The 57671-nt window shown below is 41.4% G+C and carries 42 protein-coding genes and 2 pseudogenes (1 of these 44 running past the window's edge); 22 read left to right on the forward strand and 22 right to left on the reverse strand.

The window, feature by feature from the left end; genetic code table 11:
* Positions 1 to 116: 116 nt before the first annotated feature.
* On the reverse strand, positions 117 to 1145 hold the full coding sequence (locus tag ACEYW6_RS17600) for a DMT family transporter (RefSeq protein WP_412980731.1): 1029 nt from the start codon (positions 1143 to 1145) through the stop codon (positions 117 to 119).
* A 255-nt stretch (positions 1146 to 1400) separates the two neighbouring features.
* Here ACEYW6_RS17600 and ACEYW6_RS17605 point away from each other — a divergent pair, with 255 nt between their 5' ends.
* Positions 1401 to 1763 (forward strand): hypothetical protein, encoded by a 363-nt coding sequence (locus tag ACEYW6_RS17605; RefSeq protein ID WP_412980732.1) that lies wholly within the window; start codon positions 1401 to 1403, stop codon positions 1761 to 1763.
* 277 nt (positions 1764 to 2040) lie between these two features.
* Here the strand turns inward: ACEYW6_RS17605 and ACEYW6_RS17610 are convergent, their stop codons facing one another.
* Together ACEYW6_RS17610 and ACEYW6_RS17615 are read right to left on the reverse strand one after the other, a co-directional pair.
* Positions 2041 to 3555 carry an NYN domain-containing protein gene (locus ACEYW6_RS17610; protein WP_412980733.1) on the reverse strand — a complete coding sequence of 505 codons (1515 nt, stop codon included), beginning with the start codon at positions 3553 to 3555 and terminating at the stop codon, positions 2041 to 2043.
* A 63-nt stretch (positions 3556 to 3618) separates the two neighbouring features.
* Positions 3619 to 4488, reverse strand: a complete 870-nt coding sequence (locus ACEYW6_RS17615) for a D-alanyl-D-alanine carboxypeptidase family protein (protein ID WP_412980734.1) — start codon at positions 4486 to 4488, stop codon at positions 3619 to 3621.
* A 400-nt stretch (positions 4489 to 4888) separates the two neighbouring features.
* Here ACEYW6_RS17615 and mnmG point away from each other — a divergent pair, with 400 nt between their 5' ends.
* From mnmG to ACEYW6_RS17630, 3 genes are read left to right on the forward strand one after another with little or no spacing between them, the layout of a single operon-like run.
* Positions 4889 to 6811, forward strand: coding sequence for a tRNA uridine-5-carboxymethylaminomethyl(34) synthesis enzyme MnmG (gene mnmG, locus ACEYW6_RS17620; protein ID WP_412980810.1), 1923 nt, complete (start codon positions 4889 to 4891; stop codon positions 6809 to 6811).
* A 47-nt stretch (positions 6812 to 6858) separates the two neighbouring features.
* Positions 6859 to 6981: a hypothetical protein gene (locus ACEYW6_RS17625; protein ID WP_412980735.1), complete on the forward strand. Its 123-nt coding sequence runs from the start codon at positions 6859 to 6861 to the stop codon at positions 6979 to 6981.
* Positions 6982 to 7041: 60 nt separating this feature from the next.
* Entirely contained in the window at positions 7042 to 8400 is a 1359-nt protein-coding gene (locus ACEYW6_RS17630) for a hypothetical protein (RefSeq protein WP_412980736.1), read from the forward strand.
* An 80-nt stretch (positions 8401 to 8480) separates the two neighbouring features.
* Here ACEYW6_RS17630 and ACEYW6_RS17635 read toward each other — a convergent pair whose 3' ends face one another.
* A complete protein-coding gene (locus tag ACEYW6_RS17635; protein ID WP_412980737.1) occupies positions 8481 to 10043 on the reverse strand; it encodes a glucosaminidase domain-containing protein in 1563 nt (520 codons plus the stop codon).
* Positions 10044 to 10133: 90 nt separating this feature from the next.
* The gene (locus ACEYW6_RS17640; RefSeq protein WP_412980738.1) at positions 10134 to 10895 is read right to left on the reverse strand and encodes an N-acetylmuramoyl-L-alanine amidase; all 762 of its coding nucleotides are present in this window, start codon (positions 10893 to 10895) and stop codon (positions 10134 to 10136) included.
* A gap of 195 nt (positions 10896 to 11090) precedes the next feature.
* Between ACEYW6_RS17640 and ACEYW6_RS17645 the strand changes: the two genes are divergently transcribed.
* Positions 11091 to 11366: a hypothetical protein gene (locus ACEYW6_RS17645; RefSeq protein WP_196512722.1), complete on the forward strand. Its 276-nt coding sequence runs from the start codon at positions 11091 to 11093 to the stop codon at positions 11364 to 11366.
* 245 nt (positions 11367 to 11611) lie between these two features.
* On the opposite strand, the gene ACEYW6_RS17650 is transcribed toward ACEYW6_RS17645, so the two are convergent.
* Entirely contained in the window at positions 11612 to 12559 is a 948-nt protein-coding gene (locus tag ACEYW6_RS17650; protein ID WP_412980739.1) for a DNA polymerase III subunit delta', read from the reverse strand.
* Between the two features lie 615 nt (positions 12560 to 13174).
* Between ACEYW6_RS17650 and ACEYW6_RS17655 the strand changes: the two genes are divergently transcribed.
* Entirely contained in the window at positions 13175 to 14737 is a 1563-nt protein-coding gene (locus ACEYW6_RS17655; protein WP_412980740.1) for a phytoene desaturase family protein, read from the forward strand.
* Between the two features lie 218 nt (positions 14738 to 14955).
* Positions 14956 to 15573, forward strand: a complete 618-nt coding sequence (locus ACEYW6_RS17660) for a DUF411 domain-containing protein (RefSeq protein WP_412980741.1) — start codon at positions 14956 to 14958, stop codon at positions 15571 to 15573.
* A gap of 123 nt (positions 15574 to 15696) precedes the next feature.
* Here ACEYW6_RS17660 and ACEYW6_RS17665 read toward each other — a convergent pair whose 3' ends face one another.
* The 3 genes from ACEYW6_RS17665 to ACEYW6_RS17675 form a co-directional block, all read right to left on the reverse strand.
* Positions 15697 to 16662, reverse strand: a complete 966-nt coding sequence (locus tag ACEYW6_RS17665; protein WP_412980742.1) for a tetratricopeptide repeat protein — start codon at positions 16660 to 16662, stop codon at positions 15697 to 15699.
* Between the two features lie 239 nt (positions 16663 to 16901).
* The gene (locus ACEYW6_RS17670) at positions 16902 to 17291 is read right to left on the reverse strand and encodes a hypothetical protein (RefSeq protein WP_412980743.1); all 390 of its coding nucleotides are present in this window, start codon (positions 17289 to 17291) and stop codon (positions 16902 to 16904) included.
* 316 nt (positions 17292 to 17607) lie between these two features.
* The gene (locus ACEYW6_RS17675) at positions 17608 to 19368 is read right to left on the reverse strand and encodes a Rieske (2Fe-2S) protein (RefSeq protein WP_412980744.1); all 1761 of its coding nucleotides are present in this window, start codon (positions 19366 to 19368) and stop codon (positions 17608 to 17610) included.
* Positions 19369 to 19528: 160 nt separating this feature from the next.
* Between ACEYW6_RS17675 and ACEYW6_RS17680 the strand changes: the two genes are divergently transcribed.
* The 4 genes from ACEYW6_RS17680 (at position 19529) to ACEYW6_RS17695 (ending at position 26318) form a co-directional block, all read left to right on the forward strand.
* A complete protein-coding gene (locus tag ACEYW6_RS17680; RefSeq protein ID WP_412980811.1) occupies positions 19529 to 19975 on the forward strand; it encodes an SGNH/GDSL hydrolase family protein in 447 nt (148 codons plus the stop codon).
* Positions 19976 to 20304: 329 nt separating this feature from the next.
* A complete protein-coding gene (locus ACEYW6_RS17685; protein ID WP_412980745.1) occupies positions 20305 to 21609 on the forward strand; it encodes an O-acetylhomoserine aminocarboxypropyltransferase/cysteine synthase family protein in 1305 nt (434 codons plus the stop codon).
* A gap of 155 nt (positions 21610 to 21764) precedes the next feature.
* Complete coding sequence (metX, locus tag ACEYW6_RS17690) at positions 21765 to 22844, forward strand: homoserine O-acetyltransferase MetX (protein ID WP_412980746.1); 1080 nt, start codon at positions 21765 to 21767, stop codon at positions 22842 to 22844.
* A gap of 573 nt (positions 22845 to 23417) precedes the next feature.
* Complete coding sequence (locus tag ACEYW6_RS17695) at positions 23418 to 26318, forward strand: tetratricopeptide repeat protein (RefSeq protein WP_412980747.1); 2901 nt, start codon at positions 23418 to 23420, stop codon at positions 26316 to 26318.
* A gap of 178 nt (positions 26319 to 26496) precedes the next feature.
* Here ACEYW6_RS17695 and ACEYW6_RS17700 read toward each other — a convergent pair whose 3' ends face one another.
* Complete coding sequence (locus tag ACEYW6_RS17700) at positions 26497 to 28017, reverse strand: PLP-dependent aminotransferase family protein (RefSeq protein ID WP_412980748.1); 1521 nt, start codon at positions 28015 to 28017, stop codon at positions 26497 to 26499.
* Positions 28018 to 28233: 216 nt separating this feature from the next.
* Here ACEYW6_RS17700 and ACEYW6_RS17705 point away from each other — a divergent pair, with 216 nt between their 5' ends.
* Entirely contained in the window at positions 28234 to 28449 is a 216-nt protein-coding gene (locus tag ACEYW6_RS17705) for a hypothetical protein (protein ID WP_190895542.1), read from the forward strand.
* A 61-nt stretch (positions 28450 to 28510) separates the two neighbouring features.
* Here the strand turns inward: ACEYW6_RS17705 and ACEYW6_RS17710 are convergent, their stop codons facing one another.
* From ACEYW6_RS17710 to ACEYW6_RS17730, 5 genes are all read right to left on the reverse strand, one after another.
* Entirely contained in the window at positions 28511 to 30061 is a 1551-nt protein-coding gene (locus ACEYW6_RS17710; RefSeq protein WP_412980749.1) for a hydantoinase B/oxoprolinase family protein, read from the reverse strand.
* 271 nt (positions 30062 to 30332) lie between these two features.
* The gene (locus tag ACEYW6_RS17715; RefSeq protein ID WP_412980750.1) at positions 30333 to 32423 is read right to left on the reverse strand and encodes a hydantoinase/oxoprolinase family protein; all 2091 of its coding nucleotides are present in this window, start codon (positions 32421 to 32423) and stop codon (positions 30333 to 30335) included.
* Positions 32424 to 32542: 119 nt separating this feature from the next.
* Positions 32543 to 32821 carry a type II toxin-antitoxin system PemK/MazF family toxin gene (locus tag ACEYW6_RS17720; RefSeq protein ID WP_412980751.1) on the reverse strand — a complete coding sequence of 93 codons (279 nt, stop codon included), beginning with the start codon at positions 32819 to 32821 and terminating at the stop codon, positions 32543 to 32545.
* Positions 32781 to 32948 (reverse strand): hypothetical protein, encoded by a 168-nt coding sequence (locus ACEYW6_RS17725; protein WP_412980752.1) that lies wholly within the window; start codon positions 32946 to 32948, stop codon positions 32781 to 32783. The genes ACEYW6_RS17720 and ACEYW6_RS17725 overlap by 41 nt, the downstream gene beginning before the upstream one ends.
* Before the next feature lie 542 nt (positions 32949 to 33490).
* The gene (locus tag ACEYW6_RS17730) at positions 33491 to 35056 is read right to left on the reverse strand and encodes a GMC oxidoreductase (protein WP_412980753.1); all 1566 of its coding nucleotides are present in this window, start codon (positions 35054 to 35056) and stop codon (positions 33491 to 33493) included.
* A gap of 347 nt (positions 35057 to 35403) precedes the next feature.
* Between ACEYW6_RS17730 and tmk the strand changes: the two genes are divergently transcribed.
* The 4 genes from tmk to ACEYW6_RS17750 all read left to right on the forward strand — a co-directional run bounded on the left by tmk (position 35404) and on the right by ACEYW6_RS17750 (position 38773).
* Positions 35404 to 36039, forward strand: a complete 636-nt coding sequence (gene tmk, locus ACEYW6_RS17735) for a dTMP kinase (RefSeq protein WP_196512738.1) — start codon at positions 35404 to 35406, stop codon at positions 36037 to 36039.
* A 123-nt stretch (positions 36040 to 36162) separates the two neighbouring features.
* Complete coding sequence (locus tag ACEYW6_RS17740) at positions 36163 to 37155, forward strand: ATP-binding cassette domain-containing protein (protein ID WP_190899602.1); 993 nt, start codon at positions 36163 to 36165, stop codon at positions 37153 to 37155.
* On the forward strand, positions 37152 to 37970 hold the full coding sequence (locus ACEYW6_RS17745) for an ABC transporter permease (RefSeq protein WP_412980754.1): 819 nt from the start codon (positions 37152 to 37154) through the stop codon (positions 37968 to 37970). Before ACEYW6_RS17740 ends, ACEYW6_RS17745 begins: the two co-directional genes overlap by 4 nt.
* Positions 37967 to 38773, forward strand: a complete 807-nt coding sequence (locus tag ACEYW6_RS17750) for an ABC transporter permease (protein ID WP_412980755.1) — start codon at positions 37967 to 37969, stop codon at positions 38771 to 38773. The genes ACEYW6_RS17745 and ACEYW6_RS17750 overlap by 4 nt, the downstream gene beginning before the upstream one ends.
* 666 nt (positions 38774 to 39439) lie before the next feature.
* Here the strand turns inward: ACEYW6_RS17750 and ACEYW6_RS17755 are convergent.
* Positions 39440 to 40945 (reverse strand): CIA30 family protein, encoded by a 1506-nt coding sequence (locus ACEYW6_RS17755; RefSeq protein ID WP_412980756.1) that lies wholly within the window; start codon positions 40943 to 40945, stop codon positions 39440 to 39442.
* A gap of 276 nt (positions 40946 to 41221) precedes the next feature.
* Here ACEYW6_RS17755 and ACEYW6_RS17760 point away from each other — a divergent pair, with 276 nt between their 5' ends.
* Together ACEYW6_RS17760 and ACEYW6_RS17765 are read left to right on the forward strand one after the other, a co-directional pair.
* Complete coding sequence (locus ACEYW6_RS17760) at positions 41222 to 41731, forward strand: HugZ family protein (RefSeq protein WP_190899594.1); 510 nt, start codon at positions 41222 to 41224, stop codon at positions 41729 to 41731.
* Between the two features lie 45 nt (positions 41732 to 41776).
* Complete coding sequence (locus ACEYW6_RS17765) at positions 41777 to 42661, forward strand: alpha/beta fold hydrolase (protein ID WP_412980757.1); 885 nt, start codon at positions 41777 to 41779, stop codon at positions 42659 to 42661.
* A 38-nt stretch (positions 42662 to 42699) separates the two neighbouring features.
* Here ACEYW6_RS17765 and ACEYW6_RS17770 read toward each other — a convergent pair.
* A pseudogene (locus ACEYW6_RS17770) lies at positions 42700 to 43125 on the reverse strand (hypothetical protein); the annotation flags it as partial.
* Positions 43126 to 43240: 115 nt separating this feature from the next.
* On the opposite strand from ACEYW6_RS17770, the gene rnhA reads away from it, so the two are divergent.
* Positions 43241 to 44149: a ribonuclease HI gene (rnhA, locus tag ACEYW6_RS17775; protein ID WP_412980758.1), complete on the forward strand. Its 909-nt coding sequence runs from the start codon at positions 43241 to 43243 to the stop codon at positions 44147 to 44149.
* 79 nt (positions 44150 to 44228) lie between these two features.
* Here rnhA and cruG read toward each other — a convergent pair whose 3' ends face one another.
* A complete protein-coding gene (gene cruG / locus ACEYW6_RS17780; protein WP_412980759.1) occupies positions 44229 to 45464 on the reverse strand; it encodes a 2'-O-glycosyltransferase CruG in 1236 nt (411 codons plus the stop codon).
* A gap of 186 nt (positions 45465 to 45650) precedes the next feature.
* On the reverse strand, positions 45651 to 46562 hold the full coding sequence (gene cruF, locus ACEYW6_RS17785) for a gamma-carotene 1'-hydroxylase CruF (RefSeq protein WP_412980760.1): 912 nt from the start codon (positions 46560 to 46562) through the stop codon (positions 45651 to 45653).
* Positions 46563 to 47079: 517 nt separating this feature from the next.
* Here cruF and ACEYW6_RS17790 point away from each other — a divergent pair.
* The 3 genes from ACEYW6_RS17790 (at position 47080) to ACEYW6_RS17800 (ending at position 49890) form a co-directional block, all read left to right on the forward strand.
* Positions 47080 to 48165: an ABC transporter substrate-binding protein gene (locus tag ACEYW6_RS17790; protein WP_412980761.1), complete on the forward strand. Its 1086-nt coding sequence runs from the start codon at positions 47080 to 47082 to the stop codon at positions 48163 to 48165.
* 68 nt (positions 48166 to 48233) lie between these two features.
* Positions 48234 to 49130, forward strand: coding sequence for an ABC transporter permease (locus ACEYW6_RS17795; RefSeq protein WP_412980762.1), 897 nt, complete (start codon positions 48234 to 48236; stop codon positions 49128 to 49130).
* A gap of 55 nt (positions 49131 to 49185) precedes the next feature.
* Positions 49186 to 49890, forward strand: coding sequence for a Uma2 family endonuclease (locus tag ACEYW6_RS17800; protein WP_412980763.1), 705 nt, complete (start codon positions 49186 to 49188; stop codon positions 49888 to 49890).
* 267 nt (positions 49891 to 50157) lie between these two features.
* Here ACEYW6_RS17800 and ACEYW6_RS17805 read toward each other — a convergent pair whose 3' ends face one another.
* The 3 genes and pseudogenes from ACEYW6_RS17805 to ACEYW6_RS17815 form a co-directional block, all read right to left on the reverse strand.
* Complete coding sequence (locus ACEYW6_RS17805) at positions 50158 to 53841, reverse strand: response regulator (protein ID WP_412980764.1); 3684 nt, start codon at positions 53839 to 53841, stop codon at positions 50158 to 50160.
* Positions 53842 to 54006: 165 nt separating this feature from the next.
* A pseudogene (locus ACEYW6_RS17810) lies at positions 54007 to 54234 on the reverse strand (four helix bundle protein).
* A 137-nt stretch (positions 54235 to 54371) separates the two neighbouring features.
* Positions 54372 to 57671, reverse strand: partial view of a GAF domain-containing protein gene (locus tag ACEYW6_RS17815; protein WP_412980765.1) — the 3' portion only. It continues 9 nt past the right edge of the window; 3300 of the gene's 3309 nt are visible here — the last part of the coding sequence; the start codon falls outside the window, past its right edge — the gene reads right to left on this strand; its stop codon occupies positions 54372 to 54374.

Here is a 57671-nt window from a genome sequence, read left to right on the forward strand (position 1 = left end):
ATGGAGCAAAAAATATTGCTACTATTGGGGTGAATCTTGTAAACTCGCCCAGAGGCTCGAACTGTTTGTGCTGTGAAATCAGTACGGTTAGTTCAGGGCTACTTAAAAGCCTACGCTCACCGCTTGCGGGAGCGTAGGTAGTTTACTTTCTCAGATGCAACTCTGTTAGTAATCTTATGCCAAGTGCCAAGCTGGCTCAAGAATATGCCTACTAAAATCACGCTACCACCAATATATTGAGGTATGGTAGGGGCTTCACCTAAAATTAAATAAGCTGCTAGGATGCCTGCAATTGGGCTAAATGAGCTAACTAAGGAAGCCATAGATACAGTGGCAGTTTTCAAGCCTTTAATCCAAAAAGACTGACCTAGTACCACAATTAACCCACCATAGAGAAACATCCATTGCCACAAGAACGGTGAGAGAACATCAGCAAAATGATCGCTACCATAGAGGACTAAAGCAATGAAGAAAAAGATTACGGTTCCTAGTGCAGTCCGAAAAATGCTATAGATTCCCAAAGGTATCTGCGAAAGGTATTTCTTACCAAGAATTGTAGAAGCGGCTATGGCCACAGATCCTACTGCTGCTAAAATTTCCCCTATTCCTAAACCGAAACCTCCCATGTTCATCATGGTTTCTTCTGGAGGCTGAAGAATGATCGTTAGGATAACACCGATAAACGCTGCGATCGCTCCGATAAATTCCCAAATATTTACGCGTTCTCTCAATAACCAGACTGATAAAGCCAGAGTTAGAGGCGGTTCCAAACGTCCCACCAAGATGACATTGTTCACTCCTGTGAGTGCTAATGCCTGAAAAATTAAGCCAGGGGCTAAGGCTCCTGATAAAATAGCTACTGCTGTTAGACTGACCCAATCCGTCCTTGAGAATTGCTTCAAAGTAGCTTTGTTCCACTGTCGCCCATAGATTAGGAGCAGAAGTATCAAGGCGCAAAGGTTTCCCACGAATAAAACATTACACAAAGAAATCGGATTGCGATTGCCGATAAAATGTTCAGCACCAATTTCTGTTAGCTTCCGAGTAACTGCGCCAGAAGCTGCAAAAATTACCATTGCTAGCCAGAGATATGTTTGTCCCGAAACTCTATGGATTAGGCGATGTGGTCTTTTGGGTCTAGTCACAATAACACCACTGCAAGGAAAGCATTGCTCATTATATTAAGTTGCACTTACGCAGTTAAAAATGAGTTTTGTTGAGAAAATACTTAAATTATGCTGTGGCTTTAAACTACCATCCTTGCCTGAGAAAGCGCTGAGAATCAACTAAATTTTCTTAAGGGATAAATTCATAAAAATAGTGGCTTAGTTTCAATAGGTTCTCACTCCCGCCTGAGATGCTTGGGATGTTCAGGATAAAACAAACAAGAGGAGTCACAAATGAAACTCGCGCCCCTACTTACAAGTTTTGCTTTGGTTGGTTTTTTTACAGTTTGGGACGCACCATTAAAGGTGATCAATCCGTTATTAGTCCAAGCATCAGCAGCCGAAGAAATGTCTATAGCACAGAAACTAGATTTGCTTACTAAGAGTAAGGGTCAGATTGGTAGTGGTGATCAACTGCGTCGTTTCTTTTTTGCTGACTTGGAGCCAATCGGTATCCAGCTAGGTGGTGCAGGTCATGTAGTTAACCTTTATAACAAAACCAATGATGTCACATTCGCTTACTGTTCACACTACGATGTGATTGTAGCAATTAAGAAAGGTAAGGTGACAAAGTTTGAACCCAACGAAGTGAAGTAATACTAAATCGACTTTTCAATTAATATTTTGCTCAAACTAGAGGAGCTATTTGATTACATCTAGGACTTAGACAAAAATAAACGTTGTAGGGGTAATTCATAAATTGCCTCTACATAAAAATCAGTATTTTGGCTATTGTTGCGTAAATTCTAATATTTAGTTTGCGATGTTTAACAACAAGCCACTCTACATTTAATATCTAAGAAATATTGAACAAGGTGTTTAAGCTTCTTGTCTCAACAAGCTTGATGTTATAAAGTTTCACAAATAATTGATATTAAGATTTACCAGCTACTACAATCTCTTTGAAGTTACTGCTAGAGTCAGTTACACCTGTCGAATTTCTATTTGATGAGCCTGTAGAGCCTATCGTTAAAATTTCTCTCAAAACTAATTTATTGTTCTCAATCGATAGACAAATATCTGTTCCTTCAATTACTTTTTTTAAAAAGTTTGTTAACTTTTCACCATGCTTTTCTCTTGTTTGGTCAAAGCATGGAATTTTCTCTCTCAATATCTTGTGAATTTGAGGTATATGAATGCCACCTTGTTTAAGCTGATTTAAGTGCTCCAAATTCTGCTTTAATTCCTGCAAAGCTTTCTTGGTTAGTACTAAAATATCATCATTTAATGAACTATCGCTATTTACTTGATTAATTGGAATCTCCTCTATTTTTGCTTGGGGAGTAGGTATAGGTATAAAGCGATCGCAAACAGACTTGAGAACCCGATTAATTTGTCCTTCGTAAGCACATCCAATTACAGTCTTTCCATATTCATGAAGCTTTTTAGCTAAAGCGGCAAATGCACCATCACCTGATACAATAACGAAAACTTGCAACGTAGGACGACTTTGGGCTAATTCCATCACATCAATGGCTAGTTGCATATCTGCTGCATTCCGTTTATGACTGTAATCAAAAATTTGAATTGCTTCAATGCCAAGTTCTTGAATTTCATTCTTGAGTAGCCTTAATCGAGAATCACTCCAGTCAGCATAAGCACATTGGATAGCAATTTTATTAACTAAGCTAGTATTTCCCAGATTTGTTTGAATTTGTTTAAGAGAAAAATTTAAGTTAGGGTTGCTTCTACCCATTGTTAAGTTTTCAATATCATAAAAAATAGCTGTATTAAATTGCTCAACCTTAGGTAAAGTATGAGCGGTGGCAGTAACCTGCTCTACACGAATTTGACGCTGCTTCAACTCTTTTAACTCAGCTATTAAAGAGGTTATTTCTTGCGTTGACTCGGAACTAATTACTTCCTGTTTTAACTGTGTAATTGTTGTTTTTAAGTCATTGACTTGCAGCTTTGCTTGTTGTAATTCTTCTTGTAATTGCTCCGTTAATGTATTAATTTGACCCTGGGTTTGTACAGTCTGTTCCCGAAGTTCACCAATAGTTCTGGAGAGAATTTGCTGGCGTTGCTGATAAGCTGTTACCAAAGCTTGCTGGACGATATCCCATTCTGTGGGAAAAGCCTCATGGGTACACACTTGTAAAACTGATTCATAACCAGCGATCGCAATTTCTAGATTACTCGCAGGGTTCCCTTGTTCAAACTCTTGAATAATGGTACTCAGTTTGATAAGGACTCTAGCTAAATTAATAGCAATTGCAGGTTCTTGAGCAAAGCGATCGCTTACCCATTTTCGCAAAATTAAAGCTAAATTTTCGTTGAGTTTGCTTAAGTTATGTTGTAATATTGGATATATTTCCTGATTTTGATAAGTTGCTCTTAATAAATCGATCAGGAAACTTTGCTCCTGGTTAGCAGCTTCGTTTGGCATAGCTAAATCCCTGACAATACATCTTTTAGGTTAGTATTCCCAAGTTTTAATACTATCTAACAATTAAAGTGGCGTAATCCAATAAGTAATGCCTCTAACAACTTGTCTCTTAAAACCAAATAGAGGTAGATTCTCTTCAGCTAAACCTACATAAGTCCAATGTGGAACATCGTTTTCTACAGTTTGAAACCAACCATTTTCATTAAGAGCTTTTCTTTGTTCTTTACTACCTACGCGTAAATCAATTGCTAATCCCCAGAGATGTTGTGAAGTGCCAGGAGGTGCAACTAAACCGAGAATTTTTGTCTCTTTACCCTCTTTAACTTTTGCCAAAATTTGTTCATTAGCATATTTGTGCCAAAATCTTAAATTTGTGTTAAAAGTGCGAGTACAATCACCAGAACCATAACCAGATTTTAGCGGTATTTTTTGTAGCGATCGCGCCTTATTTAAAGCATCAGCTGCCGACTTTTGTAAATAACAATCCCTAGTGCCATTAACGTGACCCATTGTTAAAGTAGCTTGAAACTCTTGGGTTTCTTGTTCATTAGCAAAGATATATTTTGGCGGTAGTTTAATCCCGATATCTTGATTTACAAAGACTGCACCATAAGCTCGTAGCAAAATATATTCATAAGTACCAGGCTGAGGAACTGGTAACTTCCTAGCGATCGCAGATAAAAAACGCTGTTGTTCATTTAATTCTTGGTTGGGAATAAATGGTTCTAATATTGTCTTTTTAGAGGTATCTGTACAAGTTAATAAATCACTACTCAAGCATCCATTTAATGGTTGGGCAGTTCTAGCCAATTTGTGATGGGTAATCTCATTACTGGCTACTAAGATAAAAATCATTAAGATAACTATACTGATGAAGGTCGCTTTTCTGACAATTTTAGTAATATTTTTTTTCTTTCTGATAGGGAGTTTCATTTTTAAATAATTGTTTAGTTCATTTAATAAAAGTGATAAATCTCTTGTAATCTGTTGTTGATGAGTTACAACCAAAAATCATATAGATGAAAGCAGAGAATTTATCACGTTGATATATGCTTCTATATAACTTATGCAATATATCTAATATAGAACCGTAACAAATCAGCTTATCTTCAGGGTTAACCATGTGAAAAATTGCTGTGGTAAATAAACTGGAGCATTGCCACGATTCTTAAAAAATATTATATTTTTTACTGATTGCTCAAGTTAAAAAAAGAAACTTGTCTCTAATTGAGTACTAGTAAATTTGATAACTTTTTTATTAGAAAGATACATCCATGAAACCACTGGAACAGTTAAAATTGGAAAGAACTCTAAGCTTGCTGATCCTGTAAGTATGACCATGCACAATTCCGTTGAATTCCAAGACGCTTTTGATGTCATAGTCGTCGGTGCAGGTCACTCCGGTTGCGAAGCAGCTCTCGCCTCTGCACGCCTCGGTTGTCGTACCCTGCTATTGACGCTCAACTTGGATAGAATCGCTTGGCAACCTTGTAACCCAGCAGTGGGTGGCCCGGCCAAATCTCAGTTGACCCATGAGGTAGATGCACTTGGCGGGGAAATTGGTAAAGTAGCAGACCGCACCTACCTGCAAAAACGTATCCTCAACTCTTCACGGGGGCCTGCTGTTTGGGCATTACGCGCCCAGACAGACAAGCGCGAATATGCAGCGGTGATGAAGAATATTGTCGAGAATCAAGACAACTTGACAATCCGCGAAAGTATGGTGACCGATTTGGTACTGGGTGCTAATGATGAAGTCATCGGCGTTGAAACTTATTTTGGTGTAGGGTTCCAATGTAAAGCAGTCATCTTGACGACTGGCACCTTCCTGGGGGGTAAAATTTGGGTTGGGAACAAGTCAATGCCAGCTGGACGGGCTGGAGAATTTGCGGCTGAGGGATTGACACAAACCCTGAATCGTCTGGGATTTGAAACCGGAAGACTCAAAACTGGAACTCCAGCAAGGGTAGACAAGCGATCAGTAGATTATAGTAAAATGCTCATCCAGCCAGGGGATGAAGATGTCCGCTGGTTTAGCTTTGACCCAGAGGCGTGGGTAGAACGGGAACAGATGCCTTGTTACATCACCCGCACAACCGCCGAAACCCATCGCCTAATTCAAGATAATTTGCACCTATCGCCAGTTTATGGCGGTTGGGTGGAAGCGAAAGGGCCGCGTTATTGTCCCAGTATTGAAGATAAGATTGTGCGCTTTGCCGATAAGGAAAGCCATCAAATCTTTATTGAACCAGAAGGACGGGATATACCCGAACTTTATATCCAAGGTTTTTCTACAGGGTTACCAGAAAATTTGCAATTGCAAATGTTGCGGACTCTCCCCGGTTTGGAAAAATGTGTGATGCTGCGTCCCGCCTATGCTGTGGAATATGATTATTTACCTGCAACTCAGTGTTACCCCACACTGATGACTAAGAAAATTGCCGGACTATTTTGTGCTGGGCAGATTAACGGCACCACAGGTTATGAAGAAGCCGCAGCTCAAGGGCTTGTGGCGGGAATTAACGCAGCTCGATTTGTTCGATCTCAAGAAATGATTGTGTTTGCCCGCGAGCAAAGTTACATTGGGACGCTAGTTGATGACTTGTGTACTAAAGATTTACGGGAACCTTACCGGATGCTCACCAGTAGGTCTGAGTACCGATTGATATTGCGTTCTGACAATGCTGACCAACGCTTGACACCCTTGGGACGGGAAATTGGTTTAATTGACGATCGCCGCTGGGATCTATTTACCCAAAAACAGCAAAATATCACCACAGAAAAACAAAGATTGCAAGCTACACGAGTCAAAGAACATGATGAAATGGGAATAGCGATCGCATCTAATACCCAACAAGCAATCAAAGGTTCAATTACTCTCAATGACTTACTGCGCCGTCCGGGATTCCATTACGTTGACCTCGACAGGTTCGGACTGGGAAACCCCAACCTCAACCGTGCCGAGAAAGAAGGTGCAGAAATTGATATCAAATATTCTGGCTATCTCGCTAGGCAACAAAATCAAATTGACCAAATTGCCCGCCAAGCACACCGCCAGTTACCTGCGGACTTGGACTATACAACAATTGATACTCTTTCCAAAGAGGCACGGGAAAAGCTAACTCACGTAAAACCACTCACTCTTGGTCAAGCTGCACGTATTGGTGGTGTAAACCCAGCAGACGTTAACGCTTTATTATTATATTTAGAATTGCGTAGAACCAAGAGCCAATCAGAGTTTCCAGCATTAGCTTAACACAAGCTTGATAAAGACTGAGTATAGTAGTAGGGAGGGAGATTGGTATGATAGATGACATAAATATTAGTAGTGGCATCATGAACAATCCCCAGATTAAAGTTGACTTTAATACCAACGCTCAACCAACTCGTCTCAATAAGACGGCGGATTGGATATTTTATCTGTAATCCTAATTCCCAGGCAGTAGGTGCGGCGTTTCCTCGTCCTAGCAACAACCCAGAAAGTCTATGTTACAAGAAGCCAGCACCCGTCTCATAGTACCGGAACCATCAGAAGACTTAATCGCCAACGAGCCTTGGTCGATAGAAAACTATGCTGATGGTTTAATGGATGAACTCTTTGCCGATATCGACTCCATTCTGGATGTTAGTGGTAATCTGCTTTTTCAAACCGTTAGCCACAGTAGGCAGAAGAAATCGAACCAGTCTGTTGCTGGGGTTTCTCCCCAACCTCAACGCCAGTCGCCTCCAGAAAACGTGCTGCAAACAGTTACGATACCGCAGATTATCTTACCGAACACAGTGAATCAGCCAGTACAGGTAGGTGCCCAAAATAACCACAAGCACTTGAGTACCGTTGTCTTTGACACCGCCACCGTTAAACCAGTTAGTAGAAAGCATCAGAAAAGTAGTCGGACTTGGGGCAAACTGCTGATTGTAGGAACAACTTTAGGCGTGGCGATCGCTGGTATGATCTACCTGGTACAGTCTGGAGTCGTATATCTTTTAAATACCAACTTAACCCAGCCAGCTCTTCTAGTGCCGCAACCGCAGTCACAGTTGCCGGTAAAAACAGAAATTGAGGCAGAGTTAGTTGACTACATGCTGGGAGCACTGGCGGTTATAGATAAGCAAGGAGCAAAAAGCAATCAAAAATCTTTCACCCCTGGATTCTCCAGTCAGGCAAATACTAACCAAATAGCTCTTGGTAACCAGCAAACAACTGGTAATCTACCACCACTTCCCCTTTTAGCAAACAATACACCACCAGTCCCCAACCGTTCTGGAAGCGTTGTTGAGCGGATCTACGTTCCCGTTTATCAAGCGCCGTCGCCAATGCGCTATGCGCTGCCGGCTATTCCTGGGACTCCCACACTTTTACCACAAGTTGCTAGTGCGTTACAGGGATCTCAACCGAATGTGGTGAAAAATGCCCTGAACACGGTGCGACAAGCTGCCAAGCCTGTAACTGTCAACATGTTAGCTGCCGCTGTACGAGCCGAACTTAAACCTGTAGCTGCGAAAACTGCACCCATTACCGTGCGCCAAACACCCAAGCCTCTGCCTGCATTACCAGTAGTTCCATTACGTGCAGCCCTCGCCCCAGAGTCCGAACCAACTATTACCCAGGAACAAGTATATCCGGCAACTGCGATCGCAGTTGCTCCGAGTAATACTTTAGAGGGATTGCTAGAGTTGGGTAACAAATCCGCTGCTTTGTTTAAAATTGATGGCGTGACTCGTCGCATAAATATGGGTGAAAGCATTGGCTCAAGCGGTTGGACATTAGTAGATGTTAGTAATGGTGAAGCTGTTATCCGCCGTAACGGCGAAGTGCGATCAATTTACGCAGGACAGAAGTTATAAGAATAAGCTTTTTAAACCTCTCCCTAGTTGAGGAGAGGTTTCGAGAGTGGTGAAATTTAATGCTTTGAACTCACCAAGAATTAGCTCCTCACTGGTGGGTTAATTTCAAAATGAATATGATTATCGTGACCACTCAAAGAAACACAAAGTTTCTCTTTAATTAGCTGTTGATCGTTAAAAAAGACTGCCCTTACCAGCTTTTGCTTACCAATAGACTTGAGAATAGCTCGTGCAGCATCTTGATCATATTCAGAACTCGACCAAATGATGCCACCAAAATTTCGATTTTTTTTGGGTAAGTAAACATCGCACATCATGCCAGTTTCATGTCCATGATGGTCGGGAGTATCCCCTCCATGAGGAAGGCTAACATCGTTAATTGCGAATGGAGCAGCTGTGGGGTGAGTATTACGATAACTGTTTTGATAATCTTGGGCAATTTTTTTAATCACATCAGCTAACCAGTGTGTTCCAAAATCGTGATTATCTTGGGTGTCTTCCAGTTCACCGTTAACGAAACCATTATCAGGGTCGCTTTTTGGCATCAACTCCCACCGTGGTGCGTTAGCTGCTTGCAACCATCGATGAGTGATTCCACCAACATCAACTCGACCATCACCATTAACAGTACTGCGACCAGCAATAATTGACTGAAATAGTTTGATTCCGTCAAAGAGTCCTCTTTCTATGTCTGCACGGTTAGGATCACCTACCCATGTGTAGCCTAGCTCATGCAATCGCCCCTTAATAGCCTTAACATCATCAGCTTTATTGACTCCGCCAATTCCCACACTACCACCGAGTTTAATTACCTTCGCCCCTGGTAAACTGGATGCTGTAGGTTGTTGAGTGTTCTCATCGTCCTTGTGATCGAAAGGAACAACAACTTTAATTTGGATCTCTAGAGTTTGATCATCAACAGCAATTATCATGCGGCGATCGCCTTCTTGTTTAAAGACTAAATCAAATTGCCATTTGCCATCCTGACTAATTGCTACATTTGGGGCTGGAAATTTGTCATCAATCATCACCGACAAAATTTTGCCCTTGTCCTCTAAACGAGCTATACCTTCAACCCTGAAACTTTGCCCTACTTCCACTTCTTTTGGCGCACGAATTAGCTGTAGTTTTTCTACCGGAGCAATTGTAACTCCACCGGCATTAGCCAGTAAATTCTGTGCCTCTGGAAGCAAATTCACAACTTTATTCACATAGTTAGGATCGGATGAATAGCCTTTACCCCTGAGAAAGCCAAGAAAATTTTCTGGCGTGTTGGTATGATCTTCTAAGCCTTTATAGGGAGTGCGAGTTAAAAACTTCCAATAACCAATAATAAAAGCGTCTATATCTGTAAATTTACAGAACTCAACTTCTTCTGACTCAGAAGGAACTTTGATTTTCAACGGTTCGGCAAACCCTTTCATATCAGGATCTCGCCATTTTAATCCGGCAAAATTGTTAGCATGGACAGCAAGATCGCTTTTCCCTCTAGTAGACTCTAGTAACCATTGAGCAAGGGTAACTTCTTTTAAAATTTGCCTATTTATCTCAGAAACTCTTGCAGTATCAATGCCAATATCTGTAAATATTACTGCTAAATCTTTATTAAAATAATTGTTGACTAAATTATCTAGTAATGACATATCTTTGTCCTATTAAAAAATTTTGCAGATCCCCAAATTCTTCAATAATTCGAGGATCTAGGTGTTAACAAATAATTTAGATATAATTAGTTAATTTTTTTCTATAACTTTGGCATGTCCAGCAAAAACAAAATGCCTATCTCGGTTTACTTTACTTTTATCAGGCCACTTAACCCAGTAATGGTTTTCTTCAAAACGGACATCTAAAATGGGGTAACTCCCTGGTTCAAGATCGAAGAGAGATTCTTTTGGTAGCTCTGATGCCTGTTCTGTGGAAGGCTTTAAAACCGTTTTTGTTGTAACTTCCAAAATGTAATTTTTATCAGGTTTAGCTTCATCATCTGACTCACCAATTAATCCATCTTTAATTGCTTCGGCCATTTTTTCAGCATCAAAGCGATCCATATCTACTTTGGCATCACAAAAGCAGCACTCAATTAAAATAGCTGGCATTTGTGTATTTTTGATAACAAAGAAATCTGCATTTTTAACTTTTCTATCATTGAATCCAAGCTTAACAATCTCTTTTAAAACTGATTTAGCGATACCTTTTGATGTATTGCTAATGGCAAAAATTTCTGTGCCATTAGCTATAGTGTTGAACTTATTAAAGTGAATCGAAATAAAGACGTTAACGTTATTGGCGTTTGCTTTATTGACTCGTTGTCTCAGAGAATCGTTTACACTACTAGCACTTGTGGGAGTGCAATCAATAACCGTATGTCCTGCTGCTTTTAGCTTTTGGATCAACTTTGTACCAACTGCTTTCGTTAAAATATCTTCTTGTTGGATACCTGTTGCCCCTGTATCGTGAGGAGGGCAATTGTGTCCCATATCAATACCAAATTTCATAGAGTTGATGTCCTTTTTATAACTTGAGAGGTATGGTTTAACTCACTATACTGTATTAACTATTAACCCGATGCGATCGCTCTGTCGGTGAGAAAAAGTGAGTCGTTACTGTAAAAAAATGTAACTTTTTACGTAAAAATCTGATTAAAAAGAGAAATTTTATAAGTTCAACCTATAAATAAAGCAGACTAACCCATGACGGCACAAGAGGCGCTGAATCTAGTCGATACTCTTTTATGGTCTACCTTTGGGCAAAGACTCAATGATGTTCAATCTGTAGTCTTGCTGGAAAGTTGGCTGGGACGCACCTATGCGGAAATTGCGGTGCAGATAAGTTATGAACACGACTACATCAAACAAGTCGGTTCTCAGCTGTGGCGAGAGCTTTCTCAGGTAGTTGGTGAAGAGGTTTGTAAAAAAAATATCCAATCTGTTTTGCGTCGCTACCAGCAGTCTCAAAGTAGTGGATAATCAAAGAGCAATGTCTACAATGGGCTACACCTAATCAGTTGGCCGTTTCATACTAGTAATCTCATAAACGCCAACGATGTCTCATGATAATTCATATAATTACTTATTAAGTACCGCTTTGTGCTTTCTATAAATATTACTAATTAGTAATTATTTGATCATCACTATTCCTGATCGCTTAAGTAATATTATTTAATATAGCTAGAGGGTTTGAGGGGTTTGTGCAAGAGTTAGTAAATGAGATTTTATTTTTGACATACAGATAAAAGCAGACATTCCCAAACTAACCTTGGTTGAGCGTAAGAAAGCAAGTACTTACGAGCTTGTTCTAGCTGGTTGATGATGCTGGGTTGATGCCACCGCTGCCAGTAGAATTGCTGAAGATAATCAACTAACCACAGTTGGGCTTCTGTATCTAAATCTTTATCGATTTTCTTGGCTAACTCCAAAGCTTTGCGGTAGGAAGCAGGGGCTTTTTTCAAATCTTCGAGTAACTCAGGGGGAATAGTTTGTAATTGCTCGTAAGATGCGATCGCACTTCCCGCACTGCCAGCTGCTATACTCAATACCGCCTGATTTGGCAAAATTTCCTGATGACCAGTTTGTGTGAGTACAACAGCCAAAGACTGTGCATCTAAACGATAAAAAGGAATGCGTTGACAGCGTGACACCAAAGTTGGCAAAACAGACTCAGGTGTAGGTGCAATTAAAATTAACGTCGCCTGTCCCGGTTCTTCTAAGGTTTTAAGTAAAGCATTCGCTGCTGCTTCTGCCATTGTTTGCGCTTCTTCCAGCACTACCACATTTCTCGGTGCTTCCAAGGGCGGACGACTGAGAAACTCGGTAATTTCCCGAATTTGCTCTAGCCGAATTACAGGTGGTGCTTTACGCTTAAGTCCTTTCTCGGCTGCTTCTGTTGCTGTTAATCGTTGTCCCTGGTATTGGTACGTTGGTTGCACCCACAACAAAGCTGGATGGTTATCTTGACGCAAACGGTTTTGTAAAGCCGTAGTGACTCCCATCTCACTCGAAAATAGCAATTCCACAAAACACCTAGCTGCTAAACTCCTTCCTACACCATCTGGCCCCACAAATAGATACGCTGGAGCAACCCGGTTTTGTCTGACAGCCTGAGTGAGTAATTCTATGGCTTGCTGTTGTCCGATAAGTGGTGTAAATGGGTTAATAGTCACGTCGCTTCACTCCGAATTCAAAAATCAAAATTAATAATCCCCATAAATAAATTTAGAGGCTTGTATCATGAGTCTGTTCCGGTCATTAATCAAGGATCAATAGTCAAAAATCAAACAGTAATTTTATAAGTATACTTTTAGCTAATTAATACTTTAATCAGTTTTTGTGAAGAAAAGCAAACATTATTAAATCACTTTTTTAGTTTCGATAATATGAATAGACATAAGGATTAAAGAATAAGGGCTTAAATTCGGAAATTATCGCCTGCCAATTATCTGCAAGTTTTGACGGTGATTTGAAGCTAAATTTTGCGGTTACTTTAAATCAGTGAACTGTTAAACATCCTTTAGGCTATCTAAATGTTAGTGAGGATGTTGGCAAAAAATTGCCATAGCTAAATATTAAAATATTCGGTGATGGTGCAATTACTACTATCAACGATAAAAATCCTTACACCTTCTACCGGATGATTTTTCTACCTATTTTCATTTAATGAAAACTGCAAAGCTAGGTAAAGAGCCGTTGATTATTTTGGCATTTCTACTGGTAAAAAAGGGTGATAAAAACACATAACACCGAAATCAAGAGAAATCAAGATTGCCAAGGAGGCTGATATGGAAATCTTCGATTATGTGATTCTGGGAGCCGGACTGGGTGGACTTTCGACCGCAGCCTGTTTAACTCGACAAGGTTATCGGGTAGCAGTTCTAGAACAACATTATTTACCTGGCGGATGTTGTCACACCTTTGATTACGGGGAATACAGTTTTTGTGCTGACGTACATTACATCTCTCAATGTGGTTCTGGACAGACTATAGCCCAATTTCTCGACTATATTGATCAAGATGTACCGTTTAATAGCCTTGATCCTGACTGCATTGATCGAGTGATCACCCCAGAGGCGGATTTTAAAATTCCTTTGGGATGGGAAAATCTGCGATCGCGTTTACTCTCCACATTTCCAGAAGAAACTGCTGCTATTAACCGTTATTGCAATGAAATTCAGCAACTCCACCAAGAAATTCGCAACCTAGTACAGGAAGTACGCTTGTTTGATCAGAAGTTGTCTGACTGGTTGAAGTTACCAAAATATTTGAATCTATTTTGGAAGCGGAATTGGACACTACAAGATTTGTATAACCATGTCGGTTTATCACCTAAACTACAAGCAGTGCTGGCGGGGCAAAGTGGCGACTATGCACTACCACCCCAAGAAATTGCGCTACTCACGCACACTTCCCTAGTTTGGGACTACTCAGAAGGCGCTTATTATCCCAAACATCACTTCAAACACCTTGTTAACACTATTGCAAACGTAATTACCGCAGGTGGAGGTGTGATCAAATACTCAACCCCGGTAAGCCATATTCAAGTTAGCAACCACACTGTCCATAGTGTCCTTGCCGATGGTATGACCTATTGTGCCAGCAAAGCTTATATCAGTGACCTCGACCCCAAATTAACATTGGAGTTAATGCATGATTTTGCAGCCCTGAGTCAAAAGGAGCATCAACGCCTCACTAGTTACGAATACTCAACCAGTGCTTTCAATATTTACCTGGGTTTAGATAGCCGCTTCGATCCCCAACGCTACGGCATTGGTAACTGGAATATTTGGTATTATCCCACAGGCGACCTGAACAGAGAATATCAACAACAATTCCAAGGTGACTTTAGCCAACCGTGGATTTTCCTCTCTTGTCCGACGATGAAATCCACCGAACCAGGGATGGGGCCAGAGGGACATCATGTCTTAGAGATTGCCACTGTGTGTTCCTATGAACCATTTGAACATCTGCACAAAACCAACCCAAAAGCTTATAAAGCCAAAAAGCGGGAAATTTATCAGCAGATTATGGCAAATGTGCGAGATTTGATTCCAGATGTAGACAACTACGCCCGGATAAAAGTTTACGGTACACCTACCACCAGCGAATTTTATCTGGGACAACCGCAGGGTAATATTTACGGTGCGAAATTAATACCCAAACAGGTTGGTTTAAATCGTCTGGGATATACGACAGAGTTACCTAACCTCTTTTTGGTAGGGGCGAGTGCTGGTTATCCGAGTGTACCAGGTGTAATTGGGAATGGGATGGATGTTGTGGAACTGCTGACAGGGCAATCGGTATGGCAGAAAGTTAAAATACCCCCGCCTTTGGTGGAAGTTGGATAATGGTGGCTTTGATGAAATGATGTCTGGCGACAAGCTGCTACGCGTCTAAGCTTGCAGTTATGATGACTGCTAAGGAATTGCTTTTGTTTTGCATAAAATTGTAGTGTTTTTAAACGCAGGGGGACACAAAATAAACGCAAAAGTAAAGGTATGCAGAGTCTTTTTGGAGGGAATTTGTTACAACAAATTTATGCAATGTTGTACTCAGGAAGTCTCAGATGTCGCACAAACAATTTATTTATTACTGGCAAAAATGGTTACCTCCTATCTTGGTACGTGCTGCTGTACGTGCAGTGGTAATAATTTGTCTAACAGTAGGAGTGTTGGGCATCTTGGGAAGCACTGCTTCTATGAGTAATGCTCAAGCTGTTTTTCCTGATTTTCTTGCAGCTAATGCTCAACTGGTAAGTACCACTAAGCGTATCCAAGATGAACAGACACCATTAAAATCAACAGCACTAAATGCCACTGTATATCACAGTCCCGATTGTAATTGTTGTGGCGGGTGGATTGAGCACTTAAAGACACAAGGTTTTCAAATCACAGACTTTTCCACGCCTGACATCGAAACAGTCAAACAAAAGTACAACGTGCCAGATAACTTGTCATCTTGCCACACAGCAATTGTTAATGGATATGTGATCGAAGGACACGTCCCAGCAGAAGACATCAAACGTCTGCTTCAAGAAAAGCCAAATGTTGCTGGTTTATCTGTTCCCCAAATGCCCGTAGGCACTCCTGGGATGGAGATGGGGAATCGAAAAGACCCATTTTCTGTGCTTTCCTTTGATCACAAAGACTCAGTTGCAGTATTCAATAAATATCCGTCCTCTTGATGTAATCTCGCTGGATTCAGAGGATGTTTTAAAAGTGGTTTTTCAATGTATTTTGGCGATTAGAAATTGCCAAAGCCTTTTAAAACATCCTCACATTAACTGAATCAGTGGTGGGAGATTTTACTAGTTAGCACCAGCTTTGATGAACTGCGACAAATAACTTAACCATCTCCTAAACCAGAAGCGAGATGCTGCATTTGCAACGTTTTCAGAAAGAAGCTGAATCGCATGGTTACAATCTTGCAGACTTACATCGAGTCCTATTGCGTGATAGATTTCGCGGGCATGGCAAAAGGCCTCCATCGCTTCTGATTCTCGATTGATTTTTTCTAATACCAGACCCAAATTAAACCAGGCGTTTGCTTCTGCATTTTGATCATCAAGATTCCTTCTGATCTCTAATGAATATTGATGAAACTCAACTGCCCTTTGGTACTGTCCCAGAGCATTATAAGCATTACCCAACCCACTTAAGGCCATGCCTTCGCCATTGCGATCGCTGATTAATCTTGCTAATTCTAACCATTGCTGGTAAAACTCAATTGCCAGTTGGTATTGCCCCAACGATTCATAAGTATTGCCCAAACTTCCCAGGCAAATGCATTCCTCGGTCCAATCGCCTGTTTTCTTGCTGATACTCAACCACTGCTGATAACACTCAATCGCTTGCTCATACTTGCCTAGGTATTCATAAGTATTGCCCAAACTTCCCAAGCAAATGCCTTCTCCAGTGCGTTGGCTTTGCCCGCCGTAGGCATCGCCTATTTTCCTGGTGATGCTCAACCACTGGTGATAAAATTCAATCGCTCGCTGGTATTTTCCCAGTGATTGGTAAGCATTGCCCAACCCAGATAAAGATTTGGCTTCCTCGAAGCGATCGCCTATTTCTTTAGCTATATCCAACCACTGCTGATAAAACTCAATTGCCAGGTGATACTCGCCTAGTGAGTGGTAAGCATTGCCCAAACTTCCTAAACAAGTGACTTCCCTATTGCGATCGCCTGTTTCTCTGGCTTTGTGCAAGCACTGTTTTTCAAACTCAATGGACTCGATGTTATTTAAGCTCCCGGATCTAATTACTTCTGTCATTCTCTATAGAAAAAGAAATTTGTGGTCGATAGGCTGTCGATTATACAATTTTCTGTGGCTTTAGCACACCAGAAATGCAACTTATAGGCACAACTTTTCTCAAAATTTAAAAATTGTTTTTCAACATTAAACTTTCTTTTATACACAGCAATTTCTGCGTAGAAAAGGCTTTTATTTATATTGGTAATAAGCGCACGGATATACTATAATGAAAAATTTCGCTTTTTAAAAAAACCAAATCAATCAGCAGCAGCATAATCAGGCAATGCGTTGAGTTGGAAATTAACAGCACTCAGATAATTTTGGTCGTTTAAAACGTGTGATGGTAATTTATCTGCATTAACAGCAGCCTTAACCAAATCTTTTGCAATAATATTTCTGTGTAGAGTTTCAATTACTAGCTCTCCTCCGCTGGGAATTCCGTGTTGTTTCAGACCTCCCTGATAAGCAAAAGTAACTAGATTGAAAGGCTGGAGATAATTAATAGAAGTAGAGTTACTGGATAAGTTGTTAGAGTTAATAACTATTGCACTACCGTTGGTAGTAGCTGTTTGAGCACCAGCGATTCCAGGTACAAGAGTAATCGCAGCAAAAATAAGTGCAGAATTTATTAAGGTAACAAGTTTCATAAATAATTCTTAGGTAAAATGCGAACGGTGTTCTTTATTAATAGAGTCCTCTTTATTATTAATCTCAGCTTCCTTCAGTCAGTTCATCTGATCGGTTGATATATGACTCACCCAAAAGGGTGAGCTAATTGAGCGACATCAAGAGCAATAGAGACTCCTTTAAGTCCAGTACAGAACAGATTGGTTGAAATTTTCAAGTACTTAACTGAGGCGAGTTGAAAATTTATGCAACTTTTAATTCGCCTCTTGAGTTTGCCAAGCATTGCAGAAATTGCCGCGATCGCAGCAATTATCAAGTCTCCCCAGATTAGCTAAATTACGATTCTTCAAACAGGCGATCGCCTTTATGCAACCGATAAGCAATTTGATAGGTTTGTCCTTGCGATCGCATTGTCGGCGCGTGTGCTGCTAGATAACGAGCAGCAGCAACTAGTACATGAATACCAGCAGTTTGACCTAACAGCGAGTATTGTCGGAAAGCTGCTTCTATTTCCTGAATCACATGGAACTCCCGATTTTCCCGCAGCATCAACTTACCCAACATTGCCATCAACCGTTCAGCAGAGCCGCCACTATACAAATAATCAGCCACTAACTGACCTGTCTGATTTACTTGCTGTTGGCGATTTAATAAATCTGGTAGTTGGTTGAGTAATTCTTCAGGATTTTGAGCAGAGTCCTTTGGTTCTGGAAGTCTTGCTGGTGGCACATTCAAAAAACGATTCAAATATACACTTATGGCAGCATCAAACACACCTCGTAATAATTCCAGCGAAGGCACCCGTCGTAATCCTTGATGGACTGCATTGGCAAAAGTGAACGGATGATGCGCCGAATTCCAGTCCCCAAAATCGTTGTTAGTATGAAAGCGAGCTACCCGCAGTGCTGCTGTGTAAGTAACTACACTTGCCAATTGTTCTTCAGTACAACCAGCTTCCAGAGCACTCAGAAGAGAGTTGACAATTTTCTGTGGGTCTTCCCCTAACAAAATCGGCACTAATTCCTCTTGACCTGACCAAGTTCCATGTCGGGGTTGTCCTGTTGCTAAAGCCATAGGTAACTGCTCAAAGGCAGACTCCAGAATTGCCACCAAATCCACCGGATAGCGCCAGGAATTGGATTCTTCCATGCGGGAAGCAGTTGCTAAACCAGAAACTAGACTCGCCAAAACTGACTCTGCCCCTTGCCAACCAACGGCATCCAGAGATTCCAGCGCTTTGTTAATAAAGTCGAGTGCATGACCACTATCGATGTAACGGTGGTCTGTGGCAGATGTAAACAGCATATCTGCAATTTGCTCAGAATTAGCTCCCGCCCGAATTGCAGATATCAGACATCTCTCTGCGGCTTCACTATCTCGCACCTCAATAAACTGGCAAAACCAGCTTTTGAGGGTATTCAGGTCAACGGTAGAATTGGGCAATGGATGAACTACGAAATGAGGCGGCGCTCCAGCGCTATCACTAGCTACTGCTGAAAGTCCTTGGAAAAGGGCGCGGGGTTTGTCTTCTGCATCTAGATAAGGCAGCAAATTCATCATGCAAGTATGGATGGTTAAGCCCGTACTCCAGCCTGCTTTGTTGTAACGAGTGCCAAATTCCAGTCCCACCTGAAATGGTTCGGTAATATCTGCCCCCATGTCTAGTAGTGCGATCGCTGATTTGGCAATAACTAAGGAAATACTCTGTTCTAAACCATCCTGAAGACGTTGGCGATGGTGGGCATGAAGGTCAACTAGAGGAGCTAGATTTACCCAAACTTCCCCATCACGGATTTCTACATCAAAGGAGGGAACATCATCTGCCCAAGAGTCAAATGTTCCGCCACTGGCGAGGTCGAAGCGGGCATAGTGCCAAGGGCAAGTCACAATGCCATCTTTGCAAGTGCTACCGTGAAGCGGAAAGCCCATATGAGGACAACGGTTATCTATTGCATAGACTTTATTATCTGAGTAAAACAGAACTATGGTATGTTTCTCGCTACGAACCAACAAACTACCTGCTGCTTGAACATCTGCAAATTTAGCAACACGGATATATTTGTCTCTATGGGTTGGGGCTGTAAGTTTTTGAGTCATTTTAGTTTTCAACCAAAGGGATGTAAAACTCCTACTTTTACTCTGGCGAACTTTCAACGGTTTGAGCAGCGATGCAAGTCTAATTTTTGTTAACGATGTTAAGTTGATGCGCGTCTAAAGTATATAAACACTCTTGATGGTCGTTAACAGTTAAACGGCAATCAACTCTCTAACTGATGTGGGTGCTAAAAAGATTCTGGTTGCAAATTTACCAGATTTAGGACTGTCACCTGCCACTAAAAACAGTACGAATTCTGTAAACCTCAATGCATCAACACAAGCACATAATCAAGGCTTGAGGCGATCGCTTAAAGTACTAAATCAACAGCATTACGATCTGGAGATGGTGGTATTAGATGCTAATGGGCTGTATCGAGATGCGATGTTTGCGACGGGCTACGCCTACGCAAATCCGGCAGCCTTTAACTTTACCAATGTGAGCAGTCCATGTTTGTTTGGCGATCGCACCTGCGGGAATCCAGACCAGTTTTTGTTCTGGGATGGTATTCATCCGACAGCTGCGGCTCATCGCATCATCGGGGAAACTGCTTTTTCAACAATTCAAGAGGCAGGGATGATTAATCCTCGTTCAATGTTGGTTCCCTAAATTGCTTGATCAGTTTTTGCAGGGATAAAATTCTTTCTTTGACACTCCCCAGGCATAAATGGCGGGGATTCTAGCATCACTGACGTTCTTTGCTTTTAAGGAATTGCGCCGTATAGAAGTAGAGAGAACATCTCCGCTAGCGTTTCCACGACTTAAAATTACTTTGGCTGCATGGGCGCATAGCTAGCTGTGCGTCCTTACAGTATGTTTAATTAACTAAAAATAACTGTAAAATACGGCAAGCCTGACTAATTACCGTTGATTAATCCAACACAAGGCTCAAATAGTATATTACTTACTTATATTATTGGAAACTAAAATAACTGCTTATGTCTGAACAATATCGTTTTGAAACCCTGCAAGTTCATGCTGGACAAGAACCGGCTCCTGGAACTAATGCTCGTGCTGTACCAATTTACCAAACGACTTCCTACGTTTTTGACGATGCCGACCACGGAGCGCGGTTGTTTGCTCTCCAGGAATTTGGCAACATTTACACTCGGATCATGAACCCGACGACCGATGTATTTGAAAAACGAATTGCTGCTTTAGAAGGGGGTGTAGCAGCATTAGCAACAGCTAGTGGGCAGGCGGCGCAATTTTTGGCAATCACTACCATTGCTCAGGCTGGGGATAATATTGTTTCCACTAGTTTTTTGTATGGGGGAACATATAACCAATTTAAAGTTTCACTTCCACGGTTGGGTATTAATGTCAAGTTTGTTGAGGGAGATGATCCGGAAAGTTTCCGTCAGGCGATCGACGATCGCACCAAAGCGTTATACGTTGAAACCATTGGTAATCCCCAATTCAACATCCCCGACTTTGCAGCATTAGCTCACATTGCCCACGAAAACGGCATACCTTTAATTGTGGATAATACCTTCGGTGCTGGTGGGTATCTAGCTCGACCAATTGAACATGGTGCAGACATTGTAGTGGAATCTGCAACTAAATGGATTGGTGGACATGGTACTTCCATTGGTGGCGTAATTGTCGATTCGGGTAAATTTGACTGGGGTAACGGCAAATTTCCTTTGTTTACTGAGCCAGCACCCGGCTATCATGGGCTGAATTTCCAAGAAGTATTTGGCCCTAGTGGTTCCTTTGGCAATATTGCCTTTATTATCCGCGCCAGAGTCGAGGGGTTACGAGATTTTGGCCCGTCCTTGAGTCCATTTAACGCCTTTCTTTTACTGCAAGGATTAGAAACTCTCTCTTTGCGTGTAGATCGGCATGTGAGCAATGCTCTAGAATTGGCTCGATGGTTAGAGCAACAAGAGCAAGTATTATGGGTTAATTATCCGGGACTTCCCAATCACCCATATCATGAACGAGCGAAAAAATATCTCCGGTATGGCTTTGGGGGAGTTTTAAACTTTGGCATCAAAGGTGGATTGGAGGCAGGTAAAGCTTTTATTAATCATGTGAAATTGGCAAGTCATTTAGCAAATGTGGGTGATGCTAAAACCCTCGTTATTCATCCCGCTTCCACAACCCATCAACAACTGAGTGATGATGAACAGCTTTCAGCAGGTGTGACACCCGATTTGGTGCGGGTATCAGTGGGAATTGAACATATCGACGATATCAAAGAGGATTTCCAGCAGGCATTCGGGCAAGTTAGGATTTAGTTCTCTCGAAATTGAGAATGGAGGATTGAGCATGGAGAAGAGACAAGGAAGAGGAGGGAGACAAGGGAGAGACTTGTTCAAGAATTCCCCCTTGTCCCCCTTGTCTCCCCATTCTCCACTCCCCACTCCCCACTCCCCACTCCCCACTCCTAGATATGATCTACTCAGACTTCATCTCACCACAAACCCAGCTTTACAAGCTTACAGTGCCATTTCAACTGGAAGGGGGCGAAACATTAACTGGGGTTCAGGTTGCTTATCGCACCTGGGGACAGTTAAATGCCCAAGGCGATAATGGGGTACTGATTTGTCATGCGTTAACTGGTTCGGCTGACGCTGATGATTGGTGGGAGCCTTTGTTTGGTTCAGGGAAAGCCTTCAACCCAGAACGCGATTTTATTGTGTGCAGCAATATCTTGGGAAGTTGTTACGGGACAACCGGGCCAACTAGTATCAATCCCATAACAGAAAAGCCTTATGGCGTATCCTTCCCTAAGATTACAATCCGAGATATGGTTCACCTGCAAGCTGCACTACTAAAATATCTGGGTGTTCAATCTCTGCGGTTAGTAATAGGCGGATCACTCGGTGGGATGCAAGCACTGGAGTGGGCATTACTATATCCAGAGAAGGTGGAAGCGATCGCACCCATCGCTGTTTCTGGCAGACATTCAGCTTGGTGTATTGGATTAAGTGAAGCCCAAAGACAGGCAATTTATGCCGATCCAAACTGGCAAGATGGGAACTATACTCTGGATGCGCCCCCAAATCAAGGACTAGCTGTTGCGCGGATGATGGCAATGTCTACTTATCGTTCTTGGGATAGTTTTACAACCCGCTTTGGGCGGGAGTATGATGCATCTGAGCAGTTTACTATAGCCAGTTACTTACAGCATCAGGGTCAAAAGCTGACAGAACGATTTGATGCCAACACTTACATTATCCTCACTCATGTAATGGATCGCCACGATATTGCACGCGATCGCATAGTTCCAAATTTATCAGATTATGAATCTGTTCTGCGAAGCATCCAGCAACCGACTTTAGTTATCGCCATTGATTCTGATATCCTCTATCCTCCAGTAGAACAACAAGAATTGGCAAATTTAATCCCTAATGCTCAACTGGCTTGGCTGCAATCAACCCACGGACATGATGCATTTTTAATTGACATGGCTGCATTGAATGAAATACTAATCTCTTTTCAGCAAAGTTTAGATTTATCAGCCTCTTAACTCGACGGATTGAGGAAAAAGCTTGGACTTCCGAGTTGTGAGCATGAAGCTTCGAGATAAAAGCTTGGACTTCCGAGTTCTGAGCATGAAGCTTTGAGATAAAAGCTCGGCCTTGCGAGTTCTGAGCATAAAACTTCAAGATAAAAGCTTGGACTTCCGAGTTCTGAGCATAAACTTCCGAGATCAAAGGTCGGCCTTCCGAGTTCTGAGCATAAAACTTCAAGATAAAAGCTTGGACTTCCGAGTTCTGAGCATGAACTTCCGAGATCAAAGGTCGGCCTTCTGAGTTCTGATACCAATTTACAAAAATCCTGATACATATAGATTTATCGTAGGGGCATGGCATTGCCATGCCCTTACCAGCGTATTTGTATCATTATTAAAGTGAAATAGTATGAGGTGGAATGATGAAGTTGAAAAGGCGATGTCTAACGATAACCAGCCCTACGTCTACGTTTTTGGGGTGAGTGGTGCTATCGCTCCTAAAAAAGCCCGCTAAGTACACACCCTTTAGCAGCACCGTAGATTATCATGATTATACTTAAGTAATCCAACTTGTATCTCAGCCTCTAAATGAACAGAGAACAACAGCGTCGATTAGAGGAAAAACGAGACCAACTGCAAAAACAGTGGGATATTCAAAGCGAGAAAGTAAAGCGGATAGGGAATGCTTTCGCTATTGAGACTGATACGACAGCAAAATTTAAATTAGAACATCAGCTTTCGGAAGAAAAGGCTCAACTGGCGCGTCTTGAGAATGAACTCAATAAAATTGAAGCTGAAGTGCGATCGCCTCTACAGCCAAAAACAACAACTGAAAAACGGTTGGTGGGAAATCAAGCAATCCCAGAAGTACCTGTGTGGAAGGGACGAGATGAACTCCTTGAAGAGTTGCAGACAAAATTACTGCAACCAGAAAATCCGCTTAAGGTATTGGCACTCATTGGACAAGGAGGTATTGGCAAAACCAGTTTAGCCGTAAAACTTTTAGAAGCACTGGGCGTTAATTGTGGAAGATCCGCCCTAACTCCTGTTGAAAAAGGGGCGAATGTAGAAGAGTGTCCTTATGAGTGCGTAATGTATTTCAAAGCGCAGGAGGGGACAAGTTTTGATGATGTGGCAGAATTTTTATTAATTCAAGGTTTGGGTATTCAAACAGCAGAGACGTTGAAAACTGCTGATGAAAAGACAGCCAAAATTATTGAAGGGTTGGCGCAAACACGCACTCTTGTAGTGCTGGATAACCTAGAAAGTATTTTACAGCCTGCCAACCATCCGCAAGCAGGACGGGCAATTTCACCAGACTGGGGTAAACTGCTAAATGCTTTAGTTTATCAGCAGCATCAATCACAAACCCTATTAACCAGTCGAGAAGTACCAGCAGATTTGGCAGATATTCGCTATGAAGGTGCGGAACCAGATTCAGAATTGGTGTATATCGAGAGAATTTTTGGAGTGGCGACAGTCGCGGGAGTTGAGATTTTGCGACAGCGCCAACTGAAAGACACTGTAGCAGATTTGCAGTGGGTATCTGAGCGCGTTGAGGGACACGTATTTTTGTTAACCCAACTGGCGGCTATTGGTAAGGGTAAGCCTGGGTATCTGCGGAAGCATCCAGAATTAGTGACGAAAAAGGCTGAACCCATCCTCAGAGAACAACTGGCAAGACAAAGTGAAGCAGCGCGAAATTTACTCAGCCGGATGTGTGTGTTGCGTGTGGGGATAGATATCCGAGGTTTAACTTTCTTGAGGTTATATACAAATGATTGGGAGCAAGACGATCGCTTTGAAATGGCAGCAGTCTTAGAAGAACCTGCTGAATTTACAGAGAAAGAAATTAGTGAAACGCAAGCAATTTTAGAGCGATTAGTCGATAGCAGTTTGGTGCAGAGTCGCTATGATGAACAGCAATGTGAGATATTTTATGACTTACATCGGGTGATTGTGGAGTTTCTTCAAGGGGAATATCAAGACGAACTGCCCAATCTACTCAATAGTATCTATAAGTTTTACTGCTCTGGCAAGAATGTTGAAAATCCTAAAACTTTAGAAGATTTGCGCCTAGTACTGGAAGCACAATATTTTGCTTTTGAGTTGGGCAACTACAGTGAAGCATATAATTTAATAACGAGAACTTTGGGAAAATATCTGAGACGTTGGGGACACTGGAATTTATTAAAAGACTTATGTGAACAAGTTTTGCCGCACATTGATGAGGAGGAATGCTGCATCTGCTTGCAATGGATTGGAGTCATTCATCGTGATTTAGGCAATTGGGATGAAGCAGAAAGATATTTTCAGAATGCTTTAGCCATTGCCCAAAAGCAAGAAAGTAAAAATAGTATTGCATATAGCAATAGATTGTTAGGAGACATAAAGCGCAAACGCGGTAACTGGGATACAGCTGAAACCTTTTATCGACAATATTTAAAATTGATGACAGAATTAGGCGATCGCTCTGGTATGGCTTCTGGTTGGGGAATGTTGGGAGATATAGAGCGTAAACGCGGTAACTGGGATGCAGCTGAAACCTTTTATGTAGAATGTTTAAAAGTTGAGACAGGATTAGGCGATCGCTCTAGCATGGCTTCTATTTCGGGACAGTGGGGAAATATTGCAAGATTTCCAAATAAAAAAATATCCAACTATTTATTGTGGGATGGTCATCTTGCACGCCTGTGGTTATGGGCGAGCGAGACGCCCACCCCACAAAATTGGATAATTTATTTCTTGGGAATCCCAAAGCGCAATCCTGACAACAGGAATGCAGCCAAAACCTTGTATCATAACTCTTTGGCATTGCGGACAGAATTAGGTGATCGCTCTGGGATGGCGAATATTTGGGGACAGTGGGGAGATATAGAGAGCAATCGTGGTAACTGGGATGCAGCCGAAACCCTATATCGCCAATCTTTGAAATTGATGACAGAATTAGGCGATCACTTTGGCATGGCGAATATTTGGGGATTGTTGGGATATATAGAGCGCAATCGCGGTAACTGGAATGCAGCCGAAACCCTATATCGCCAATCTTTGAAATTGATGACAGAATTGGGTGATCGCTCTGGCATGGTTAATATTTGGGAACAGTTGGGATACATAGAGTACCGTCGTGGTAATTGGGATGCAGCCGAAATCCTGTATCGGCAAGCTTTGGCATTGCGGACAGAATTAGGCGATCGCTCTGGCATTGCTCAGTCTTATAGTTGTTTAGGAAAAAATGAATGCGATCGCGGTAATCTCGAAGCAGCAGAACAGTTTTCTAAACAAGCTTTAGTAATAGCCCAAGAATTGGGGATGACTCACTTACTGGGAGAGATTAACTACGATTTAGCACGGCTAGAGCATAAGCGCAGTAATACAGAACTTGCCCAACAGCATTACAACACAGCGCATCAAATCTTTCAGCAATTGGGTGCAGCGAAGGATTTGGAGAAAATCAAGCGAGAGTGGGAGCAAGATAAATCCCAATGATGCCAAGTTCATTAATTTCAATCTTACAGGCTAATAGATTACTGCGTTCAGATAACGAAACCTAGCCCAATACAGTTCAGATAAAACCAAAACACTTGTAGAGACGGCGATTTATCGCGTCTCGAAAACCCACAATTTTGTACAATTAGCCCTTAACCCAAGCGTATTGAAACCTAGACTACAAACTGTGAACAAGCGGCTGATAATTAGATACGCGATGTTTAACAACAAGCCGCTCTGTATCTACGCATCCTTTGGAGATATACTTTTTCAGCAACTTACCCACAATCGAAATACCTTGCTCAATCTCCTCTGGCGGCATACAGAAAGTCAGACGCATCGCTGGATAACCCTGTTTATCGGGGAAAAATGCCGAACCGCACGCCAAGTAGACATTTTGTGCAAAGGCTTCCTTACGAATTGTCCCAATCGGAATATCATCTGGTAACTGTACCCAGAGAAATAATCCTCCCGTGGGAACTGTCCACCGGATCTCTTCAGGGAAATAACGCTCTAAAGCTTGCAGCATGGTATTACGACTTTGCAAATTATCTGTGCGAAGTCGGCTGAGGTGACGGCGGTAATGTCCTGAAGCGAGATATTCGCTAACTATTGTTTGCGAAATACTGGATGTGTGCAAGTCATGGAGCAACTTCCGCTCAATAATTGCTTGATAATGCTTACCTGTAACTACCATATAGCCCACTCGTAAACCCGGCATTAAAGTTTTAGAAAAGGTGCTTAAATAAGTCACTAAATTATTTTTATCTAAAGCTTTAATTGGCGCTGGCACAGCATCAAAATTTATTCCTTCATAAGCATTATCTTCCAAAATTGGACACTCATATTTCTCAGCTAATTCTAATAATTGTTGACGATGAGCTTGTGTTGTCGTCAATCCAGTCGGATTATGAAAAGTACTAATCGTATAAATTAATTTCGGGCGGTGGCTGTGGAGATATTGCTCTAATAAATCTAAATTCATTCCCTCCGCAGTCATGGGAATGCCAATAATCTTGGCTCCTAAGTTTTCTAAGATAGAAATTGCACCATAATAGGTGGGAGCTTCGACAATCACCCAATCACCAGATTTTACATAATAATTCATCGCTAATGACAACCCTTGCTGAGAGCCATTAGTAATAATTAAATCTTCTGGAAAAACCTCTAATCCTTGATGCACTAGCATCTGAGCAATTTGTCTGCACAGAGTTAGTTGTCCTTGAGGCATCTCATGGGGAAAGAAAATATCAGCATCATCTTGTCTTAATGCTCGTCTGGCAATGAGGTTAATATCTTTGGGTGGACGAGGATAACCGTAGCCAAAATTAATCATTCCTGGCTGAGTTTGTGCTTGCACCAGTGGAGTATACATCTCATAAAAAGAACACTTTCCTGGTTTTGTAATTATGACATTTTGGGCTGGAGCAAATGTAGATTCTAAGTTGGCACTCTTAACAGAAACGCTGCTGACAAAATATCCCGAACCCTGATGAGCAGAAACAATACCATCTGCTTCTAAAACGTTATATGCTTCAATAATCGTGAGTTTGTTAACTTGTAAACTTTCTGCCAGGGAGCGGATAGAAGGGAGGCGATCGCCACTTTTGAGTGCGCCAGATTTAATGAGACGACTGATGCGATCGCGGATCTGTAAATAAATCGGTTTGCGTGACTGTCGTTCTAATAAAATGTTCATTTTGGCGCACTCGTTAATGACTAAATAATCATCAATACTGGCAATATAAACTATTTTTACCAAGTTTACCTAGTACAGTTGAGGGAATTTTTACTATACCAGTTGAGATAGCGTTTAACTGTACTAGATAAAATCTACCAAAACTGTACCTTCTCAGTTGAAAAAACTTACGTGAAAGTAAAAGTAATAGTTCACTGTGTATCAGGTGCTTTCACTATGAATAAATTTAATTTTTTGTTAAATTTACAAAAATATTGGCAACATTTGGTCATATGGATGACTAGTGGTTCTGACCTCCAAGTGTGGCAGGAATCAGACTGGCATGGTCACATTTCTTGTTGGCGTGCCTACGATCCAATGACAGGACGTTCTGCCTGTTTTGGTTCAGAAGAAGAAATGCGAATTTGGATTGATAAATGTTATTACAGATAAAAACTTTTGCCAATCAATATGACAAATAGACACTGCTGAAATTCTGAGAGATGAAAAGTCGCTAGGAGACTTTACCAAATCCGCCTCCACCAGGAGTTTCTATCACAAAAACATCCCCAGGTTTCATCTCTACTGTTGCTGTGCTATCTAAATTCTCTTCAATTCCATTCTGACGTTGAATCCAGTTGCGTCCGACAATTCCAGCTTCCCCACCATTTAACCCAAAGGGAGGGACAACCCGATGTCCAGAGAGAATATTAGCTGTCATTGGTTCTAAAAACCTGATGTGGCGGACAACTCCATTACCGCCGGAATGTTTTCCTTTGCCACCGCTATCGGGACGAAGGCTAAAGCTTTCTAAAAGTACAGGATAACGGGTTTCTAAAACTTCTGGATCGGTCAAGCGGGAGTTAGTCATGTGAGAATGAACACCATCAGTTCCATCAAAATCAATTCCTGCTCCAGAGCCACCGCAGATAGTTTCATAATATTGATATTGCTCATTCCCAAAAGTAAAATTATTCATCGTTCCTTGAGAAGCAGCCATGACACCCAAAGCGCCATATAAAGCATCAACAATGGTTTGAGAAGTTTCTACATTACCCGCTACCACTGCTGCTGGATAAATTGGATTCAGCATACAGCCACTCGGTATAATAATTTCTAGAGGATTAAGACACCCGGCATTAAGAGGAATATTATCATCAACCAATGTCCGAAAGACATATAATACTGCTGCTTGAGTTACAGCTTTAGGAGCATTAAAATTACTATTTAGTTGCTCAGAAGTTCCAGTAAAATCAATTGTAGCACTGCGATTTTCTTGGGATATTGTAACTTTTACTTGAATGATTGCCCCATTATCCATTTCATAAACAAATGAGCCATTCTTAAGAAGATGGATAGCCTTTCTGACCGACTCCTCAGCATTAGCTTGTACAAATTTCATATAAGCTTGGACAGTCTCGATCCCATATTGTGAAACCATTTTACGGAGTTCAATAACTCCTCGTTCATTTGCAGCAATTTGTGCCTTAAAATCAGCGATATTTTGGTTAGGGTTACGAGCAGGATAAATATGATTTGAAAGGTGCTCTCTTACTGCGAGTTCTCGGAACTTTCCCTCTTCAACCAAGAGAAAATTATCAAAAATAATTCCTTCCTCTTCTACTGTAGTACTGTGGGGAGGCATTGAACCGGGAGTAATTCCACCGATATCTGCTTGATGTCCGCGAGAAGCAACATAGAAAATAACTTGTTTTTTGTCTTCGTCAAAAATAGGGGTAATTGTAGTTACGTCAGGAAGATGTGTTCCCCCGTTATAAGGATTATTTGATAGATATACATTCCCTGGTTTTAGAGTGTCATTTTTTTCATTAATTAAACTGCGGACACTTTCACTCATTGAGCCTAAATGTACAGGAATATGCGGGGCATTAGCGACTAATAATCCAGAGGAGTCAAAAATGGCACAGGAGAAATCTAGCCTTTCTTTGATATTTACAGATGCTGCTGTATTTTGCAGAACAATTCCCATTTGCTCTGCAATAAATTGATAGAGATTTTTGAAAATTTCTAAGCGGATGGGATCTGGTTGAGATGTTGTGTACATTTTTAACTCCTTAAAAAATTGTCTAAGAATCGCTTAAACTTTTTTTAACATTTTTAAGCTTACCTCTAAAAGGAGATTGGATAAAACGAAAGACTGATGACTGTTAACCCTCAATAGTCAACAGTGGCGGGGCGGCTATCCCGGACACCCCAAAAAGCAAGTGGGCTTCTCACCGCCTTAGTGAGTGGCCATGAATGGATAGACTTTTTATTGTAAAATCGTGTTGATTTTAGTGTAGCGATGATAAGAAATTTTTAGTAGAACAGCTAGTCTATAAACATTCTAAAATTAGATGGTTACGTTTAGTTAATCTCGCTTGCCAGTTAGGTTCTACTACAATCGTGCTAATTTTTTCTACAACGATCGCAGGCCCATGAATACTATCTTCTGGTTGTAAATCTTCCCGTAGATAAACAGGAGTATTATGCCATCTGTCAGCAGTAAACATCTTTACTGTCTCAACAGATGCAGGTGCTTCGTCTAAAGGGCGAGTCCTAATAATTAAAGACTCTTCGAGAGTCTCCATTTTCTGAATTACTTCTACTGAGACTGATTCGACAATTAAAGCTTTCTCTAATTGAATAAAACCATATCGAGATTTATGTTCCACCTCAAATTCTTGCCGCATCACTGCTACTTCATCGGCAAAATTGACGGTCAGTGTAGAGTTAGTTCCCTCATATTTTAAGTTAACTTTCTGGACTATTTCTACTTGACTATGCACCTCATCTATTTCATTTATAGCTTGAGTTTCTAAATATTCCATTAACAGATGCAATTTAGTAATTAATGTTTGACTGAGAGGCTGTTCTACACCTCCTTCTCTAATTGCCCGCATATCAGCTAATCCCATTCCATAAGCAGAGAGAACTCCAGCATAAGGGTGAAGAAATATTTTTTTCATTCCCAAGGTATTGGCAATTAAACAAGCAACTTGGCCGCCTGCGCCGCCAAAACAACAAAGCACATATTGGCTGACATCATAACCCCGTTGCAGACTAATTTTTTTAATTGCATTCGCCATATTTTCCACTGCGATCGCAATAAATCCAGCAGCTACTTGTTCGGGAGTAGAATGATTTAATGTAGCGGTTTGAATGTCTAGGGCTAATTGTATAAATTGCTGAATGACAGTATCTTTATCTAAAGGTAAATTGTCATCAATTCCAAAAACCGATGGAAAATATTTCGGGTGGATTTTGCCTAACATCACATTGGCATCAGTAACTGCTAATGGCCCCCCGCGTCGGTAACAAGCAGGCCCAGGATTCGATCCAGAAGATTTAGGGCCGACACGATAGCTAGAACCATCAAAAGAAAGAATGGAACCGCCTCCAGCAGCAATGGTATTAATTGCTAATACGGGAACTCGCATCCGCGCCCCAGCAATTTCCGAATCTAGTTGTCGTTCATACTCTCCTTTAAAGTGGGCGACATCTGTACTTGTCCCTCCCATATCAAAGGTAATAACTAACTCAAAACCTGCCCTTTTACTAGTTTGAACTGCGCCGACTATACCGCCAGCCGGTCCACTCAAAATACTATCTTTGCCTTGAAATTGTTGGGCTGAGACTAAACCTCCATCAGATTTCATAAACATTAATTTGACTCCAGGTAACTGACTCGCTACTTGGTTGACATAACGACGTAGAATAGGAGTTAAATAAGCATCGACTACTGTTGTATCTCCTCGGCTGACTAACTTCATTAATGGGCTAACTTGATGAGATACAGATATCTGCGTAAAGCCGATTTCTTGGGCAAGCTGGGCTATTTGTTGTTCGTGTTCAGGATAGCGATCGCTGTGCATAAAAACAATAGCACAACTCCGAATTCCTGTGTTGTATACTGCTAGTAAGTCATTTCTGACTTGTTGAATATTTACAGGGATTAACTCATTTCCATGAGCATCATAACGTTCATCAATCTCAATTACCTGCTCATATAGCATGGTTGGTAAAACGATATGACGAGCAAAGATGTTAGGACGATTTTGGTAGCCAATTCGTAGGGCATCTTTAAACCCTTTGGTGATGACAAGAACAACGCGATCGCCTTTCCTTTCTAACAATGCATTTGTTGCAACTGTTGTCCCCATTTTTACGACTTCTATGGCTTCAGTAGGAATGGGTTCGTTGCTAGAAATACCCATAATATCCCGTATCCCTTGAATGGCTGCATCTTGATATTGCTCGGGATTTTCTGAAAGCAGTTTATAAACTATAATCCATTGATCTTTCGGTAGAGAAATAATTAAAAAACGTTCAGGATGTCTTGAGAGTCTGTCTATAATTGCCTGATTATTAGTCACGGCAACAATATCTGTGAATGTACCACCGCGATCGGCAAAAACTTTTAACATTGCTCTATTTCCTTAATGCTGTGAAATATTGTTTAAACCGTTATTTATCTCAAACGATTACAAGTATTCAACATTAAATATAGACTTTGTTGAGTCAAACTTTACTCAACTTATAAACTTTATTTTCTGGAACTTTTGCCTCGTTCTAATGCTCTTGATTCTGGTGGCGGAGGTTCGGGCGGCTTTTGAAGGATTTCAATAATTGCAGTAATGACTTCATTGATTTTTTCATCCTTTAGTTTTCCGATAAATCGAATAACATTAGTTTTATCAACCGTGGCAATAATATTAGGGCGAATGTAGCAAGGGCTTAAACTTAGTTTACCAACTCGGAAGTCTTGGTCTTCTAACTGATTTTCATAGTCTCTGCCTGGTTTGCTGGTGATAGGACAGACCATAGGCAACTTCTCTGGCTTCTGCGATCGCTACCACTTGCGGTAAACTTGTCCAACAAGCGATCGCTACTCCTACAAATGCCACTGTCATCAGCAACACCACAAACAGATTTTCGCCTCCCGTAGTCACGACTTTGTTAAGTTTGTCACCGAATAACCAGCCAACTCCTACTGCGCTGCACAGTAAAAATATCAGGATGCTTACCTGGAGATGTCTACTGAGTCTATGATAATTACCACAGGACGCGATTTATATCGCTGTATCCACCAATTGGGATGAAATAGAGGGAAGTTAACGCGGCGAATCACTGCATCTATTCCCATGACACCAATGGGGAATAATAGGCCAATTAGCAAGTCAAGCTATTTATGCAACGCCATTTGAACACCTGCAAGCATAACTAGCAACTTGGGTTATTAGCTAGTGGTCTGTCAAATTCATTTTGACGGTTAGAGAGACGCGATAAATCGCCGTCTCTACAGGGAATTTATCCATCAATTATTTATTGACAGACTACTAGAGTTCCCATCTCCTAAATGTTCTGAACAAAGATTTTTGGCTCGGAATTACACTTAGATTTTATTCTCTTATCAGAGAAAAAGTTTGACAACACCAGCATTTCTTGACACCATAATTTGGTCTTTATGGTGCGATCTTTACCTCCTGCTTTCTTATTCCCACTCTGCACTTTCAGGAAGCTTCTTGTTGAGAAAGCGATCCATGCACCGCTCCGCTAAAGCCGCGATAGTTAGCGATGGATTAGTGCAGGCAGTCGAACCAGGAATGAGAGAACCATCAACAACAAATAAGTTAGAATAGCCGTGGACTTTTCCATAAGTGTTGCATACAGCACCCATAGTTGCACCACCAAGGGGATGAGCTGTAGCACTAAAGTCAAGCGGTGCGCCAAAAGTTGTACCATTAGCTTGGTTGAGCAGTTGGTAAGTATACTGGTTAGCCTGGGTAATTTTTTGATTGTTGGCTGAGTTCTTGGGCCAGAATAGATTAGCTGACTGCGTAGAAGTATTGTAACTCAGATAGCCCTCCGGCTTGGCGATCGCTAGGCTCACAGGAGCCAACACACCTTGGGGAACTATCGGAAAAGGAAGTTGCTCGATGACTAATGGAGCGATGGGATTGTCGAAGTCTTCAATTACTACCGATGCTGGGCCACCCAGTGTGGCATTAGTTTGACCAGAAGTGACGATCGCACTCACCCCATCACCGTTAGTTCCCCACAATTTTCCGACTTGATTGTTCAGACGAGGCAATGTCCTATTGTGCTTAGCACGCAAAAGCAATTCAGTGGTACCAATGGAACCGGCTGCTAAAAATAGATAGCGACAGATAAAGGATTTTTTGGACAGTACAACTCCCCGCTCATTGATTTGATTGCAGGTAACTCGGAAACGCCCAGTATGGTATTCCTCGATTGTATTTACCACGTGTAGGGGTCGGATTTCCACCTTTTTAGTAGCTTCTGCCATGCTGAGATAATTTCGATCTAAGCTATTTTTTGCACCACTATTAAGGCCATAGTAAACTTGACCTGCGATCGCAGAAGGAACCTTCTTACCCTCGATTTCTTGTCGAACGATATCCCAATCAACAGCGACATCAAGCTTCTTAGCTTTTAAACCAGCTTTGGCTGCTTGCTCTAATAAGATCCGGCTTGCCAAATAGTAGTCAGTTTTTAGAATGTCATCTGGTATTGGAGATGGGTTGAGGATGGAACGCACCCTTGGATAGTAAACTTTATCCAGTTCCTCATATTTGATGCTGCGTGGAAAGACTTGATAAAAAAGTTCTTTAGTTGGCTGATAACTAACTGCGTTGTAGACTAGCGAACCGCCTCCTACTCCTGCCCCACGATAAACAATGATGCCATCGCCTACTTTAACATCCAGGACACCAGTGTATACATCAATCGGAACTTGGTTAAATATAACTGTAGTCGGACTTAACCAAGTAGACCGACCATCTGGATTCTGATATGTGGAGAAAGTATTACCTGCGGCGGTGATTGGCCATCGTCGTCCTCGCTCCAATACTATGGTTTTAACTCCAGCTTCACCAAGGCGCAATGCTGCAACTGCTCCACCAAAACCACTACCAATCACTAGCGCTTCTACACATTCTTCACCACGATATGCAGAAGCAATGCTAGGTAAACCTATACTTGCGGTTGCTGCCAGCGTTGCCTGAATAAATTGACGACGTTTAATTACGCCCGACATAATTAATTTCCTGTATGAGTTGATTATGCACCGATACCTTTACATCCCAGTTGAAATCACTAGCTGCAATTGATGTCTTCCAGGAATTACAGAAGTAACTTAAAAATATCGAGCACCTGGTTAGGACAACTTCTGCTACACTCGTTGCACAATCCCAAAAATACCAGTATCAAAAATAGTTGATCTGCCAAATTGCCAAAAACTTGTTTTTGTGTATTTAGAGACTGCCAAATACAAAAATATCTAACTACTGATTGTAGGGTGAGCGTCTCGCCCGCCTGTAACACTTCGCGCTATTCTTGATCAAACGTCAGCGAACAAGTTTATTGCAGCGAACTTTAAAAAGCATGGGTGGCAAACTAATTGTATTTGAAGGTGTTGAAGGCTGTGGCAAAACCAGCCAAATGCAGCTTTGTTCTGAGTGGTTGGAAAGTTTGGGTATTTCTGTGGTTTTAACTCGTGAACCAGGAGGAACAGAGTTAGGCTTACACCTTCGCCGCTTGCTACTAGAAAAAGCAGAGGATAAACCAGTTGCACAAGTGACAGAACTCTTGTTGTATGCTGCCGACCGATCGCAACACGTTGAACAAGAACTTAAACCAAACCTCACAGCCGGGAAATATATTTTATGCGATCGCTACACTGACTCTACCATTGCCTATCAAGGATATGGTCGGGGTTTGAACATGAGTTTAATCAATCAGCTTAATTATATTGCCACTGGTGGTTTAGAAAGTGACTTAACTATTTGGCTAGATGTCGATGTCGAAGTGGGACTGGCCCGCAAACGGGGAGATGGAGTAGGACTAGACCGCATTGAACAAGAAACAATCGCTTTTCATCGGCGCGTTCAGCAAGGATACGCAGAGTTAGCAGCATCCTATCCCTCACGAATTATGCGGGTAGATGGTAGCTTGAGTAAAGAAGCTGTACAACAAGTAATTCAAGGAATTTTGCGTGTACACCTGAAGGAGTTGCCATAGGCATAACCTGAAAATTTGAGGCGATATAAAATGATACTTGCCTACAAAAATATCTGGCAGTTTGACGTGTTTCAATAAGATCAAAACTGCTGCAAGTTATTGCGAAAAAACTTGAAATAATATATGTCTCACATTATTGTCGAAGACCTCAGAAAGACTTTTTTTGTGTCTGAACGCTCCTCTGGGCTTTTCGGTTCAATCCAAGGACTTGTGCAGCGAAAAACAAGAGTTGTTCATGCGTTGAAAGGAGTTTCATTCTCCCTTGATCAAGGAGAACTTGTAGGGTATATCGGCCCAAATGGAGCCGGGAAATCAACTACCATTAAAATTTTAAGTGGGATCTTAGTCCCTGAGGGTGGGAAATGCATAATTGGCGGACGAACTCCCTGGAAAGATAGAATCCGGCATGTTGGTCGTATTGGAGTAGTGTTTGGTCAGCGATCGCAACTATGGTGGGATCTACCAGTGATTGAGTCCTTCGATCTGCTGCGGGATATTTATCGCGTTCCCGATTCAGAGTATCGCCAGACACGCCAAGAAATGATTGATTTGCTTGATCTATCAAGCTTTCTCTCTACGCCTGTGAGGCAATTAAGCCTTGGTCAAAGGATGCGATGTGACTTTGCAGCAGCAATGCTTCACAGACCTGAGATCCTTTTTCTAGATGAACCTACTATCGGTCTGGATGCAGTTTCAAAGCTTGCTGTCAGAAAATTTATTAAAGCGCTGAATAAAACTCATAAAGTAACCACTATTCTGACTACCCATGATATGGATGATATCGAGGCATTGTGCGATCGCATAATTATTATTGGTGGAGGTGAAATTCTTTGTGATGGAACTCTAGCAACGCTGCGTTCTCAAGTTTCTTCGCGTCGCTACTTAAGAATAGACCTGACAAACGATGACTTCTCCTTTGAAGAAGAAGGGGTCAGTATCATCTCCAAAGAAGGTCGTACCGTAACTCTTGCCTTCGATCCCACAAAGCTTTCTGCTGCGTCCCTGATTAGCCAGATTACCTCAAAACACGAAGTAGAGGATCTTTTTGTGGAAAATCCACCTATTGAAGAGATAGTTGCTGAACTTTATGCGAAGTCAGGAGGGATTTTCGGATGAAAGCCTATTTGTCACTGTTTGTTGCGAGATTTGCACTACTGCTGCAATATCGGACTGCTGCTTTAGCTAGGATTGCAACTCAGCTATTTTGGGGATTCGTGAAAGTTATGGTTTTAGAAGCATTCTTCACTAACACAACCTCTGCTCAACCTCTGACTTTTCGTGAGGCTGTAGGATATGTATGGCTTGGACAGGCGTTTTTGATGGCGATTGTCCCTTGGTCAGGTGATAAGGAGATTCAAGACTTGATCCGTTCCGGTGCGGTAGGATACGATCTTCTGCGGCCCACTGACCTTTATAATTTTTGGTTTACTCGCGCTTTGGCGCTTCGCACAGCACCCTTGATACTTCGTGCTATTCCTCTTCTTTGTGTGACAATTTTCCTTTTTCCCATTGTCGGGCTTTCGGAGCGATCGCTTTCTTTTCCACCCTCCTTTGCTTCTTTTGTTGCTTTTTTTATCTCCTTTATTGGTGCAATTCTGCTTTCGTCTGCATTGACTATGCTTCTGACTGTATCAATGATGTGGACACTTTCTGGTGAGGGAATTAATAGTATCCTCCCCACTCTGATTATTATCTTGTCTGGAATGATTGTTCCTCTGCCACTTTTTCCTGAGTGGAGCAAGCCTTTTTTGAATGCACTTCCTTTTTCAGGGCTTGTTGACCAACCTTTTCGTCTTTTTACTGGTAATCTTTTACCCAATGAACTATTTCATGTATTGCTGCATCAAACTTTCTGGATAGTTGTGATTGTTATCCTTGGGCGTTTCCTTGTGAACCGTGGTGTAAAAAAGCTTGTAATTCAAGGAGGATGAGTGTGAATGCTTTTTTTCTCTACCTCCAATATATTTCTGTATCTTTAAAATCACAAATGCAGTACAAAGTGTCCTTCTTGCTTCAAGTAGTAGGGAATTTTCTCGGAACCTTTGTTGAATTTTTCGGAATATGGGCACTTTTTACTCGTTTTAATAATATTGGTACGTGGACTCTGAGTGAAGTTGCTCTCTTTTATGGAATGGTAAATATTTCTTTCGCCTGTGCTGATGCTCTGGGACGAGGGTTTGATTCATTTGGAAAAATAATTAAGAATGGAGACTTTGATCGTTTACTTCTTCGTCCACGCACCACAGTACTTCAACTTCTGGGGACAGAATTTACCTTGAAACGAATAGGAAGATTTTCTCAAGGGCTTATTGTTACCGGGTGGTCGCTTTCAACTCTCCACATTCCTTTTACTTTGAAAACATGGTGGCTTTTGGGCACTTCATTTATTGGTAGCGTTGCCCTTTTTATTGGTATCGTTATTGTGCAAGCAACGCTCACATTTTGGACTATTGAATCGCTCGAAATTATGAATATCCTCACTTATGGAGGAGTCGAAACGGCTCAATATCCTCTTTCAATTTATGGCAAATGGTTTCAGCGATTCTTCACTTTCTTTATACCACTTGCCTGCGTGAGTTATTTTCCTTTGCTTGCAGTGCTTGAAAAAGAAGATACTTTTTTAGTGCCTTTGTGGTTTTGCTACGTCTCTCCAATGGCAGGCATTGTATTTCTGATAGTTGCGCTGAAACTTTGGAACTTAGGGGAGCGATACTACTGTTCTACTGGCAGCTAAGTAGGTTGGCGTAAGAAATTTATTATATCTGAAGCGATCGCCAGAAATCAGTTATCAATATTGTGAACTACTTACACTGACCTTACGGTACAGTTTAGGCTTCCTGTCCAACAGAAAGCGAAGTATTCTTTAGCCAAAGGAACAATGACCAGAAAGCATGATTTACTCATTTCTGCTCTTGAAGGTCGAGTTCGTCCCCATCAAAAGTTTATCCTTGCTCTTGATTAAACGCTTGGAAAAACTTGGTTATCAAGTTACTGTCCAATCTGTTGAAGTAGCTGTCTAGACATTTTCTGCTTTCCACGCTCAGGCTGTCACCGTCAATGGTGTAGAGCCACATACTTTCTTTGGTTTTTTACCAAAGTTTGATTTTCAAGTCAGAGGGCAGATGGTTTGCAATCAGTGTAGGCTACCCTTCAGGAACCCTGTGGCAGAGATTTTATTCTGTTACTCTCAACCCTTACTCCCTTCGGTCGTGGCAGAGGGCAGGAATCAGAATTCCCTTCTGCCAACTGAGCCTCCTGCCCTCTGCCTTTCTTGCTAACACAAGATTTGTTCGTTTCCTCCACATCTTCCTCCCTCTCTACGAGACGCTACCGCGAACGCCTGACGGCATTGGTCGCAAGATTGTCGTCAACTCACGCGCAATTCATCTCACGCTTCCGTTTAGCGGTAAGACGTGAGATGAATTGCTGTTTTAGCTAAATTAGAAAATAGCTTCTGCCAATCGATAGAGGTAACAGTATTTTCTGTCTGTTTTACCTCAAACGTGACATTACAAGCTATTGGTAGTTTTAGCGCTTGCACGCAAAGTTCTGCCACATCTTCACGGCTGATTTTGCCCTTAATATTATCGCCTTGTTCAAATATTAATTCCTTACCCCCTGGTTCCTCAGTTAAAGCACAAGGTCTAACAATGGTATAAGGAATTCCGCTTTCTCTTAAACTATCTTCTCCCTTTAACTTCCAAGTTAAAATCCCTCCCAATTGGTCATTTAATTTCACTGCTGGCGGTTCTTCATCTAAATTAATCCCAGGGCGACCAGGACGAGTCACGCCTGCTGAACTGACTAAGATAAATTGTGGTAAAGTTGTCCCGCCGTAAGCTTTAATTGATTCCAACTGCAAAGTAAAACCACCGGGAGAAAATTTGGGATTCAAAGCTCCATCATATTCAAATTTGCTCAACATCAGTTGAAATGAACAAATTCTACTCTGCTCAATTGGCGGCGCATCTTTGACAACTTTTGCCCGAAAGACAGGAATCAAATCTGCAAAGGGAATGTGAACATCTATCCAGGTATTAGCTACGGTATCGAAAGAATAGCTATAGCCAATGCCATCCCATTTTGTATCTGTCCGCAGAAATATTTTATAACGCTGACCGTCACCTTTGACGCGCAATTTTACACCTTCGCAATCAGATAAGTTGAAGGGGGGATCAAAATTCTTAGTTCTGATAGAAGCAAATCCGCCAGAGTTAGCCGTGGAGACATTACCAGCAAACAAAGCTGTATTTTCTACTAATTGGATATTACTGGCACTCACGCCACCCATGACGACATCATCTAGCGCCCCCCAAATATCCTTTAATTCTGCTGATGGCTTTGTAAAATCAAATATCGGTTTTTCATTTGCTTGGGGTAGATATTTTGCCGCCGCTTGAACTAAATTTTTGACACCTTGATATTCCACATTTTCTGGGGTGTCGCCAACAATTTCTGGTTGGTAAAATTTAACACCTTGGTAATATTTTGCTCTATCTGCTGTGTCTCCCTCAACTGGTTGCACGCGCACTGCTGTGCAACAAACTACAGCTTGGATATCAGCCATAACTAAAGGAGTTAAAGTTTCTGGTTTAGTTATATCCGCAACTACCAAGTCTATATCATTACCAAGAATTGACCGTGCTTTATTAATGTCTCGAACTAGGGCGCGAACTTTATAACCCTGTTGGAGCGATCGCTGCACCACTCGCTTACCTACACCACCTGTTGCCCCTGCTACTAGTATTACACCCACGTTTCTTCCTCCATTGGGTCTATATTGATTATCCTTAGGACGGCCTTGGATTAACTGCTGTACCCAGTTAAGGAAAGGAATTACCTCAAAGTAAGTCAGGGTTTCGAGAAACCTGCCTAAATCCCATTGAGAACGATTTTTGTCAGTCACATTTGCGTCCTCACAACTTTCTTAAGTTTAGCCCAATGTCTGTTTCTCCAAATCCTCCGGTACTCAGAAATTGGATAATGCTGAGTTGCTTTAATTAGGTGAAAGGGGATAGGCTACAGGAGATACCTGTAACCAGCAATTCTCTTTAATGAGGGAGACTAGCTACAATTAAGCCAAATCTTTGGCATTCCATGCATAGGTATAGCCCGTCATAGACATCGCTCAATCACGTTAGGATACTTAATTAGGTGTTCCTAATCAAACGGTAATTTACTTATGAGCCAACTTGAAAACATTCAAGCTGAGTACGAAAAGTTTCCTGAAGAATTTGAGAGTGTCATCATTAGCACCGTCAGTGCCCAGGCAATACCCAATGCTAGTTATGCTCCCTTTGTAATGGATGATTCCAAGAACATCTACATTTACGTCAGTGGTCTTTCGACTCATACCAAAAATATCTATGCCAATCCTCATGTTAGCGTCTTGTTTATTGAGGATGAAGCTAAGAGTAATCTAATTTTTGCCCGTCGTCGTTTGAGTTTTGATTGTACGGCAACTTTGATAGAGCGTGAAACTGACAAGTGGAATCAAATGGTTGAGCAATTTCAAAGGCGGTTTGGTCAAATTATCGAAGTTTTGCGCGGCTTGTCTGACTTTCGGATTTTCCAGCTAATTCCTAGTGAAGGTCGTTTTGTAGTTGGTTTTGGCGGAGCTTATCACATCAGTGGTGATAACCTCAATCAAGTTGTTCAAATCACAGGAGATAGTAACCAAAAGCAAGAATGAATTATAAATTATCACTGTTCTTATTAAACTATAGTTTTTAATTTTATGCTTCAGTTTCAACCTCCTGGTTTTGGACATAAAGTCATCCATACATCCTTGGGGGCGATGGTTTACTATACCCAAACGAATGCACCTTGGGCGATCGCTGATACTGAAGATTTACCTCCACTACTGTTTCTCCATAACTTTGGTGGTGGGGCATCTGCGTATGAATGGTCTAAAGTTTACCCGGCTTTTGCTTCTGGTTATCACATTTTAGCTCCCGATCTAATCGGCTGGGGAGAATCGGCTCATCCAGTCCGGGATTATAAAATTAGGGATTATCTCAGCACGATCGCAGAGTTTATCATCGAAACTTGTCGCCAGCCAGTGACCGTGGTAGCCTCGTCTCTAACAGCCGCTTTTGCTATCCGCCTAGCTATTGTTCAACCCAATTTATTCAAAGCACTGTTTCTGGTGTCCCCCTCTGGATTTGATGATTTTGGGCAGGGTGCTGGACGCAGACTTCCGCTTTCGGTGATCAATACGCCTCTGTTGGACAATTTTATTTACATGCTTGGTGCTGAAAATGAAATTGCAGTCCGAAATTTTTTACAAAGTTTTCTGTTTGCCAAGTCACAACGACTATCTCAAGAAATGGTGGAGGCTTATTTAACCTCTGCACAGCAGCCTAATGCCAAGTTTGCCGCTTTGTCATTTTTGCGGGGCGATCTTTACTTTGACCTGAGTTTATATATTAAGCAACTGACAATTCCCACGGTGATCTTTTGGGGAGAAAAGGCACAATTTACCAACATCAAATTAGGAAAACGCTTGGCAAATTTAAATACAAGTGCAATTCGAGATTTTTATGCGATCGCAGATGCAGGAGTATTACCTCATTTGGAAATACCAGAAGTTTTCATTGGTCTATTGCAGCGATATCTTTAGGAGTTATATAGCGGTTCCCATTCAGATACGGTACAACATTACATCACCCGTAGGGGCACGCAGTCCCAATTGGTGTCAACTTCAGAAGATAAAGCCCAAATTTGTTGGGTGTAAGCGTCAATCTGTCGATGGCGCTTACGCCTGGTTTTGACTAATCCAAAAAGCTTTTGACACTCAACAAGATAGAGAACAGCGTCAGTGGCATCACCACTTAGAATAGCTTGAAAAATACGGGTATAAACACGAAAAGCCATCACCGTAGAAATCAGGACTAGGGGTTGATTCAAAGCGATGCCTACGGCGGTAAACTACGCCACATCAATACATAATTGATTGAGAACAGCATAAAAAATCCAAGTAGCCAGAATTTGGATTTGTACGTCGTTCGTATCACCGACCCAGATATAAGCCAAACCCAAAAGTCGTTTTGTCAGGAGAAATGCATCTTCAACGCGCCAACGTCTTTACCTTAGCTGGAGTGCGAACCAGTATAATAGCCTGGATCTTCTTTAAAAAATTCGCAGCTAATCACTCTTCCCTTAGCGTCCTTAGCGTCCTTAGCGGTTCGATACCCTAACCATGTCCACTCAACCCACAATCCAAAGCATATACACCGATGGTGCTTGCACCGGAAACCCTGGCCCTGGTGGTTGGGGTGTTGTCGTCTATTTCAGCGATGGCTCAATCCACGAAATGGGTGATGCATCGCCTCATACCACCAATAATAAAATGGAAATGCAAGCTGCGATCGCAGCCCTACAATTCCTGCAAACATCTCAACAAGCTGAACCGATCATCCTTCATACGGATAGCGAATACTTGATTAATTGCGTTACCAAGTGGGTGAAAGGCTGGAAAAAGAAAGGCTGGAAAAAGTCAGATGGTAAACCTGTCCAAAACCAAGAGCTTTTGGAGACTCTCGATGAACTCAATACCCAACAAGTAAAATGGCAACACGTTAGGGGACATTCTGGTAACATAGGTAACGAACGTTGTGATGCGATCGCTCGCACCTATGCCAGTGGCAAAATTCCTTCGCTACAACAATTAACTCCTACAAATTTTTATAAATCTTTACCTTCCACAAATGAACTAAATGTAGCAAAAGTAGCTGATTATGAAAAAAACTCTCGAATAACTAACCAAAGTCCGCAAGAAATCAGTACTTCTGCACCAGAAATAACCGTTATGGAACCATCAACTGGCCCAAGTGCGGCCGCAACCGATGAAAAACCGCCAGAAATGAGGGTTTCGCAACTCCGCAGCTTGGTTGAAACTCTGCGTATCGCTGACGAAATTTCTGAAAAAGGCTATTTAATCACCAGTTCTGAGTTAGCAGACTTGATGGATGTCCACGCCAGCGCTGTTACCAGTCGAGGAGATCAATGGCGCTGGCGAAACTGGATAGTATCACGGGTACGCCGTGAAGGGAATCAAATTCTTTGGGAACTAGAACGCGGGGATCAAATAGGAGGTGAAGAGGAGTAGGGAGTTTAGTAGAAGTGAAGAGTTAGGAGTGAGGAGTGAGGAGTTGAAAATCCATAACTCATAACTCATAACTCACCACTCATAACTCACCACTATACTTCCGTCCCCGCCACTCGCGTGGCTTACGGAACGCAGATAAGAAGATTCGCAGCACAGCTAAGGGATCAGCCAAAGGAGAAAGCCAGAATAACCAGCCGCCTTTTGCACTTTTGCGATCGTAAGAAGGTGCGATCGCAATTAGCATAGCAAAGCGAATCACCACCAAGAATAAATTTAGTCCCAGTAAGAGCAGTGGGGGAGTGGGTAGAGAGGCGATTGATCGCGTCTGTAGCGAGTAAGAAAGTGGAGGAGAAATCAACACAAAACTCAGGACTATTAAAAGAGGTAGACCTTGAACAGATGTGAGTAACCATAAATCTCCCCACAACTGGGAACGAGAAGTTGCATCTTTGAGATCGAGACTGCGCCCCCATTCCTTCCACGTCTCCATCGCTCCTTCATACATCCGTACCTTCAGCACTTTTGCACCATCTAAAAAGCCCACCTTATACCCTTGAGCAGCAATATTTCGTGCCAAAGTGACATCATCACAAAAAGAACCACTCGCACTACTATAGCCACCCACAGCAGCTAAAACGGAGCGGCGGCACAAAAAACACTGCCCATTTGCCATCACCCGTTCTGGCTGCTCTGTATTGATCCCAGCGGGGTCAAATCGGTAAAGCAGAGTCATCAACAAAGCTGGTTGTAGCCAGCACTCCCCTGGATATTTGAGAATGAACTGGGGTGAAAGGGAAACGAGGTCATAGCCCTGTGCTTCGGCCGTCTTCACCAAACCAGCAACCAAACCAGGATGCGGTTGGATATCAGCATCTAGCCCAAGAAACCACTGACTACCCTCAGAGCTATATAGAAAACCGTTATGCAAGGCCCAAGGACGACCCACCCAACCAGATGGTAAGGGGTCATCTGTCATCACGCGAAAGCGCGGATCTTTTTGCTGTGTCGCTTTTACCAAGTCTGGGGTGCCATCACTAGACTTGCTGTCTACAACAATAATTTCCCGAACTTCGTAGCTTTGCTGACTCAAACCAGCCAACAGAGGGCTAATACGAAGCGCCTCGTTCAGAGTGGGAACGACGACGCTAACCTTACCCAAAAGCTCCGGTGTCGGCTGTTGCGGTTCTATTGGAGGATGCCGTCTTGGCCCCTTTAGCAAGCGCGAAAACAGAATCGCCGTTGCTGGTACTTGGATAAGTAGCAATAAAAGGGAAATGGCGCTTTCTACTATCAAAGCGTTGTCTACTGTTGTCAAAATACTTATCAATTAAAATCGCGGCTATACAAAACAAATGGGCATTGAGGATGGGAAAGAGGCAGACGGGCAAAGTTTCGCTCAGTGACCAGGGGAAGGATTACAGAGGAGAGGAATTTTCCCCCTGCTCCCTGCTCCCTGCTCTCTGCTCCCCACTCTCTACTCCCCACTCCCCAATCTATAGGCTTATTTCAAGGCAACTTTAACGCTTCTTGCCACTGAAACTTCCTTGCTTGCTGGTTCAACAGCAACTGGAGTGGCTGTGGTTGAACTGCTTAACCACAGCGCCACAGCGGGAGCCACACCAAGAAGTAAGCCGAGCAACACAGGGATGGAGAATCCAGCGGCCAAGCTTAATCCGGCGGCGAAGGCAAAGTTAGTTAAATAAACGACTAAGGGTAGATTAAGTTGCGATCGCTCTAATTTAATCGAAGTGTTTCTCCACAACAATCCTGCCACACTCATAAACAGGGCGCTAGTGCCAAACCAACCTGCATAGTTCTGGTAAGGTGTCCCAAAGAAAGCTCCTGGTTGTTCCCAATACCAAAAAGGCAGAGAAGTTTGACTCATCGCTGGCTCAAGGGCAAAATCCCAGCAAGTGAAGAGTAAAGCACCAACGGCTATAGCCGCAATATGGCGTCCCCAACTGGGTTTTTGAGCCACTTTCAAACCAGTTCTCGCAATTAAATACGACGACAGCCCAACATAGAACCAAGATAAAGGAATAGTGAAAGGAACTAGCCCCGCAATCTTATAACCCAAGCCACTCAAGTAGCTATAATCTCCAAATGGAAAACCTGTGCTGGTTCCAAGTAGTTCACTCCCCAAGGAGATAAACATAGCCGGCAGCATAAATGCTAGCCAAGTTCCCAATCCCAACGTTCGGTAGGCATAAATAGAGACAGCTATTGTCCCCAAGATGATATCAACTACACCGCCACCTGCCATACTTAACTGTACGGCAGTTTCTCCAACCTGCGATAAGTTGAAAATTATTTCGGCATTAGGCACGACCAGTAGCATCCCTACCAGTCCAAAGGCTTTTGACACGATATGACCAATGAGGCATACGCGTTCAGCAATAACAAGTTGTCTCATGATAATTCCTTAACAAGATGTGACACGCGGCTACTCGGCTGCTAACAGTTTACAAATGTTTAACAACATATTTAACTACTTTGTGCCGCAATTCTCTACAAACTTGTTTGGCTTTCTTGGGAAGAGCATAACAGCCTATTGATTGAAGCTATAAGAAATATGATGATAGATTTACTAGTCTAAGCTATATAGTCAAAATCTACATAATTTCATCTGCAAAAACTTCTGGTTTGTTGTTCCATTGATACCCGTATGTTAAAAAACCCCTTCCATGCAGGGATCTCATGGAGGCAGGACAACCATCATAAGATTACCCAAGCCCTAAAGTAAAATAAAGTCTTTAGCTAACTCCTACAGAAGCCCTACATCTCACCCGTTTGCGTAGCGGTGACCATAGGGGAAGGAAAGGGGTGCGTTTGATAAGTGTGAAGAATGACACATTTAACCCAAAAAATCACGCCAAGGGCTACTAAGTATACCGTAATCTAGAGGTTGTCGATGAACAACTTCTAACTTAATGACTAACAGACGCCAATTTTTAAAAGGGGTGGCAGCACTTTCTAGCTTATCTTTAGCTGGTTGTGGCTGGAAGCTGGCTGAAGTACGTGCTAATTCTAATAGTTCTGGTCAACGTGATCAACTTTATATCTTTACCTGGACACAATATACTGACAACCAATTACTGAAAACTTTTAACACCCAAACCGGCATGAAAGTGCTAGCGGATGTATATGATTCCAATGATGTCATGCTGGCTAAGTTCCAAGCTGGAGGTGGTGGCACTTACAGCATCATTTACCCATCCGATTACATGGTGCAGAAGATGGTAGACAAAGGTTTATTAACAGAAATAAATCACGATCGCTTAATTGGTCTAGAGAATTTATTTCCCCGGTTTCAGAATCCTAGCTATGACCCTAATAACCGATATAGTATCCCTTTTAACTGGGGGACAACAGGTTTACTTTACAATTCCGAAAAACTCAAAGATGCACCACAAGACTGGGATTACCTTTGGCAAAACCAAGGGCAACTTAATCAGCGGATGACTTTGCTTAATGATGTTCGAGAAGTGATGGGTGCGACGTTACGAATGCTAGGTTATTCTTACAACTCAAAAAATGAACAAGAAATCAAACAAGCTTATGAAAAGTTGAAGATGCTAAAACCTGCGATCGCCCGTTTTGACACCGACGCTTGGCAAAATCAAATTCTGGCAGGAGATTTACTATTGGCAATGTGCTATTCAGCAGATGCGGTGAGAATCTCTCAAGAAAACCCTAAACTCAAATATGTAATTCCTCGCAGTGGTTCTTCATTATGGACAGACACTATTGTAATTCCGAAAACAGCCCCTAATCAGGCTGGAGCCTATGCTTGGATTAACATGATTCTGCAACCAGAATTAGCGGCCAAAATCAGTCAGCGCCTGAGTATTTCTACGCCTAATAGAGCTGGATTTGAGCAATTGCCAAGAACAATACAAAACAATACTAATTTATTTCCCTCAGAGTCGCTTTTAGCAAATTGTGAACGTGTTACTCCTGTGGGAGAATTTGAAGAGGTTTATGAGCGCTATTGGACTCAATTAACTAGCGGCTAAAATAATTAGGAATTAATAATTTGGAGAGACGGGATTAATTGCGTCTGTACAGGAGTTAGGAGTTATAAATGGTTAATTTTCAAAAAAGTGATATTTCTAAAATAGAAGAATTGCATCGCCCACGAGCGAATTGGCTCCAACCTTTGCTATTACTTGCACCATCTGGAATTTGGTTATTACTTTTGTTGGTGCTGCCAACTCTGATAATTTTCGAGTTAAGTTTAGTTGCAGACATCAGACCAGGAGATTTGGTCAATCCCAACGGATTCAAAAACTACATCCGCATATTTGACCCCCTTTACATACAAGTAATTGGGCGATCGCTATTTTTTGCCTTTGGCACTACAATAATTTGTTTAATTTTAGGCTTCCCTGTCGCCTATTGGATTGCTCAGATAGCTCCGCAGCGTTGGCGTAATTTGCTGCTATTAGGCTTTATATTGCCTTTGTGGACTTCCTCCTTACTTCGCTCCTATGCTTGGATTACAATTCTTCGTCCAACTGGTTTATTGAACAGTTTACTCAGCAATTTGGGCTTGCCTACTTTGGAATTACTTAACCAGAGTCAAGCTGTATTTATTGGCATGAGTTACAGCTTGTTACCCTATATGGTTTTGATTTTATATGCTTCTCTCGAAAAGCTAGACAAGCGGTTACTAGAAGCGGCGGCTGATTTAGGTGCAAATCCGGTAGAAACTTTTTACCAAGTAACCGTACCGCAAATTTTGCCTGGAATTGCGGCTGCTTCTATGCTTGTATTTATCACAGGTTTGGGGGATTTTGTTGATCCAGAATTACTTGGTGGCGCTTCTAGTATGACGGCAGCGCGGTTAGTTTATAACCAGTTTCTGGGAGCAACGCAAAATTGGGGATTTGGTTCAGCTTTGAGTATGACGTTAATTTTGCTTGTTAGTATTGCGATCGCACTTTTAATTAAGTTTGGCGAGGCTGCACCCAAACGCTAAACTTTTGGTCACTCAATTTATAATAAGGGCATCAAACGCCAGCGAGACAACGGTTATGCTCTCACCTGATCTCAAAAATGCGTTACCAACTACTGATGAACTTCCCTGTTCAGACGATACACCAGTGGATAACGAGGATCAAAATTTTTTGCCCAACATTTTACTCTTCTTACTCAACTCCATTTGGGCAAATCGCATGGATTGGTACTTCGGAGTAGATATGGGAGTTTATCACACCACAGGAGTAAATCCTAGAGTACCTGTAGTGCCAGATGCTTTTTTAAGTGTAGGAGTAGAACGGAAAAAGGGTGGTAAATCGCGTAAAAGTTATGCGGTTTGGGAAGAAAATGACATAGTTCCAATATTCACATTAGAAATGGTATCCCACACCCCAGGAGGTGAATACGACGAGAAGCTAGATATATATAGAAAACTCGGTGTATTGTACTACGTAATTTATAACCCTGAGTTTTGGCGACGCGACCAACATCAACCCTTTGAAGTGTATAAGTTGATAGATGGAAACTACCAACTACAAATAGGTGAACCTTATTTTCTGCCAGAGGTGGGGTTAGGTATTGGGCGACACCAAGCTGTAATTGCCGGGATACAACAGGAGTTTTTATGTTGGTATGATCAGCAAGGAAATCGCTATTTGACAGATGCAGAACAGGCTGAACAGGAGCGACAAAGGGCTGAACAGTTAGCGCAGTATTTACGTTCTCTAGGTGTAGATCCAAATAATCTACCTAGTAATTAAGACGATCAGCCTTATTAGCTTCATCTAAAGATATTTTAAGTACTTCCTCCCAGGATTCTAATTTATTAATAACTCTTCGAGGCAAAGTGGCGTAAATAACAGGAAAATTAGGATTAGCTGTTGCCTCAAATCCTAACTGTCTGATTCGTTGAGCGACTGGGTTAACGGTAGCTTGGTTTTCTCCCTTTCTCTCCACGATGTGGTATAACTTAGCTTAAACTTCCACTGATAACTTGCTGATAGTACCCAATTGAAATAAGATTAATTTTAATGATGTGCCACCATAAATAAAGGGTTTAAATCATCTGTATTACTGTTAATTAAACTCTTAATTGTAGAAAGAAATTCATGCTCTAAATAAGGCTTGGTCAAGTAAGCTTTTGCACCCAATTCTTGAGCAAGCTGACGATGTTTTTCAGCACTGCGAGAAGTGAGAATCACTACAGGTATTTTTGCTAAATTTGGGTACTGGCGGAAATTACTCAACAACTCAAAACCATTCATTCGTGGCATCTCTAAATCGGAGACGACAACTTGAATTTCAGGATGCAAATGTAACTTTTCTAGAGCTTCTACACCATTTTGAGCTTGTATTACTTGATAGCCAGATTTTTGCAGAGTGAGAGAAAGAGTTTGGCGCAGACTAATTGCATCATCTACTACTAAAACAACTTTTGGCGATTTATTATCTAGCTTTTGAGAATAACTGGGTTGGGTTTCTATAGGTGATTTATTATCTCGTTCTTGAGAATAACTGGGTTGGGTTTCTATAGCTGTTGTGGAAGTAGATGCAGCAAGTAATGGTGTAGATGACAAAGTATCTCCCGATATCGCCAAGGCTTTTTTATTTGAGGAAGAAGCTGAAGTTACTGGTAGCGCCATGATATCAAGTGTTGTTTGTTGGCTTTCGCTAGACTTTACCAGCAGTGAAGCATCAATCACTAAGATAAGATTGCCATTGGCTAAACTACTACAACCATAAATGTATTTTGGCGGTGCGATCGCATTTCCTAAAGGTCTAATTACCAGTTCTTGTTCACCAATTATTTGGTCAACTTCTAAAGCAAATATTCCCTGATTTCGTCGTAGTAAAAGCACTGGATTTTTCGCTACGCTTGGATCGTGAATATTTGATGTGTTGTATGGAGTACCACTATTAAAGAGTGAGCCATTATAATCAATCAATTTTGAAAGTTGACGGATGCTGACCATAGTCTCATCATTGTCTGTGTTCCAATGCAAGACTTTTTTTCCTTCGATTTCTTTAATCTGCTGATCAGAAGGAATCAATATTTTTTCGATACTGTCTAAAAGAAGGGCATAAACAACACCTTTGGCTTGAACTAGCATTAATTTTTCTGTAGTCATAGAAAAAGGAATTTTGAGTATGAATATTGTTCCTTGATTGGGCAAGGATTGAACTGAAATTGAGCCGTTGAGTGCGTGCATTTGAGTACGCACAATATCTAAACCCATACCGCGCCCAGAAATTTCACTCACTTTATTAGCAGTAGAAAATCCAGGCGAAAATATCAAATCTAAAAGTTCAGTATCAGACAGATTAGAACCATAGCTTCTAATTTTTTCTTCAGTTTGTATGGGATAAAATTCAACAGCTTTTCTGCGAATTCTATCTAAATTCAATCCCTGACCATCATCTCGAACTTCGATAACAGTTTGGCTACCCTGATGATAGGCGCAGATTTCGATTAAACCTTGTTCTGGTTTACCAAGCTCTCTGCGAACATGTGGAGCTTCAATACCGTGGTCAAAAGCATTACGCACCAAGTGTAATAACGGGTCGTAAAGCTTTTCTGCGATCGCTTTATCTACTAGTACCTCAGTACCAGTAAGTTTCAATTCTACAAGTTTGGCATGAACATTCCCCAACTTATTTACCATGTGGGGGAAACGATTTAGTATATTGCCCAAAGGCGACATTCGTGCTTCGACTAAGCTATCTATAATATTAAGAGTTAAATTCTCTTGTTTGTCACTAATTTGAGCAGCTTGTGTCACGAGTAAGTCAAGAGACTCTGTAGTTTCTTGTAGTTGCAGTGTCTCTTCTATTGCTTCGTGCAATGTCATCTGAAATTCTGTATATACATCCATTTCTAGAGAGTCAAACTTCACTGCAAAATTTTGTGTTTGTTGTGAGTTAATATTTTGTATTTGTAATGGTAAATCACGTAATTCATTTAAAGTTCTTTGGTGTCTACCAAGTTGCTGTATTAATTGCTCAATTATTTCTTTGACTTGTTCATCTTGCAAACTACGCCGTTTTTGGTAAATCAGCAATTCTCCAGCTAGATAATTGAGTTGTTGTAGTCTCTCGGTATCTACTCGAATAAATGAAGGTTGGCGAAAAGTTTTAGTTTGAACATACTGTGATTTATCTTCTATTTCTTTATTGATTTGTGTAGCTAAATCAGGCATGACTTCAATAGCTGTTTCAGAAATATCTGCAACTACCTGCTCACCAACAGTTAATGAATCAAGCTTTTCTGAAGAATCATCAGTTTGGGTAGTCACGACTTCAGCAGCAATATTTTGGCTAGCTTCTTCTCCCCATATTGCTTCTAGTAGGTTATCAGTTGCTTGAGAAGATAGAGACTTAGATATTTCTTTAAGAATTAGCAGTGTTTGTAAGTTGGGACTATCAAGCCAATTCTTCTCTTTGCTGGTAACAGGAGGATAATTTTTATATTCTTGTGCTAATGTATGAATTCTATTTTGTAATATTTTAATTACTGAGAGATAGCTGTCAGATGGTTTAATAGAATATTGAAATTTTACAACTGCAAATAGGATGATTAAGATGATACCACGTCGATAAATACAAAGACTTTGACTATCTTCTTTATCTTGCACGAAATCAAGAAAACTTTTCAGCCAGGTTTCGATATAATTAAGTAAGCTTTTTCTTTCTAATGTGGGAACTAACAAAGTCAAACTTAGTTCTGGTTCTGGTATTTCCATCTGGTGATTAAACCAGCCATAAATGTAGCGAATTACTTTTAAATAAAACTTGGCAGTTGTTGGGTTGACAGATTCATTTTTATTGTTATCGGATGTAGTGAGAAACTGGTAAAATTGTTCCTCATTCAGGGTAAACATTCCAGCAGATAAATTATTTTGCAATTCTCCAGATAACTCATTATTTGTGGCTGTCGTGAGTTTTCGCAAATCTGGAGAAGTTTCTCCGCCAGATGTGCGATCGCCTGCTAGTACTAATTGTTGTGCTTGTTGCAAATCTGCAAGGGCAATTTCTGCAATTTGCTGCACCTGAGTAGGGTTTGCTTGCAGCGCTGACAAGATTGTTTGAGAAATTTCTCCCAATCCAGGTAAATTTAAAGATTCTGCTAAACCGAGAAACACCTCAGCTTGAGAGTGTAAGAATTCGATAAAATCGTCATTATTTGGTGGATTGTTAACAGCTTCAACAATACTGTTTAGCCGTTGTTCTACTCCCACTTCAAAAACGGATTGTACAATATCAAATCCCAATTCTTCAGAAGTGGGAATATGAGACTCAGCACCAAAAGCATCACCTAGTTTTTCTTGTAACTGTGCAAACACTGAAGTCGCTCGATGTATTAGTTCTTCGTCATTAACAGTACTACCTATTAATTCGGTATTTAATGCTATGCTAAGACACTCATAAGCTTGTAATAAAAGTGTTTGTAATTCGGCATCAAATACCACGTTTGGATTATATAGAGCCTTAAATACATCTTCTAAAAAATGGGCTATCATCTTAATTACTTCTAGCCCAACATTAGCAGCACCACCTTTAAGTGTATGAGTAGCACGCATTAAATTGTGAACTTTAGCAGTACTATAACCTTCCGATAAGCTAAATAGTTCTTGCTCAATAATTTGGACTAATTCCGGGGCTTCAGCTAGAAAATAGATGTATCCTTGTTCTCGAATTTCTTTATCTGTAATCATAATTAGGGAGTGGGGAGTTAGGAGTTAGGAGTTAGGAGTTGATAAAGTAATTGATTTTTCAGTTGTCTTGACTATTGAACTCAAAATTCGAATGATTTCGTCTGCATAGATTAGTTCATTGGTTAAATCAATATTTACTAGTTTGGACTGTTGTAGTAGACGTAGCTAGTATTTAGTTTCCCTAGCTTCTTTGTATGCAATATACATTTTTGCCAAGAAATCCTTTTTACTCTGACCACCACTAGCCTCTTCAACATTCGCGCCAATACTTGTCCCACTTCATAATAATTGCTTAGAAAGCACATATTCTCGTTGCTCTTGCAGTTTCATATATAGGTGAATAATTTCCAAAGCAAATTTAAAACTCTTCTGTTGAATAATACTCTCTGCCAATTACTCTTCTCCTATCTTCAACTCAAAAGTTACAATTAATTAAGGTCAAAGCATTTTTTGATTTGCAAATAAAATAGTGACTTATTTAATTAATGCTTTGACCCAATAACTCATAACTCCTAACTCCTAACTATTTTTCATTTGACTTTAAACTTGCTAGCAGTTGTTAATAGCTCTTGCGCCATTCCTGATAACTCTTGGAACACGGTAGCAATTTCTTGAGATTCTGCAAAAGTCTTATTGGCAATTTCTGCTACATCTTGCATTGATTTAGTTACTGTTACAGATTGCGTCATTTGTTTTTGAGTTGCTGCGGTAATGCGCTCGATTAGCTGACTAATTTCGGCAGTTGCAGAAACGATCGCATTTAAGTTTTGGCGAGTGTCACTGACAAGATTTGTACCTTCTACCACCTGCTGAATGCCAATTTCCATCGCTACTGCAACTTCCCCGGTTTCTGCTTGAATCTCCTGGACTAATTTTTCTATTTCGATGGTTGCTGCTGCTGACTGGCGAGATAAAGAACGGACTTCATCAGCTACAACTGCAAAGCCTTTGCCATATTCACCGGCACGGGTGGCTTCAATGGCAGCATTCAGAGCCAGTACGTTTGTCTGTGTGGCAAAATTACCAATCAAATTCACCACTTTGGAGATTTTTTGCGAAGATTCACTGAGGCGTTTAATCTTTTTGCTAGTTTGAGCAACGGTGTCCCGAATTCCTTGGATTGCTTTTACAGTTAGGTTCATCGCAGTATCGCCAGACTCTACAGTTTGATTGGCTTGTTGCACTGCCAGTTGCACTAACTCAGCATTTGCGACCACAGCTTGAGTAGAGTCCACCATCTGTTGAATATCACCTAAGGCTGCGGTAATTTCCTCAGATTGTTGTTGCGCTAGATAGGTCAATCCTGCTAGTGAAGCATCGCTATTGCTAGAAGTTTGGGCAACTTGTTGAGCAGCCCCTTGTACCTGAATAACGATTTGCCGCAGTGCTTGCAGAGTATTATTGTAAGCATCTGCGATCGTTCCTAGTTCGTCTTCTGTAATTGGTGCGCGTACCGTTAAGTCGCCGTTGAGAGCGGGTCTAAGGGCTGTTAGAAGTTGAATAGATCGTTGTTGTAGTAATTCTTTGGCTGCTTTTTCCCGTGCTGCTGCTTCTGCTAATTTTGCTGACTGCGCTTGTACTTGTTGCAAATACTCGGTATGTTGTAATGCCAGTCCTAACTGGCTACCAATGCGTGATAACAAAGTGACTTCCGATTCTTCCCAATCACGAGTTCCCGAATTTTGATAAGCTGCTAGCAAGCCCCACAATTGTTCCCCAGCAAATACAGGAACAATTACATAAGCTTTAACTTCAAATTGCTCTAAAATTTCAATGTGGCAAGGAGAATGACCTACCTGATAGATGTCATTTACAACAAAGCTTTCACCCTGGATATATCGGCCTCCCTGAGTTTCTTGTAAGTGGGTATCTTCCCAGACAGTTTTTATATCCGGGCCTACCAGTTTTACCCAAAGATGACCTGCTGACTCTGCGACAAATTCCCCACTCCAGTTAGGATTGAAGCGATACACGGCAACGCGATCGCATCGCAGTAATTGTCTTACTTCTTGAGTGGTGGTTTTGAAGATTTCTTCTACATCTAAAGATTGGCGAATGCGGTTACTGATTTTGGTGACAGCTTTCTCTTGTTCTGCTATCTGAGCTAGTTTCTCAGATTTAACTCGAACTAATTCCAAATAATCGATCTGTGATTTAGCTAGGCTAAATTGCAAGCTAGTCTGAACCAAAAAGTTCACTTCCCAGGTTTGCCATTCACGGATGCTGGAATTTTGATAAGCTGCCAGCAAGCCCCACAATTTATCCCCGAAGAATATAGGAACAATTATGTAAGCTTTGGCTTCAAACTGCTCTAAAATCTCAATATGGCAAGGAGCAAGCCCTACTTCATAGATGTCATTTACAACAAAGTTTTCACCTCTGACATACCTACCTCCCTTAGTTTCTTGCAAGTAGGTATCGTCCAAAACGGTTTTAATATCAGGGCCTACCAGTTTTGTCCAAGCAGTACCCACAGACTCAGCCACAAATTCGCCACCCCAGTCAGAGTTAAAGCGATAGACAGCGACGCGATCGCATTGCAGTGATTGACGCACTTCTTGAGTAGTTGTTTTGAAGACGCTTTCTACATCTGAAGATTGTCGGATGCGGTTGACTATTTTAGTGAAAACTTTTTCTTGCTCAACTATTTGAGCTAATTGGTCAGATTTAGTCTGCACTTGTTCCAGATATTCCCCTTGTGAGATAGCCACACCAAATTGCAGTCCAATTTGAGTCACAAAGCTTTCTTCCCAAGGTTGCCAATCACGAGGCCCAGAATTTTGGTAAGCTGCCAGCAAACCCCATAGTTTTTCTCCAGAAAATATTGGCGCAATGACGTAAGACTTCATTTCATACTGCTCTAAAATGTCAATGTGACATTGAGAATGGCCCATTTGATAAATGTCATTGGCCACAAAGGTTTCACCTTTGGCATAACGTCCTCCTTGAGTGTCTTGTAAGTGGGTATCTTCCCAGACCATGTAAAAATCAGGGCCTACCATTTTTATCCAGCCATTACCCACTGACTCAGCTACAAATTCGCCACTCCAGTCAGGTTTAAAGCGATAAACGCCAACGCGATCGCATTTTAGTAATTGGCGTACTTCTTGAGTGGTTGTTTGAAAGAGCTTATCAACATTTGATACCCGCAGAATTTTGTCGATGACTTTAGCTACCGATTTTTTTGCTAGTATTCGCTGTTGCTGTTCTTTTTGGAATCCAAAGCTCTGTAATTTGTAGGCTAATTCTGTTGTAATTTGAGATAGTAGACTAATTTCTACCTCTTGCCACTGCCGCGTTGAGTAGCAATTATTTACCGCCAGTAGCCCCCATACTTTACCTTCTACTACAATCGGTAAACTCAAACTAGCTTTAATTTGAAATTTATCTAACAGTTGCTTTTGATAGGGTGTAAGTTGTATCTGATTAATATCGTCAATAACTACAGGTTCTATATAGTCTTGATTGGTATATAAGCCAAAAATAATTCCTGGAATATTTTCGCCTAAAGTTGGTGTCCAACCTAGTGTTCTGGACTCTGCTAAAACATTACCTGAATCAAGGGAAGTAAACTGATAAATTAAGGCGCGATCGCAGCCAATCTTTTCTCTAATCTGCGCTACAGTGATTTTGAGTAGTGTATCAAGGTCTGGAGCTTGGCGCATATGAGTTGCGATATCTTGCAACTGTCGCCGCCAAGTTTTAAATTCCTGAGCGATCGCATTTAATAAAGATATTTCATTATTAGCAATATTCGCTATATGAGCGTTACCATTCTGATTTTCTAGTTCAGAGATTAGATGCTGATTTTCATGGCTATTGTTATACAA

Source organism: Nostoc sp. UIC 10607 (assembly GCF_047228265.1).
GTDB classification, from domain to species: Bacteria; Cyanobacteriota; Cyanobacteriia; order Cyanobacteriales; family Nostocaceae; genus Nostoc; species Nostoc foliaceum_A.

Coding starts and splice junctions, on each gene's coding strand:
- ACEYW6_RS17605 (WP_412980732.1), top strand. CDS start 1,401: ATGAAACTCGCGCCCCTACTTACAAGTTTTGCTTTGGTTGGTTTTTTT.
- ACEYW6_RS17610 (WP_412980733.1), bottom strand. CDS start 3,555: ATGCCAAACGAAGCTGCTAACCAGGAGCAAAGTTTCCTGATCGATTTA.
- ACEYW6_RS17615 (WP_412980734.1), bottom strand. CDS start 4,488: ATGAAACTCCCTATCAGAAAGAAAAAAAATATTACTAAAATTGTCAGA.
- mnmG (WP_412980810.1), top strand. CDS start 4,889: ATGACCATGCACAATTCCGTTGAATTCCAAGACGCTTTTGATGTCATA.
- ACEYW6_RS17625 (WP_412980735.1), top strand. CDS start 6,859: ATGATAGATGACATAAATATTAGTAGTGGCATCATGAACAATCCCCAG.
- ACEYW6_RS17630 (WP_412980736.1), top strand. CDS start 7,042: ATGTTACAAGAAGCCAGCACCCGTCTCATAGTACCGGAACCATCAGAA.
- ACEYW6_RS17635 (WP_412980737.1), bottom strand. CDS start 10,043: ATGTCATTACTAGATAATTTAGTCAACAATTATTTTAATAAAGATTTA.
- ACEYW6_RS17640 (WP_412980738.1), bottom strand. CDS start 10,895: ATGAAATTTGGTATTGATATGGGACACAATTGCCCTCCTCACGATACA.
- ACEYW6_RS17645 (WP_196512722.1), top strand. CDS start 11,091: ATGACGGCACAAGAGGCGCTGAATCTAGTCGATACTCTTTTATGGTCT.
- ACEYW6_RS17655 (WP_412980740.1), top strand. CDS start 13,175: ATGGAAATCTTCGATTATGTGATTCTGGGAGCCGGACTGGGTGGACTT.
- ACEYW6_RS17660 (WP_412980741.1), top strand. CDS start 14,956: ATGTCGCACAAACAATTTATTTATTACTGGCAAAAATGGTTACCTCCT.
- ACEYW6_RS17665 (WP_412980742.1), bottom strand. CDS start 16,662: ATGACAGAAGTAATTAGATCCGGGAGCTTAAATAACATCGAGTCCATT.
- ACEYW6_RS17670 (WP_412980743.1), bottom strand. CDS start 17,291: ATGAAACTTGTTACCTTAATAAATTCTGCACTTATTTTTGCTGCGATT.
- ACEYW6_RS17675 (WP_412980744.1), bottom strand. CDS start 19,368: ATGACTCAAAAACTTACAGCCCCAACCCATAGAGACAAATATATCCGT.
- ACEYW6_RS17685 (WP_412980745.1), top strand. CDS start 20,305: ATGTCTGAACAATATCGTTTTGAAACCCTGCAAGTTCATGCTGGACAA.
- metX (WP_412980746.1), top strand. CDS start 21,765: ATGATCTACTCAGACTTCATCTCACCACAAACCCAGCTTTACAAGCTT.
- ACEYW6_RS17695 (WP_412980747.1), top strand. CDS start 23,418: ATGAACAGAGAACAACAGCGTCGATTAGAGGAAAAACGAGACCAACTG.
- ACEYW6_RS17700 (WP_412980748.1), bottom strand. CDS start 28,017: ATGAACATTTTATTAGAACGACAGTCACGCAAACCGATTTATTTACAG.
- ACEYW6_RS17705 (WP_190895542.1), top strand. CDS start 28,234: ATGAATAAATTTAATTTTTTGTTAAATTTACAAAAATATTGGCAACAT.
- ACEYW6_RS17710 (WP_412980749.1), bottom strand. CDS start 30,061: ATGTACACAACATCTCAACCAGATCCCATCCGCTTAGAAATTTTCAAA.
- ACEYW6_RS17715 (WP_412980750.1), bottom strand. CDS start 32,423: ATGTTAAAAGTTTTTGCCGATCGCGGTGGTACATTCACAGATATTGTT.
- ACEYW6_RS17720 (WP_412980751.1), bottom strand. CDS start 32,821: ATGGTCTGTCCTATCACCAGCAAACCAGGCAGAGACTATGAAAATCAG.
- ACEYW6_RS17730 (WP_412980753.1), bottom strand. CDS start 35,056: ATGTCGGGCGTAATTAAACGTCGTCAATTTATTCAGGCAACGCTGGCA.
- tmk (WP_196512738.1), top strand. CDS start 35,404: ATGGGTGGCAAACTAATTGTATTTGAAGGTGTTGAAGGCTGTGGCAAA.
- ACEYW6_RS17740 (WP_190899602.1), top strand. CDS start 36,163: ATGTCTCACATTATTGTCGAAGACCTCAGAAAGACTTTTTTTGTGTCT.
- ACEYW6_RS17745 (WP_412980754.1), top strand. CDS start 37,152: ATGAAAGCCTATTTGTCACTGTTTGTTGCGAGATTTGCACTACTGCTG.
- ACEYW6_RS17750 (WP_412980755.1), top strand. CDS start 37,967: ATGAGTGTGAATGCTTTTTTTCTCTACCTCCAATATATTTCTGTATCT.
- ACEYW6_RS17760 (WP_190899594.1), top strand. CDS start 41,222: ATGAGCCAACTTGAAAACATTCAAGCTGAGTACGAAAAGTTTCCTGAA.
- ACEYW6_RS17765 (WP_412980757.1), top strand. CDS start 41,777: ATGCTTCAGTTTCAACCTCCTGGTTTTGGACATAAAGTCATCCATACA.
- rnhA (WP_412980758.1), top strand. CDS start 43,241: ATGTCCACTCAACCCACAATCCAAAGCATATACACCGATGGTGCTTGC.
- cruF (WP_412980760.1), bottom strand. CDS start 46,562: ATGAGACAACTTGTTATTGCTGAACGCGTATGCCTCATTGGTCATATC.
- ACEYW6_RS17790 (WP_412980761.1), top strand. CDS start 47,080: ATGACTAACAGACGCCAATTTTTAAAAGGGGTGGCAGCACTTTCTAGC.
- ACEYW6_RS17795 (WP_412980762.1), top strand. CDS start 48,234: ATGGTTAATTTTCAAAAAAGTGATATTTCTAAAATAGAAGAATTGCAT.
- ACEYW6_RS17800 (WP_412980763.1), top strand. CDS start 49,186: ATGCTCTCACCTGATCTCAAAAATGCGTTACCAACTACTGATGAACTT.
- ACEYW6_RS17805 (WP_412980764.1), bottom strand. CDS start 53,841: ATGATTACAGATAAAGAAATTCGAGAACAAGGATACATCTATTTTCTA.